This is a genomic window from Pseudomonas sp. LG1E9 (assembly GCF_003290225.1).
Taxonomy (GTDB): domain Bacteria; phylum Pseudomonadota; class Gammaproteobacteria; order Pseudomonadales; family Pseudomonadaceae; genus Aquipseudomonas; species Aquipseudomonas cyclaminis.
In genome coordinates this window covers 1,368,078-1,425,748 of sequence record NZ_CP029983.1, presented here as the reverse complement: position 1 = coordinate 1,425,748, position 57,671 = coordinate 1,368,078, and the positions used below count along the sequence as shown (strand labels likewise).

Annotated in this window: 53 protein-coding genes (2 of these 53 cut by a window edge); 36 read left to right on the top strand and 17 right to left on the bottom strand. The window is 61.5% G+C overall.

The genetic code is table 11. From position 1 onward, the window contains the following. The 10 genes from accB to DNK50_RS06630 all read left to right on the top strand — a co-directional run. A protein-coding gene (gene accB / locus DNK50_RS06680) for an acetyl-CoA carboxylase biotin carboxyl carrier protein (RefSeq protein ID WP_112193219.1) crosses the window boundary here: on the top strand, positions 1-87 show its 3' portion. Its footprint begins 378 nt before the window's first position; the window shows 87 of its 465 coding nt (coding positions 379-465); its start codon lies off the left edge, out of view; its stop codon occupies positions 85-87. A gap of 17 nt (positions 88-104) precedes the next feature. Then, a complete protein-coding gene (accC, locus tag DNK50_RS06675; RefSeq protein WP_112193217.1) occupies positions 105-1,466 on the top strand; it encodes an acetyl-CoA carboxylase biotin carboxylase subunit in 1,362 nt (453 codons plus the stop codon). 453 nt (positions 1,467-1,919) lie between these two features. Beyond that, complete coding sequence (gene prmA, locus DNK50_RS06670) at positions 1,920-2,798, top strand: 50S ribosomal protein L11 methyltransferase (protein WP_112193215.1); 879 nt, start codon at positions 1,920-1,922, stop codon at positions 2,796-2,798. 30 nt (positions 2,799-2,828) lie between these two features. Continuing rightward, positions 2,829-4,061: a DUF3426 domain-containing protein gene (locus DNK50_RS06665; RefSeq protein WP_112193213.1), complete on the top strand. Its 1,233-nt coding sequence runs from the start codon at positions 2,829-2,831 to the stop codon at positions 4,059-4,061. Between the two features lie 185 nt (positions 4,062-4,246). Beyond that, complete coding sequence (gene dusB, locus DNK50_RS06655) at positions 4,247-5,260, top strand: tRNA dihydrouridine synthase DusB (protein ID WP_112193211.1); 1,014 nt, start codon at positions 4,247-4,249, stop codon at positions 5,258-5,260. Then, positions 5,257-5,577 carry a DNA-binding transcriptional regulator Fis gene (fis, locus tag DNK50_RS06650; protein WP_032890623.1) on the top strand — a complete coding sequence of 107 codons (321 nt, stop codon included), beginning with the start codon at positions 5,257-5,259 and terminating at the stop codon, positions 5,575-5,577. Before dusB ends, fis begins: the two co-directional genes overlap by 4 nt. Before the next feature lie 81 nt (positions 5,578-5,658). After that, the gene (gene purH, locus DNK50_RS06645; RefSeq protein ID WP_099583607.1) at positions 5,659-7,266 is read left to right on the top strand and encodes a bifunctional phosphoribosylaminoimidazolecarboxamide formyltransferase/IMP cyclohydrolase; all 1,608 of its coding nucleotides are present in this window, start codon (positions 5,659-5,661) and stop codon (positions 7,264-7,266) included. A 216-nt stretch (positions 7,267-7,482) separates the two neighbouring features. After that, positions 7,483-8,775, top strand: a complete 1,293-nt coding sequence (purD, locus tag DNK50_RS06640) for a phosphoribosylamine--glycine ligase (RefSeq protein WP_112193209.1) — start codon at positions 7,483-7,485, stop codon at positions 8,773-8,775. A 103-nt stretch (positions 8,776-8,878) separates the two neighbouring features. After that, the gene (locus DNK50_RS06635) at positions 8,879-11,650 is read left to right on the top strand and encodes a hybrid sensor histidine kinase/response regulator (protein WP_112193207.1); all 2,772 of its coding nucleotides are present in this window, start codon (positions 8,879-8,881) and stop codon (positions 11,648-11,650) included. A 56-nt stretch (positions 11,651-11,706) separates the two neighbouring features. After that, on the top strand, positions 11,707-12,303 hold the full coding sequence (locus DNK50_RS06630) for a MarC family protein (RefSeq protein WP_003217330.1): 597 nt from the start codon (positions 11,707-11,709) through the stop codon (positions 12,301-12,303). Here the strand turns inward: DNK50_RS06630 and DNK50_RS06625 are convergent. The 5 genes from DNK50_RS06625 to cobG form a co-directional block, all read right to left on the bottom strand. Next, positions 12,300-13,082 carry a hypothetical protein gene (locus tag DNK50_RS06625; protein ID WP_112193205.1) on the bottom strand — a complete coding sequence of 261 codons (783 nt, stop codon included), beginning with the start codon at positions 13,080-13,082 and terminating at the stop codon, positions 12,300-12,302. The genes DNK50_RS06630 and DNK50_RS06625 overlap by 4 nt on opposite strands. 236 nt (positions 13,083-13,318) lie before the next feature. Further along, positions 13,319-14,956 carry a precorrin-3B C(17)-methyltransferase gene (gene cobJ, locus DNK50_RS06620; RefSeq protein ID WP_112193203.1) on the bottom strand — a complete coding sequence of 546 codons (1,638 nt, stop codon included), beginning with the start codon at positions 14,954-14,956 and terminating at the stop codon, positions 13,319-13,321. Then, a complete protein-coding gene (locus tag DNK50_RS06615) occupies positions 14,956-15,687 on the bottom strand; it encodes a precorrin-2 C(20)-methyltransferase (RefSeq protein WP_099583612.1) in 732 nt (243 codons plus the stop codon). Before DNK50_RS06615 ends, cobJ begins: the two co-directional genes overlap by 1 nt. Beyond that, on the bottom strand, positions 15,687-16,313 hold the full coding sequence (locus tag DNK50_RS06610; RefSeq protein ID WP_099583613.1) for a precorrin-8X methylmutase: 627 nt from the start codon (positions 16,311-16,313) through the stop codon (positions 15,687-15,689). Before DNK50_RS06610 ends, DNK50_RS06615 begins: the two co-directional genes overlap by 1 nt. After that, complete coding sequence (gene cobG / locus DNK50_RS06605) at positions 16,306-17,595, bottom strand: precorrin-3B synthase (RefSeq protein ID WP_305891550.1); 1,290 nt, start codon at positions 17,593-17,595, stop codon at positions 16,306-16,308. Before cobG ends, DNK50_RS06610 begins: the two co-directional genes overlap by 8 nt. Before the next feature lie 95 nt (positions 17,596-17,690). Between cobG and cbiE the strand changes: the two genes are divergently transcribed. Beyond that, a complete protein-coding gene (gene cbiE, locus DNK50_RS06600) occupies positions 17,691-18,896 on the top strand; it encodes a precorrin-6y C5,15-methyltransferase (decarboxylating) subunit CbiE (RefSeq protein ID WP_112193199.1) in 1,206 nt (401 codons plus the stop codon). Then, complete coding sequence (locus DNK50_RS06595; protein ID WP_112193197.1) at positions 18,893-19,612, top strand: cobalt-precorrin-6A reductase; 720 nt, start codon at positions 18,893-18,895, stop codon at positions 19,610-19,612. The genes cbiE and DNK50_RS06595 overlap by 4 nt, the downstream gene beginning before the upstream one ends. 120 nt (positions 19,613-19,732) lie before the next feature. Here the strand turns inward: DNK50_RS06595 and DNK50_RS29430 are convergent, their stop codons facing one another. Beyond that, a complete protein-coding gene (locus DNK50_RS29430) occupies positions 19,733-19,906 on the bottom strand; it encodes a DUF6124 family protein (protein ID WP_371929518.1) in 174 nt (57 codons plus the stop codon). A 131-nt stretch (positions 19,907-20,037) separates the two neighbouring features. Between DNK50_RS29430 and DNK50_RS06590 the strand changes: the two genes are divergently transcribed. The 18 genes from DNK50_RS06590 to ureC all read left to right on the top strand — a co-directional run bounded on the left by DNK50_RS06590 (position 20,038) and on the right by ureC (position 35,961). Further along, a complete protein-coding gene (locus DNK50_RS06590; RefSeq protein WP_371929517.1) occupies positions 20,038-20,298 on the top strand; it encodes a type II toxin-antitoxin system RelE/ParE family toxin in 261 nt (86 codons plus the stop codon). Between the two features lie 3 nt (positions 20,299-20,301). Further along, a complete protein-coding gene (locus DNK50_RS06585) occupies positions 20,302-20,592 on the top strand; it encodes an addiction module antidote protein (RefSeq protein ID WP_112193193.1) in 291 nt (96 codons plus the stop codon). A gap of 97 nt (positions 20,593-20,689) precedes the next feature. Continuing rightward, complete coding sequence (locus DNK50_RS06580) at positions 20,690-21,085, top strand: DUF2946 family protein (RefSeq protein WP_112193191.1); 396 nt, start codon at positions 20,690-20,692, stop codon at positions 21,083-21,085. A 47-nt stretch (positions 21,086-21,132) separates the two neighbouring features. After that, complete coding sequence (locus DNK50_RS06575) at positions 21,133-21,615, top strand: copper chaperone PCu(A)C (RefSeq protein ID WP_099583620.1); 483 nt, start codon at positions 21,133-21,135, stop codon at positions 21,613-21,615. 11 nt (positions 21,616-21,626) lie between these two features. Further along, a complete protein-coding gene (locus DNK50_RS06570; RefSeq protein ID WP_112193189.1) occupies positions 21,627-22,040 on the top strand; it encodes a DUF2946 domain-containing protein in 414 nt (137 codons plus the stop codon). Positions 22,041-22,133: 93 nt separating this feature from the next. Further along, complete coding sequence (locus tag DNK50_RS06565) at positions 22,134-24,176, top strand: TonB-dependent copper receptor (RefSeq protein ID WP_112193187.1); 2,043 nt, start codon at positions 22,134-22,136, stop codon at positions 24,174-24,176. 117 nt (positions 24,177-24,293) lie between these two features. Continuing rightward, on the top strand, positions 24,294-25,676 hold the full coding sequence (locus DNK50_RS06560) for a PepSY domain-containing protein (protein ID WP_112193185.1): 1,383 nt from the start codon (positions 24,294-24,296) through the stop codon (positions 25,674-25,676). Positions 25,677-25,876: 200 nt separating this feature from the next. Continuing rightward, positions 25,877-27,142 carry an urea ABC transporter substrate-binding protein gene (gene urtA / locus DNK50_RS06555; protein ID WP_099583624.1) on the top strand — a complete coding sequence of 422 codons (1,266 nt, stop codon included), beginning with the start codon at positions 25,877-25,879 and terminating at the stop codon, positions 27,140-27,142. Between the two features lie 140 nt (positions 27,143-27,282). Next, entirely contained in the window at positions 27,283-28,785 is a 1,503-nt protein-coding gene (gene urtB, locus DNK50_RS06550) for an urea ABC transporter permease subunit UrtB (protein WP_112193183.1), read from the top strand. Next, positions 28,785-29,852: an urea ABC transporter permease subunit UrtC gene (gene urtC, locus DNK50_RS06545; protein ID WP_112193181.1), complete on the top strand. Its 1,068-nt coding sequence runs from the start codon at positions 28,785-28,787 to the stop codon at positions 29,850-29,852. Before urtB ends, urtC begins: the two co-directional genes overlap by 1 nt. Further along, on the top strand, positions 29,849-30,682 hold the full coding sequence (gene urtD / locus DNK50_RS06540; RefSeq protein ID WP_112193179.1) for an urea ABC transporter ATP-binding protein UrtD: 834 nt from the start codon (positions 29,849-29,851) through the stop codon (positions 30,680-30,682). The genes urtC and urtD overlap by 4 nt, the downstream gene beginning before the upstream one ends. A gap of 63 nt (positions 30,683-30,745) precedes the next feature. Then, a complete protein-coding gene (urtE, locus tag DNK50_RS06535; RefSeq protein WP_099583628.1) occupies positions 30,746-31,444 on the top strand; it encodes an urea ABC transporter ATP-binding subunit UrtE in 699 nt (232 codons plus the stop codon). A 31-nt stretch (positions 31,445-31,475) separates the two neighbouring features. Continuing rightward, complete coding sequence (locus DNK50_RS06530) at positions 31,476-32,315, top strand: urease accessory protein UreD (RefSeq protein ID WP_099583629.1); 840 nt, start codon at positions 31,476-31,478, stop codon at positions 32,313-32,315. Positions 32,316-32,460: 145 nt separating this feature from the next. Next, a complete protein-coding gene (locus DNK50_RS06525; protein WP_010213535.1) occupies positions 32,461-32,763 on the top strand; it encodes an urease subunit gamma in 303 nt (100 codons plus the stop codon). 9 nt (positions 32,764-32,772) lie between these two features. Beyond that, positions 32,773-33,285, top strand: a complete 513-nt coding sequence (locus DNK50_RS06520) for a GNAT family N-acetyltransferase (protein WP_099583630.1) — start codon at positions 32,773-32,775, stop codon at positions 33,283-33,285. A gap of 5 nt (positions 33,286-33,290) precedes the next feature. Continuing rightward, a complete protein-coding gene (locus DNK50_RS06515; protein WP_112193177.1) occupies positions 33,291-33,824 on the top strand; it encodes an N-acetyltransferase in 534 nt (177 codons plus the stop codon). Next, positions 33,821-34,126 carry an urease subunit beta gene (locus tag DNK50_RS06510; protein WP_065947146.1) on the top strand — a complete coding sequence of 102 codons (306 nt, stop codon included), beginning with the start codon at positions 33,821-33,823 and terminating at the stop codon, positions 34,124-34,126. The genes DNK50_RS06515 and DNK50_RS06510 overlap by 4 nt, the downstream gene beginning before the upstream one ends. Positions 34,127-34,260: 134 nt before the next feature. Then, positions 34,261-35,961 (top strand): urease subunit alpha, encoded by a 1,701-nt coding sequence (gene ureC / locus DNK50_RS06505; protein WP_099583633.1) that lies wholly within the window; start codon positions 34,261-34,263, stop codon positions 35,959-35,961. Positions 35,962-36,006: 45 nt separating this feature from the next. Here ureC and DNK50_RS06500 read toward each other — a convergent pair whose 3' ends face one another. After that, a complete protein-coding gene (locus DNK50_RS06500; protein WP_099583634.1) occupies positions 36,007-36,945 on the bottom strand; it encodes a DnaJ C-terminal domain-containing protein in 939 nt (312 codons plus the stop codon). Positions 36,946-37,175: 230 nt separating this feature from the next. Then, complete coding sequence (locus tag DNK50_RS06495) at positions 37,176-43,832, bottom strand: dermonecrotic toxin domain-containing protein (RefSeq protein WP_112193175.1); 6,657 nt, start codon at positions 43,830-43,832, stop codon at positions 37,176-37,178. Between the two features lie 166 nt (positions 43,833-43,998). Between DNK50_RS06495 and DNK50_RS06490 the strand changes: the two genes are divergently transcribed. Beyond that, on the top strand, positions 43,999-45,270 hold the full coding sequence (locus DNK50_RS06490; RefSeq protein WP_112193173.1) for an Hsp70 family protein: 1,272 nt from the start codon (positions 43,999-44,001) through the stop codon (positions 45,268-45,270). Between the two features lie 43 nt (positions 45,271-45,313). On the opposite strand, the gene DNK50_RS06485 is transcribed toward DNK50_RS06490, so the two are convergent. From DNK50_RS06485 to DNK50_RS06470, 4 genes are all read right to left on the bottom strand, one after another. Then, positions 45,314-45,649, bottom strand: coding sequence for a co-chaperone YbbN (locus DNK50_RS06485; RefSeq protein WP_162633362.1), 336 nt, complete (start codon positions 45,647-45,649; stop codon positions 45,314-45,316). 778 nt (positions 45,650-46,427) lie between these two features. Continuing rightward, positions 46,428-47,441: an AI-2E family transporter gene (locus DNK50_RS06480; RefSeq protein WP_112193169.1), complete on the bottom strand. Its 1,014-nt coding sequence runs from the start codon at positions 47,439-47,441 to the stop codon at positions 46,428-46,430. 138 nt (positions 47,442-47,579) lie between these two features. After that, positions 47,580-47,879: a PsiF family protein gene (locus DNK50_RS06475; protein WP_112193167.1), complete on the bottom strand. Its 300-nt coding sequence runs from the start codon at positions 47,877-47,879 to the stop codon at positions 47,580-47,582. A gap of 70 nt (positions 47,880-47,949) precedes the next feature. Next, positions 47,950-48,738, bottom strand: coding sequence for a helix-turn-helix transcriptional regulator (locus DNK50_RS06470; protein ID WP_112193165.1), 789 nt, complete (start codon positions 48,736-48,738; stop codon positions 47,950-47,952). A 97-nt stretch (positions 48,739-48,835) separates the two neighbouring features. Here DNK50_RS06470 and DNK50_RS06465 point away from each other — a divergent pair, with 97 nt between their 5' ends. Continuing rightward, a complete protein-coding gene (locus tag DNK50_RS06465; RefSeq protein ID WP_099583637.1) occupies positions 48,836-49,714 on the top strand; it encodes a DMT family transporter in 879 nt (292 codons plus the stop codon). On the opposite strand, the gene DNK50_RS06460 is transcribed toward DNK50_RS06465, so the two are convergent. Beyond that, on the bottom strand, positions 49,711-50,601 hold the full coding sequence (locus tag DNK50_RS06460) for a triacylglycerol lipase (protein WP_099583638.1): 891 nt from the start codon (positions 50,599-50,601) through the stop codon (positions 49,711-49,713). The two genes, DNK50_RS06465 and DNK50_RS06460, sit on opposite strands and share 4 nt — an antisense overlap. Positions 50,602-50,777: 176 nt before the next feature. Between DNK50_RS06460 and DNK50_RS06455 the strand changes: the two genes are divergently transcribed. Next, positions 50,778-51,308 carry a bacterioferritin gene (locus DNK50_RS06455; RefSeq protein WP_099583639.1) on the top strand — a complete coding sequence of 177 codons (531 nt, stop codon included), beginning with the start codon at positions 50,778-50,780 and terminating at the stop codon, positions 51,306-51,308. A 63-nt stretch (positions 51,309-51,371) separates the two neighbouring features. On the opposite strand, the gene DNK50_RS06450 is transcribed toward DNK50_RS06455, so the two are convergent. From DNK50_RS06450 to DNK50_RS06440, 3 genes are all read right to left on the bottom strand, one after another. Then, the gene (locus tag DNK50_RS06450; RefSeq protein ID WP_112193164.1) at positions 51,372-51,728 is read right to left on the bottom strand and encodes a hypothetical protein; all 357 of its coding nucleotides are present in this window, start codon (positions 51,726-51,728) and stop codon (positions 51,372-51,374) included. Further along, positions 51,725-52,705: a hypothetical protein gene (locus DNK50_RS06445; RefSeq protein ID WP_112193162.1), complete on the bottom strand. Its 981-nt coding sequence runs from the start codon at positions 52,703-52,705 to the stop codon at positions 51,725-51,727. Before DNK50_RS06445 ends, DNK50_RS06450 begins: the two co-directional genes overlap by 4 nt. A 178-nt stretch (positions 52,706-52,883) precedes the next feature. Beyond that, complete coding sequence (locus tag DNK50_RS06440) at positions 52,884-54,953, bottom strand: AsmA family protein (protein WP_112193160.1); 2,070 nt, start codon at positions 54,951-54,953, stop codon at positions 52,884-52,886. A gap of 345 nt (positions 54,954-55,298) precedes the next feature. Here DNK50_RS06440 and DNK50_RS06435 point away from each other — a divergent pair, with 345 nt between their 5' ends. After that, on the top strand, positions 55,299-55,670 hold the full coding sequence (locus tag DNK50_RS06435) for a hypothetical protein (RefSeq protein WP_099583642.1): 372 nt from the start codon (positions 55,299-55,301) through the stop codon (positions 55,668-55,670). A gap of 151 nt (positions 55,671-55,821) precedes the next feature. Next, the gene (locus DNK50_RS06430; RefSeq protein ID WP_099583643.1) at positions 55,822-56,454 is read left to right on the top strand and encodes a TetR family transcriptional regulator; all 633 of its coding nucleotides are present in this window, start codon (positions 55,822-55,824) and stop codon (positions 56,452-56,454) included. A gap of 5 nt (positions 56,455-56,459) precedes the next feature. Here the strand turns inward: DNK50_RS06430 and DNK50_RS06425 are convergent, their stop codons facing one another. Beyond that, complete coding sequence (locus DNK50_RS06425) at positions 56,460-56,957, bottom strand: C40 family peptidase (RefSeq protein WP_099583644.1); 498 nt, start codon at positions 56,955-56,957, stop codon at positions 56,460-56,462. A 276-nt stretch (positions 56,958-57,233) separates the two neighbouring features. Between DNK50_RS06425 and ureE the strand changes: the two genes are divergently transcribed. Continuing rightward, positions 57,234-57,671: the 5' portion of an urease accessory protein UreE gene (ureE, locus tag DNK50_RS06420; protein ID WP_099583645.1), read on the top strand. Its footprint extends 63 nt past the window's final position; only the first 438 of its 501 coding nucleotides appear in the window; the start codon lies at positions 57,234-57,236; the stop codon falls past the right edge of the window.

Genomic DNA, 57,671 nt, shown 5'->3' with positions numbered 1-57,671 from the left:
GCTGAAAAAGCCGGCGTCATCGAATCCATCCTGGTAGAAAACGGTCAGCCGGTTGAGTACGACCAGCCGCTGTTCACCATCGTTTGAACCGCGGAGCGCCTTCGATGTTGAAACCTGCGAAGAAACTGCAAAAAGTCCTGATCGCCAACCGCGGCGAGATCGCGCTGCGGATCCTGCGCGCCTGTAAGGAAGAGGGCATCAAGACCGTCGCTGTTTACTCGACGGCCGATACCGAATTGATGCACGTGAAACTGGCGGACGAAAGCATCTGCATCGGCCCGCCACTGGCCACGAACTCGTACCTGAAAGTCTCGAACATCATCGCCGCTGCTGAAGTGACCGGCGCTGATGGCATCCACCCGGGCTACGGCTTCCTCGCGGAAAACGCCGATTTCGCCGAACAGGTGGAAAAATCCGGGTTTGCCTTCATCGGCCCGAAAGCCGAAACCATTCGCCTGATGGGCGACAAGGTCTCGGCCAAGGACGCCATGATCGCGGCCGGCGTGCCAACCGTTCCTGGCTCCGACGGCCCACTGCCGGAAGACGAGGAAACCGCGCTGCGCATTGGTCGCGAAGTCGGGTACCCGGTGATCATCAAGGCCGCCGGTGGCGGTGGTGGTCGCGGCATGCGTGTGGTGCACAAGGAAGAAGACCTGATCGAAGCCGCCAAGCAGACCCGCTCCGAAGCAGGCGCCTGGTTCGGCAACCCGATGGTCTACCTGGAGAAGTACCTGACCAACCCACGTCACGTGGAAGTCCAGGTACTGTCCGACGGCCAGGGCCACGCCATCCACCTGGGCGACCGCGATTGCTCGCTGCAACGTCGTCACCAGAAGGTACTGGAAGAAGCACCGGCACCGGGCCTCGATGAGCAAGCCCGCGAAGAAGTGCTGGCTCGCTGCGTCAAGGCATGCATCGATATCAACTATCGTGGCGCCGGCACCTTCGAGTTCCTCTACGAAAACGGCCGCTTCTACTTCATCGAGATGAACACTCGCGTGCAGGTAGAGCACCCGGTTTCGGAGATGGTCACCGGTATCGACATCGTCAAGGAGATGCTGAGCATCGCCGCTGGCAACGTGCTGTCGTTCACCCAGGCCGACGTGAAGATCCACGGCCACTCCCTGGAGTGCCGGATCAACGCCGAAGACCCGAAAACCTTTATGCCGAGTCCTGGCCTGGTCAAGCATTTCCACGCGCCCGGCGGCAACGGCGTACGTGTGGATTCGCACCTGTACAGCGGCTACAAGGTTCCGTCCAACTACGATTCCCTGATCGGCAAGCTGATCACCTGGGGCGCGACCCGCGACGAGGCCATGGCCCGTATGCGTAACGCCCTGGACGAAATCGTGGTCGACGGCATCAAGACCAACATCCCACTGCACCGGGACCTGGTTCGTGATGAAGGCTTCTGCGAAGGTGGTGTGAACATTCACTACCTGGAACACAAACTGGCCGACCAGTAAGTGCTCCACCCAACAAAGCCGCCTTCGGGCGGCTTTGTTGTTTCTGCCCACCCTGTTTTGAGAAGCACACACAGTCCAAATGTGGGAGGGGGCTTGCCCCCGATTGCAGTGTGTCAGTCTCAGTATCTGTCACTGATCCACCGCTATCGGGGGCAAGCCCTAATGCCAGTCAGTTAAGGACGAACACCGTACCTGTGGCGAGGGAGCTTGCTCCCGCTGGGCCGCGAAGCGGCCCCAAAAATGGGACTGCTGCGCAGTCCAACGGGAGCAAGCTCCCTCGCCACAGGTTACTTTTTGCCCTTTTATCTCTTAACTGACCGGCATTAGGGCAAGCCCCCTCCCACATTTGATTTGTGTTCAGTCAGTACAGTCGTCTTATGCCCTGCTCTCGCGTAAACTTGCGCCCTTTCGCGACCCTGCCGTCGCACACTCATTTTTTCAAAGGTGCCCGCCATGCCTTGGCTGCAAGTCCGTCTCGCCATCAGCCCAGAACAAGCCGAAACCTACGAAGACGCGCTCCTCGAAGTGGGCGCCGTCTCGGTGACCTTCATGGACGCCGAAGACCAGCCGATTTTCGAGCCGGAACTCAACACCACTCCGCTGTGGTCCCACACCCACCTGCTGGCCCTGTTCGAAGACGGCACCGATGCTGCCGCCGTGCTGGCCCATATGGAGCTGCTCACCGGTGGCCCGCTGCCCGAGCATCACAGCGAAGTGATCGAAGACCAGGACTGGGAACGCAGCTGGATGGATAACTTCCAGCCGATGCGTTTCGGCCAGCGCCTGTGGATCGTACCGAGCTGGCATGCCGCACCAGAGCCTGATGCGGTGAACCTGCTGCTGGACCCAGGCCTGGCGTTCGGCACCGGCACCCACCCCACCACCGCACTGTGCCTCGAATGGCTCGACGGCCAGGACCTGACCGACAGCAACGTGCTGGATTTCGGCTGCGGCTCGGGGATCCTGGCGATTGCCGCGCTGTTGCTGGGCGCCAAGCAAGCCGTGGGCACCGACATCGACGTGCAGGCCCTGGAAGCCTCGCGCGATAACGCCGGGCGCAACCATATTCCTGAAGATAAATTCCCACTCTACCTGCCTGAAGACCTGCCGCAGGTCCAGGCCGATGTGCTGGTGGCGAATATCCTCGCCGGGCCGCTGGTTTCCCTGGCGCCGCAACTGTCGAGCCTGGTCAAGCCGGGCGGGCGCCTGGCGCTGTCGGGCATCCTCGCCGAGCAAGGCGAAGACGTTGCTGCCGCGTATGCCCAGGATTTCGAGCTGGATCCGATCGCCAACCGCGATGGCTGGGTACGCATCAGCGGGCGTCGGCGCTAGAATGAGCGCTTGCCTGAATCGGATGGCCGCATGACCGACAGTTTCGTCACTCAGTGCCCGCATTGCCAAACACGCTTTCGCGTCAACCACGCTCAATTGAGCGTGGCCCGTGGCGTGGTGCGCTGCGGCTCGTGCCTGCAAGTGTTCAACGCGGCTCGCCAGCTGCTGGAGCAGCGCGCCCAGGCCCCGGCGCCTGAACAACCGGAAATCGCGCTGCCCCCTGAGGCGCCCCGCGCCATCAGCCAGAAACAGTGGACCGCCGAAGAGCTGGACCTCGACAACCTGGACCTGGACGAAGAACTGGCCAAGCTGGAGCGCCGCGAGATTCAGCACACGCTGCCCGTGGGCGCGGAACGTCGCCAACCGGGTGCAGAGCGCCGCCAGAAGGAAGACGCCCTCAGCGCCAGCCGCGAAACCGTCAAGGCCGAAGAGGAAAAATGGGCGGCCAGCCTGTTCAGCGATCCGCCTGAAGAGCGTACCAAAGCCCCGGAAGACGAGTCGGAACCGAGCAACGCCCCTGCGACAAAGCAGCGCACCGAGCCGTCCATGTCGCAGCACATCGACGATATCGACGACGAGCCGCCACTGCGTGCAGCCCCCGAGGATGAAGACCTCGACCCACCGTTCACCCCGCTCACCCAGGCGGCGGACGAGCCGGAACCCGAGGAGCGCCCCCAGTTGCGTCGCAAGCGCCCGCGCCCCGACGCTGGCGTTCACGACGAACTGCTCCAGGACCTCGAAGACGACCCGCTGCACCTGTACGCGCAAAAGCGCCCACAGGGCTGGGGCCGCCGCTTAATCTGGATACTGCTGGTGCTGATCGCCGCCGCGGGGTTGGCAGGCCAATACATCGCCTACCAGTTCGACGACTTGGCGCGCCAGGACGCTTACCGCCCGTGGTTCCAGCAACTGTGCCCCACACTGGGCTGCAAGGTGCCATCACGGGTCGATATCGCCCACATCAAGAGCAGCAACCTGGTAGTGCGCAGCCACCCGGAATTCGCCGGGGCGCTGGTGGTGGATGCAATCATCTACAACCGCGCGACGTTCTCCCAGCCCTTCCCCCTGCTGGAGCTGCGTTTTGCCGACCTCAATGGCGGCCTGATTGCCAGTCGTCGCTTCAAACCCGCCGAATACCTCAGCGGCGAGTTGGCCGGCGTGAGCGAAATGCCATCGCAGACCCCGATCCATATCTCCCTGGACATCCTGGATCCGGGCAACAAAGCCGTGAATTACAGCCTGAGCTTCCACTCGCCCGAGTGAACCGACCCACTCACCGAAGCTTGACGGTGGATTATTGACTTGGCGCCGCGCATCCAAACCGGCGGCGATAAAGAAATAACTGTTCAGATTTTATCCAATCCAGCCTTTATCCAGTCATCGAGAGCGGGTATCATGCCAACCCTTTTTCGAACTCTAATGATCCGGCCCCACAACAGGGAAGTCCTATGTCGGCGGTACGCATCGGCCCATACACATTGCAGAACGGCTTGATCCTCGCCCCGATGGCGGGTGTCACCGACCAGCCCTTTCGTCAGCTGTGCAAACGTTTGGGCGCGGGTCTTGTAGTCTCGGAAATGGTCACCAGCGACATGAGCTTGTGGAACACCCGCAAATCGCGGATGCGCATGATCCACGAAGGTGATCCCGAGCCCCGCTCGGTACAGATCGCCGGCGGTGATGCGCAGATGCTGGCGGATGCGGCCCGAGCCAACGTGGAGTTGGGCGCACAGATCATCGACATCAACATGGGCTGCCCGGCCAAGAAGGTCTGCAACAAGGCCGCCGGTTCCGCGCTATTGAAAGATGAGCAGTTGGTTGCCGAGATCCTGCAGGCCGTTGTCGCCGCAGTGGATGTGCCGGTAACCCTGAAGATCCGTACCGGCTGGGACCGGGACAACAAGAACGGCCTGACGGTGGCGAAGATCGCCGAACAGGCAGGTATTACAGCGCTGGCGGTCCATGGCCGCACACGCGCCGATCTGTATACCGGTGAAGCCGAGTACGACACCATCGCCGCGATCAAGCAGGCGGTGTCGATGCCGGTGTTTGCCAATGGCGACATCGACTCAGCCGAAAAAGCCCGGCGCGTACTGCACGCAACCGGTGCCGATGGCTTGTTGATTGGCCGGGCCGCCCAAGGGCGCCCGTGGATTTTTCGTGAGATCGAGTATTTCCTGCGTACCGGTGAAGTCTTGCCTGCGCCGGAATTGGTCGAAGTGGAACGTATTCTGCTTGAGCATCTGGCTGCACTTCACACCTTCTATGGGGATGTGATGGGCGTGCGCATTGCTCGCAAGCATGTGGGTTGGTATCTCGCAACCCTGCCGGGCGCCAGGGAGTTTCGCGCCGGATTCAATCGTTTGGATGAAACGCAAGCACAGGTCACCGCCGTTCGTGAGTTTTTTGCCGAACGAGACAAGAGCCTGAGAGCAGGGGACGGAGAAGGGGTGGCCGCATGACGATGATGACCGAGACTTTAGTGAGTGGAACAACACCCGTGAGCGACAACGTCAATTTGAAACAGCACCTCAACACGCCGAGCGAAGAAGGCCAGACCCTTCGCGGGAGTGTCGAGAAGGCGCTGCATAATTATTTCGCCCACCTTGAGGGCGCTTCCGTCACGGACGTGTACAACCTGGTGCTCTCCGAAGTCGAGGCGCCCTTGCTCGAATGCGTGATGAACTACGTCAAGGGCAACCAGACCAAAGCCAGTGAGCTGCTGGGCCTCAACCGTGGCACCTTGCGCAAAAAGCTCAAGCAATACGATTTGCTGTAAGCATTCAATCAAACCAGAAAGGCGCCCGCGTAAAACCGGTCGCCTTTTTTGCTGACTCCTTTGCTTTTGATGGAAATTGAAATGACCGACCAGACTACCCGCCTGCCGATCCGCCGCGCCTTGATCAGTGTCTCCGACAAGACCGGGATCCTCGAATTTGCCCGGGAGCTGGAAGCCCTGGGCGTGGAAATCCTCTCCACGGGCGGGACCTTCAAACTGCTGCAGGACAACGGCGTGGCCGCAGTAGAAGTCGCGGACTACACCGGTTTCGCAGAAATGATGGACGGTCGGGTCAAGACCCTGCACCCGAAAATCCACGGCGGCATCCTTGGCCGTCGCGGTATCGACGACGCCATCATGACCGAGCACGGCATCAAGCCGATCGACCTGGTGGCCGTCAACCTGTACCCGTTCGAAGCCACCATCAACAAGCCAGGCTGCGACCTGCCGACCGCTATCGAAAACATCGATATCGGCGGCCCGACCATGGTGCGCTCGGCCGCCAAGAACCACAAAGACGTGGCCATCGTGGTCAACGCCAGCGACTACACCCAAGTGCTCGAAAGCCTGAAAGCCGGCGGCCTGACCTACGCCCAGCGCTTTGACCTGATGCTCAAGGCGTTCGAACACACCGCCGCCTACGACGGCATGATCGCCAACTACATGGGCACCGTGAACCAGGCCGCCGAAACCCTCAGCACAGAAGGCCGCAGCCAGTTCCCGCGTACCTTCAACAGCCAGTTCATCAAGGCCCAGGAAATGCGCTACGGCGAGAACCCGCACCAGAGCGCGGCGTTCTACGTGGAAGCCAAGCCTGCCGAAGTGGGCATCGCCACCGCGACCCAGCTGCAAGGCAAAGAACTGTCCTACAACAACGTGGCCGACACCGATGCCGCGCTGGAATGCGTGAAGAGCTTCGTCAAGCCGGCCTGCGTGATCGTCAAGCACGCCAACCCGTGCGGCGTGGCCGTGAGCCCGGACGCTGAAGGCGGCATCCGCCAGGCGTACGAATTGGCCTACGCCACCGACACCGAGTCGGCGTTCGGCGGCATCATCGCCTTCAACCGTGAACTGGACGCCGAGACCGCCAAGGCCATCGTCGAGCGTCAGTTCGTTGAAGTGATCATCGCCCCTTCGGTAAGCGAAGAAGCGCGCGCCATTGTTGCCGCAAAAGCCAACGTGCGCCTGCTGGCCTGTGGCGAATGGTCGGCTGACCGCGCTGCAGCCTGGGACTACAAGCGCGTCAATGGCGGCTTGCTGGTACAGAGCCGCGACATCGGCATGATCGGCAGCGAAGACCTGAAAGTCGTGACCAAGCGCGCCCCGACCGAGCAAGAGATCAACGACCTGATCTTCGCCTGGAAAGTGGCCAAATACGTTAAATCCAACGCCATCGTCTACGCCAAGAACCGCCAGACCATCGGCGTCGGCGCCGGCCAGATGAGCCGCGTGAACTCGGCGCGTATCGCCGCGATCAAGGCTGAGCACGCCGGCCTGCAGGTTGTAGGTTCGGTGATGGCATCCGATGCGTTCTTCCCGTTCCGTGATGGTTTGGACAATGCCGCCAAGGCCGGCGTGACCGCCGTGATCCAACCGGGCGGCTCGATGCGTGATGCTGAAGTGATTGCCGCTGCTGATGAAGCCGGCATTGCCATGGTCTTCACCGGCATGCGCCACTTCCGTCACTGATCCAAATGTGGGAAAGGGCTTTGTGGTGAGCGGGCTTGCCCCGCGCTGGGCTGCGAAGCGGCCCCAAAACAGCAATCCGCGCCGTATCTGATGCCCTGCGTTCTTGTTGATTGGGGCTGCTTCGCAGCCCAGCGCGGGGCAAGCCCGCTCACTACATAAGTTCAGCTCCACACTGAAGCGCTCGTGCAGCGCCTTACAGAATTTGAGGTTTTTGAAATGAATGTATTGATCATTGGCAGCGGTGGCCGTGAACACGCCCTGGCCTGGAAAGTTGCCCAGGACCCGCGCGTCCAGAAAGTTTTCGTCGCTCCCGGCAACGCCGGTACCGCCATTGAAGCCAAGTGCGAAAACGTCGCCATCGACGTATTGGCCCTTGAACAACTGGCCGACTTTGCTGAAAAGAACGTGTCCCTGACCATCGTCGGCCCGGAAGTCCCTCTGGTCGCTGGCGTTGTGGACCTGTTCCGCAGCCGTGGCCTGGACTGCTTCGGCCCGACCGCTGGCGCTGCACAACTGGAAGGCTCCAAGGCTTTCACCAAGGATTTCCTGGCGCGTCACAAGATCCCGACTGCCGACTACCAGAACTTCACCGAGATCGAGCCGGCCCTGGCCTATCTGCGTGAAAAAGGTGCACCGATCGTGATCAAGGCCGACGGCCTGGCCGCCGGTAAAGGCGTGATCGTTGCCATGACCTTGCAGGAAGCCGAAGACGCCGTGCGCGACATGCTCGCCGGCAATGCGTTTGGTGAAGCCGGTTCGCGTGTGGTCATCGAGGAATTCCTCGACGGCGAAGAAGCCAGTTTTATCGTGATGGTCGACGGCAAGAATGTGCTGCCGATGGCCACCAGCCAGGACCACAAACGCGTCGGCGACGCCGACACTGGCCCGAACACCGGCGGCATGGGTGCCTACTCCCCTGCCCCGGTGGTCACCGCAGACGTGCACAAGCGTGTGATGGACCTGGTGATCTGGCCGACCGTGCGCGGCATGGCCGACGAAGGCAATGTGTACACCGGTTTCCTGTACGCCGGCCTGATGATCGACAAGGCCGGTAACCCGAAAGTCATCGAGTTCAACTGCCGCTTCGGCGACCCGGAAACCCAACCGGTGATGCTGCGCCTGCAATCGAGCCTGGTCCTGCTGGTGGAAGCCGCCCTGGCGCAAGCCCTGGACAAGGTTGAAGCACAATGGGATCCACGCCCGAGCGTCGGCATTGTGCTGGCGGCCGGTGGTTACCCTGCCGACTACGCCAAAGGCGATGTGATCGAAGGCCTCGACGCTGCCGCAACGCTGGAAGGCAAGGTGTTCCATGCGGGCACCGCGCTCAAGGATGGCAAGGTTGTGACGGCCGGCGGTCGTGTACTGTGCGCTACCGCAATGGGCGCCAGTGTCGACGTTGCGCAACAACAGGCTTATGCACTGGCCAAGAAGATCGACTGGAAAGGCTGCTTCTACCGCACGGACATCGGCTACCGCGCCATTGCCCGTGAACGTGGCGAAACTCAGTAACACTAGCTATCCGTTCGGTTAGGCAAGGGCCTCTGGCCCTTGCCGTCTACAGGCCTCCCCGCGCATAGTTAACCCGTGCATCAACCTACGAAGGGATTTCGCCGTGCGCTGGCTCAGGATCGCCATAGGTTTCACTGTCAGCCTGCTGACACTGCTCTGCTTGTTCCCGGCCCAGGCCGCTGCACAAGGCAGTGGTTGGGCAGTATTGCTTGATGAACAGGCCGACCTGCAACTGAGCGACATCCGTTCCCCACGCTACACCAATCAATTCAGCCCCATCGAACTGGACCGCGTGACCGCTGCGCAGCCGGACGGTGCGTTGTGGGTACGTTTCAAGCTGCAGCCCGGCAAGCACGAGCAAGTGCTGCGGGTATTCGCCCCGGACCTGTCGCACCTGAGCCTGTATGTATTGGACGGCGACAGCCTGGTCGAGCAACAAAACACCGGCGCCCGCCAGCCCCAGGCGGAACGCCCGCTACCCAGCAGCGATTTCATGCTGCCGATGCCCCAGAGCCAGAAGCCTCTCGATGTCTACCTGCGCCTGGTCTCGGAACACGAACTGCGCCCCTATATCACCCTGGAACCGGCCGTGCTGGCGGCCGCCGACCAGACCCAGACGCTGATCTACGGCCTGCTGTTCGGCTGCCTGCTGATGCTGATCCTGCACAACCTCTCGCGCTTCGCTTACCACCGCTCGCGCAGCAGCCTGTGGCTGGCGGCCTGTGAACTGCTGTTGATGCTCAGCCTGGCGCTGCTGCTCAACCTGGTAGGCCCATGGCTACCGAACTGGCATGCGATCCAGACCCCCGGCGCCTACCTGGCCTTGCTGCTGACCGCACCGTGCGGGCTGATGTTCGCCTATCGTTTCTTCATGCCCCTGGGCCCGCACCCGCTGAACAAAGTGTTGATGGCCGACATCCTGTTTATCGTGCTGTGCGGCCTGCTGCTGTTGTTCGTCAACACCCTGCCGCTGAACATCATCACCTACGCCCTGGTGGCCCTGGCCGGCCTGAGCATGCTGTTTGTCTCGGCTTACCACTGGCAGAAAGGCTACCGCCCGGCGCGCTTGTTCGTGGCGGGCATGGTGGTGTTCAACATTGGCACGCTGATCATCCTCCCGGCCCTGCTGGGCCTGACGATGGTGTCGCCTCAGGGGTTGATCATCACGCTGCTGGCGTTTATCTGCCTCAGTGGCTTGTTGATGAGCCTTGCCCTGGGCGAACGCCAGCGTGCGATTGTCGAGGCCCGTTTCAGCCTCAGCCGCGACCTGGCCGCCAGCAATGCCGAGATCGCCGCCAAGGCCGAGTTCCTGGCCAAGATCAGCCACGAAATACGCACCCCCATGAACGGCGTGCTGGGCATGACCGAGTTGCTGCTGGGCACGCCGCTGTCGGTGAAGCAGCGCGACTACGTGCAGACTATCCACAGCGCCGGCAACGAGCTGCTCACACTGATCAATGAAATCCTCGATATTTCCAAGCTTGAATCCGGGCAGATCGAACTGGATGACGTGCAGTTCGACCTCAATGCCCTGATCGAAGACTGCCTGAGCATCTTCCGCGCCAAGGCCGAGCAGCAGAATGTCGAGCTGATCAGTTTTATCCAGCCCCAGGTGCCGCGCGTCATCAGCGGGGACCCGACGCGCCTGCGCCAGGCGATGCTGAGCCTGCTGGAAAACGCCCTGCACAAAACCGATGAAGGCGAAGTCCTGATCGTGGTCGCCCTGGACGACCGCAGCACCAAGCCCCGCCTGCGCATTGCCGTGCAGGACAGCGGCCTGCCGATGGAAGCCGCCGAGCGCGACGCACTCCTGCACAGCGAACTGCACAGCAAGAATTTCCTCTCGGCCACCCGTCTGAGCGGCCACCTGGGCCTGGTGATCGCCCGCCAACTGATCCTGTTGATGAACGGCGAATTCGGTATCAAGAGTGGCAGTCACCAGGGCAGTACCTTGTGGCTGACCCTGCCACTGGACCCGGAACGCCTGGAGCACCCCACCTCCGACCTCGATGGCCCGCTCAAGGACGCCCGCGTGCTGGTGGTGGACGACAACGACACCTGCCGCAAAGTGCTGGTGCAGCAATGCACCGCCTGGGGCCTGAACGTCAGCGCGGTGCCCTCAGGCAAGGAAGCCCTGGCCTTGCTGCGCACCAAGGCGCACCTGCGCGACTACTTCGACGTGGTGCTGCTGGACCAGAACATGCCCGGCATGACCGGCATGCAACTGGCGGCAAAGATCAAGGAAGATCCGAGCCTGAACCACGACATCCTGCTGATCATGCTCACCGGCATCAGCAACGCGCCAAGCAAGATCATCGCGCGCAACTGTGGGATCAAACGCATCCTCGCCAAGCCGGTCGCCGGTTACACCCTCAAGACCACCCTGGCCGATGAGCTGAACCAGCGCAGCAAAGGCGGCGTGGCGCTGCGCGTCTCACTCAACGCCCCGGCGGCGATTACCGTGCCCAGCGATTTCAAGATCCTGGTCGCCGAAGACAACAGCATCTCCACCAAAGTGATTCGCGGCATGCTCGGCAAGCTCAACCTCAATCCGGACACCGCCAGCAACGGCGAAGAAGCGCTGGAGGCGATGAAGGCCCAGCGTTATGACCTGGTATTGATGGACTGTGAAATGCCGATCCTCGATGGCTTCTCGGCCACCCAGCAGCTGCGGGCGTGGGAAGTCAGCCACCAGCGCATTCGCACACCGGTGGTGGCGCTCACGGCGCATATCCTTTCGGAACACAAAGAACGCGCGCGCCAGGCTGGGATGGATGGGCATATGGCCAAACCGGTGGAGTTGTCGCAGTTGCGTGAGCTGGTGGAATTCTGGGTCGCGCAGCGTCAACAGCGGGCGGAGCACGCGCCTTCCTGACCTGGAGCGTACCGCCTGATAGACTCTCCACACTTTTCCTGCCGCGAGCTACCTCCATGCTCCACGTGTTATTCAGCGTCTACCTGAAAATGCTGGTGCTCTACAGCCCGTTCTTCGTGCTGTCCTGCTTTATCAGCCTGACCCGTGGCTACTCCAGCAAAGAACGCCGGCGACTGGCCTGGAAGGTAGCGTTGGCGACCCTGGTGTCGAGTGTGCTGCTCTACCTGTTCGGCCGGGTGATTTTCAGTGTGTTCGGCATCACCGTGGATGCGTTTCGCATCGGCGCCGGCAGTGTGTTGTTTATCTCGGCCCTGGGCATGGCCCAAGGCAAGTCAGCGGTGCAGACCGACAATGTGCAGCAGGACGTGACCATCGTACCGCTGACCATTCCCCTCACCGTCGGCCCCGGCACCATCGGTGCGTTGTTGGTGATGGGCGTCAGCCAGCCGCACTGGGATGACAAGATCACCGCCATCCTCAGCATCGCCCTGGCCAGCCTCACGGTTGGCGTGGTGCTGTATCTGTCCAACCGTATCGAACGGATTCTCGGTGACCAGGGCTTGCAGATTGTCAGCCGGTTGATGGGCCTGTTTGTGTGCGCCCTTGCCGCGCAAATTATCTTTACCGGCGTACGGGGTTATCTGGTGCCTTAGATCCGGTACTTGGCAATCGCCGACTGCACCTTGTCGCCCGCACTCTCGCGCATCAATTGGATGGTTTTTTCGTTGACCACCGAGGTGCTCAGCACCAGGCAGGTCTGCCCGCTGAAGGCCTCGACCGAAGCGCTGTCCCACTCAAGGAACGGCAATCCCACCTGTTTGCTCACGCTCTGGGTGCTGTAGGTCACCAGCACCATCGTCAATTCGCCGCCCGCTTCGACACAGGACGCCAGGCCGAAATCACCGCCCTGGTGCAGCGTACTGTTGCGCCTGAACAACTCGAAGGACGCCGGTTGCTGCTTCATGGCTTCCAACGCATCGGCTGCCAGTTTCGGCAGCGCCGCGACCAATGGCCCCGAAACCGACATCGACGCCAGCATCGTGGCGATGATGTTCAGGGCCGCCAATTGCACCGACAGGCCCTTACCCGAATGTGAAACCCGCTCGAAACGGCTGCGCACCGGCAGCCAGCCCAGGCTGATCATCACCTTGATAAATTCGTCGTACCAGGCCTCGGTACCTCGCGGGGTCTTCAAGACATCACTGACGTAACTGCTGGCCAACAGGTAGCTTTTGCGGATGTATTCCCGGTTCAGGCCCGACAGCCCCTCGGCGAACGACATCACACTGTTGTTGACCACTGCCGCGTTGCAGTCGTCCCCCGTGTCGAGCAGCGGCAATGAGGGCTGCGCGCCAGGCGCCCTCGGCAATGTGTAGGCGGCAATCAACTTGCGCCGTTTTGTGTTGTTGATCCTTCTGTGATGTTGCTCCATTTTCGGTTCTCCACAAGCACCCCACATGGGGCTTACCTGCACACTAGTCCAGTGGCCGATGCGCGTTCCAGGCGACAAACATCCCTTGGCAAGACACACCTGAAACCAGCGCCCAGCAATCACACGGGACACCTGCGAGCCTTCGTTTTTTCGTCGCACAAAAAAGAAAAAGCCCCGAACAACAGCAGAGCAATCCCTGTGTTATTCGGAGCTTTCTGACAGCCAGCAGGCCATTTTCAGGAGAGGGGTTTCTCACCATACCAGCGTGGCGTATAGACCCACTCACCACCACCGGCTCGCGCGAATGTGCAAGTGGTGGACGAGCCGATCAGCACCATGGTGCGCATGTCCACCTGGTCCGGAGTGAGTTGCCCCAGGGTAGTGACACGCAAGGTCTGACCCGGTCGGCCGATATCGCGGCCCAGCACCACCGGTGTTTGCGGCGTGCGGTGCAACGCGACGATTTCCAGGGCACGGCCCAGTTGCCACGGCCGTGACCGCGAAATCGGGTTATAGAACGCCAGGGCCAGGTCGGCCTGGGACGCGAGGTCCAGGCGTTTTTCGATGATCGACCACGGCTTGAGGTTGTCCGACAGCGACATCACGCAGAAGTCATGCCCCAGCGGCGCGCCCGCCTGGGCAGCGGTGGCCAGGGAGGCCGAGACACCTGGCAGGATTTCCAGGTCGACCTGATGCCAGGCCGGATCGCTGGACTCGTGCAACGCCTCGATCACCGCCGCCGCCATGGCGAACACGCCAGGGTCACCGGACGACACCACTACCACCGAACGGCCCTGAGCGGCCAGTTCGAAGGCATGGCGTGCGCGTTGCATTTCTTCGCGGTTGTCGGTGCAGTGCTGAATCTGATCGTCGCGAAATGGCCCGGCCATGCGCACGTAGGTTTCATAGCCCAACACATCGGTGCAGCGCGCCAGTTCGGCCTTCACCGCCGGCACCATCAACTCGGCGGCGCCGGGGCCGAGGCCGATCACGGCGAGGCGGCCACGCGGGCGGCCCACCTGCGACAGGTCCAACGGCTGCTCGGCGACGTCAATCACGATGTCGGCATCCTGAGTAACGCTGGCGAAACGCAGCGGCACCGCCAATGCCGATGCGGCTTCATGCAGCGACGCCTCGGCCATCTGCGTGTCGCTGGCCAGCAGGCACGCCAGGGATTGCACGGCGATGCCTGCGTCATGCAACGCCGCTCGCACCCGCGCAGCCAACTCCACACCCGGTTTGCAGGTGACTGACACCGTCTTCGGATAGATCAGCAATTCATTGGCAGCCGGCACGCGCTCGGCGCTGCCTACGTGAATCGCCAGGCGCGCTTGCTGGTCCTGGGGCAAATTCGCTTGATCCAGCCACGGCGCCGCGCCTTCGATACGTACGCTTTCGCCGGCTAGCAGGTCGGAGACGAAGCGCTTGCCCAGCTCCAGATCCGCCAACTCATAACCGGCCGGCGGGTTGAGCAGGCAGGTGCCGAAGCGCAGTTCGCCACTGGTGGTGATCGCAGCGGCCACATCAAGTGCGGCCGCAATGTCCCGCGCCATCACGTTCACGCCACCCAGGCCGCCGAGCAGCGGCACCACGGCACTGCCATCTTCGGCAACGGCCAGCACGGCCGGTTCTTCGCCTTTTTCCAGCAGCAGCGCAGCCAAGGTGCGGATGACGATACCGGCCGCGCACAGCGCAATCAGCGGCGTGCCGTGCTGATACAACTGACGCAGGGTGGCGCCGAAGTCGCTGTAAGCCTGGTCCGCACCGTCAACCCGCCCGGCCAAGCCGTGGATCACGGCGCCAGGGTAAACCTGCTGGATCCTGCGCGCGGTCGCCAGGCTGCCCTGGCCGAGGATGACAATCGCCGGACTCATCACCCTTGCCACCGTTCACCGGGCACGATGATCAGCGAGAAGTACGGTGACGACGACGGGTCGACCTGATCCAGCGGCACGATCTTCTGGTTGGCCATGGTGGCGCGCTCCACATACAGCGCGCGCTCGGCCAGGCCGAGTTCTTCCAACACCTGGCGCACCTTGGGGAAGTTGCGACCCAGCTTCATGATCACCGCCGCGTCGGCATCCGCCAGGCGGCGCTTGAGGTCATCGTGAGGCAACACGCCTGACAGCACCGAAAGGCTCTGGTTGCGATACACCAACGGTGCGCCAAGCACCGAAGCGCCGCCGAGCATCGAGCACACACCCGGAACAACCTGGGCTTCGTAGCGCTCGGCCAAACGGTCATGCAGGTACATGTAGGAACCGTAGAAAAACGGATCACCTTCGCAGATCACCGCCACATCGCGACCGGCGTCCAGATGCGCGGCCACGTCGACGCTGGCGGTGTCATAAAAATCGCTGATCACTTGCTCGTAGGACAGCGGCGCCGGAAGTGCCTCGGTGGTCACCGGGTACACCAGCGGCATCAGGGTCTGTTGCGCCACCAGATGGTCCTCGATGATGCCGAAGGCGTTGCCCTTCTTGCCCTTGGCCACGAAGTACGCCACCACCGGCGATTCACGCAGCAGGCGCAGGGCCTTGAGGGTGATCAGTTCCGGGTCGCCGGGGCCCACGCCCAGACCGATCAAACGTCCGCGTGCCGGCATTATTCCACCTCCGTGGCGAGCGCATTGACCGCTGCGGCCGCCATGGCACTGCCGCCCAGGCGGCCTTGCATGATCACGAACGGCACGCCGCGGCTGTCGGCGGCCAGCATCGCCTTGGATTCAGCGGCGCCGACAAAACCCACCGGGAAACCGAGGATCAACGCCGGTTTCGGCGCGCCCGCATCGAGCATTTCCAGCAGGTAGAACAACGCGGTCGGCGCGTTGCCGATCACCACCACACTGCCTTCCAGGTGCGGGCGCCACAGCTCCAGGGCGGCAGCGGAGCGGGTATTGCCCAGCTCCCGCGCCAGTTCCGGCACGCTGTCGTCGCGCAGGGTGCAGATCACCGCGTTGTTGGCCGGCAGGCGCGTGCGGGTCACGCCTTCGGAGACCATCCGCGCATCACACAGAATCGGCGCGCCAGCGGCCAGCGCATCGCGCCCGGCCTTGCCCGCACCTTCGGAAAATTGCAGGCCGTCGATGGCATCGACCATGCCGCAGGCATGAATCACCCGCACCGCGAGTTTTTCCAGGTCGGCCGGGATGCGGTCCAACTTGGCTTCCGCTCGAATAATGGCGAAGGAGTTGCGATAGATCTCCTGACCGTCGCGGATGTAATCAATCATCGGTGTTGCTCCGTGGACAAGCGCGCAACAGGGCGCCCGCCGCTTCAATGGAAAGAGTGCGCGCGTGCAGCCGGCCAAAACCCGGGTGGGCTGCATCGCGAAAATAGAGGTCGTAGTGGCCTGGGCTCACCGCCAGCAGGGTGACGGGCGCGGTGTGCGCGGCGGCGCAGGAACGTGGGCAGCCTGTCAGATGCACGTCATGCCCGGCTTGCAGCGCGGCCAGTTGCAGGGCGTCGGCCTTGGTGTCGGCCAGTGCCTTGGCGCAGCCGCTGGAGCCGGTGCAGGCGGTCAGGCGCGCCAGGGGTTGGTCGATGGAACAGAGAAAGCCCAGTTGCGCCAGGCGTTCGCTCACGGCGTGAGGTTTTTCGACGTTGGGCAGCAGCACGCCTTGCCAGGGAGTGAAGCGCAAGGTGGCGTCACCGTAGTCGCGAGCGAGTTGTGCGGCGCCCCTGAGCATCGTCGGATCCAGGCGACCCAAGGGGGCGATGGCCGCGACATAGAATTGATTCTTCTGCGCCTGTGGATAAGTCCCGAGGTGCAGCAAGGCGCTACTGGGCGGGCGTTTGAAGCCGCCGACCGGCAGCAGCGGCAGGCGCAGATGGCTCAGCAAGTTATCCACAGGCAAATGGCGCATGCGCGTTTGTTCTGGGGTGGCGAGGTCGAGAAAGGCGTCCAGCACCGCCACCACCAGTGCGTGGCCCTGCTCCAATGGCACCGCTGCCAGTGGCGCATCCAGCCCAGGACAGCCGGCCAGACCGAACGCGAGCAGCGTCTCGCCATTGCGCACGAACGCCGAGAGCCACAGATCGTGATGATGTTCGAGCATCGCCAGATCCTCGCCGCCATCCAACTGCACGGCGAACTTGGCCGACAGCGCATGGAAACGCGGGTGGTTTTGCAGGGTGGCGAGGATCTGCCCGGCCAACGGGCGGGTGTCGAACAGCATCTGCGGGTCAATACCGGCGCTGGGGCTGAGCATCAGGTTGCGCACATCGTCACCGCCAGCGTTGCTCGGGCCGAGGCCTGCGGCCAGCAGCCTGGCAATCAGCGCATCCTGCCCGGCGCCGATACCGCGTATTTGCAGATTGGCGCGGTTGGTCGCCTCGATCACCCCGCCAGCATAGGCCTGGGCGGCTTCGGCCACGGCGTCGGCTTGCGCACTGGTGATCGAGCCACCGGCCAATTTGATCCGACAGATACCGCCATCCAACGCCTGGACAATACGCAGCAACCCCGGACAAGCCGAGGGGCGCAAGGTATTCAGAGTGGGCGTTGGGTTCACGGGGCTACCGGTTCACAGGTAAAGGCGCGGTATTATGCCTGCTTTGTCCGGCGGCATGAAAAGCCTGCCCGTCGGATGTCGTTCAAGGAATTGATATGTCGCCCTGGCTGACGGTTGTAGGCATCGGTGAAGACGGCTTCAAGGGCCTGGGCAGAAATGCCCGGCATGCCCTGTTGCGCGCCACGCGGATTATAGGTGCTCAGCGCCAGTTGGACCTGCTGCCGGTGTGTATTCGGGGGGAACGCCAGGTGTGGCCGAGCCCGTTTTCCCTGGAGCCGGCGCTGGCACAACGCGGCACGCCAGTGTGTGTGCTGGCCAGCGGCGACCCGATGTTTTACGGCGTGGGAGCCAGTCTGGCGCGGCAGGTGGCGGCTGAAGAACTGCTGATTTTGCCGGCACCGTCGTCGGTGTCGTTGGCGGCAGCGCGGTTGGGCTGGCCGTTGCAGGAGGTGGTGACACTGTCCGTGGTCGCCCGGCCAGTGGCGGCGATCAATGCACATCTGGCCACGGGCGTGCGCTTATTGGTGCTGAGTAATGACGGCGGCAGCCCTGCGTTGATTGCTTCGTTGTTGGCCGAATCCGGGTTCGGGCCCAGCCGATTGACGGTATTTGAACACTTGGGCGGCGCGGATGAACGGCGCATTGACGGTTTGGCCCAGGATTGGCAGTACGCCTCGGTTGCCGACTTGAACCTGGTCGCCATCGACTGCCTGGCCTCCAGCGACACACCGCGTCTGTCGCGCCTCGCGGGCTTGCCCGATTGCGCCTTCCAGCACGACGGCCAACTGACCAAGCGCGATGTACGCGCCATGACCCTCGCCCGCCTCGCCCCTATGCCCGGCGAACTGCTGTGGGACGTGGGCGCGGGCAGTGGCTCAATCGGTATCGAATGGATGCGTGCGCACCCAAGCTGCCGCGCCTTGGCGATTGAAGCAGACGAAGGCCGCCAAGGCCTGATCGAACACAACCGCGATGCCCTCGGCGTGCCCGGTTTGCAGTTGATTCGTGGCAAAGCCCCTGAGGCGTTGCATGGCCTTACCGCACCCGACGCTATCTTTATCGGCGGCGGCGTCACCCGTGAGGGCGTACTCGACACCTGCTGGCAGCACCTGCGGCCCGGTGGACGATTGGTGGCCAACGCCGTGACCCTGCAAAGTGAAATGACCTTGATGAACTGGCGCGCTCAACATGGCGGTGAGCTGACGCGCATTCACGTAGCCCAGGCCCAGCCGTTGGGGGAGTTTGATACGTGGCGCCAGGCGTTGCCGATTACGCTGCTGGAAGTGGTCAAGCCGCTATGAAACGCATCTTGCTGCTGGGCGGCGTGACCGAAGCGCTGGCCATCGCCCGTACATTGGGCCCGGAACATATCTACAGCCTGGCCGGTGTCGGGCGGGTGCCGACCGATCTGACCTGCCAAGTGCGGGTCGGTGGTTATGGTGGCGCAGAGGGCTTGGCGCGGTTTGTCCGGGATGAGGGGATCAGCCTGATTCTCGACGCAACCCATCCGTATGCCGCGCAGATCAGCCGCAATGCCGCCGAGGCGGCACAGTTGAGCGGTGTACCGTGCTGGGCATTGCGTCGCCCGGCATGGCAGCCCCAGGCCGGGGATGATTGGCGAGAGGTCGGTGATTGGGCCGAGCTGATTGAAGCCTTGAAACCCTTCAAGCGGCCGCTGTTCACGTTGGGCCGAGAGCCGTTGCAGCACCTCGATGAAATCCCCGCCGACCAGTTCTGGACCTTGCGCGCGCTGGATGTGTATCCGGGCAATGAGCGCTGTGAAGTGATCGGCGCACGTGGGCCGTTTTTGATCGAAAACGAGCGGGAGTTGTTTGAACGGCGCGGGATTGATGTGCTGATCAGCAAGAACAGCGGCAGCACGGCTACCGAGCCGAAGCTGGAAGTGGCGCGCGAGCGCGGGGTGCCGGTGCTGGTGTTGAAGCGGCCGGTGTTGGCGGCGGTGGATCGGGAGTTCCCAACGGTCGCAGCGGTACTACAGGCAATCCATTCTCCCTGAACAACACAGTTCAAAATGTGGGAGGGGGCTTGCCCCCGATGGCGGTGGTTCAGCCAGCAAATCAGCGACTGACATAGCGCTATCGGGGGCAAGCCCCCTCCCACCTTGTTTTCTGTGGTACTAGCGGCTCGTGGCTGTCGCCTGCCCAACGCCGCCGTGCACGCGATCCGCAAGCAATTCCTCTCCCAGGTCAAAAGCCAAGTCGCAGCTCAGCGCGCTGGCCGATGCCCGTGTTTCGCTAAGGTTGACCAGCAGGTCTTCGGTACTGAATACGTCGGCTAGGTGAACAGCCAGCTATCAGGCTGCACCACCAAAAGTCGAATCCCCCTACAAACACTTCCGAACAAGCTGGCTGGCTCAGCCAAAAGCCCCCGCCCTAACCTCCCCCCTCGCGGTTTCGCGTCAGCCATCCGCGATGGGGATGCCTGCTTTTGCAGCGCGTCGCAACTTGCCATTCTGTATCCCAAGGAATACGAATGGCTGAAGCCGGAAACTTCGGTGACTGTGAGCCCGTAGGTGATGGGGTGTCCGAGATGCGAATCCATTACGGTCCTGGGTATCGCGTTTACTTCACTCGTAGAAACAAGGTGGTTTATCTGTTGCTGATCGGTGGTGACAAATCAACACAAAGTCGGGACATAACGCGTGCAAAACAAATGGCACTAAATCTCGGCAATAAGGAGTGACTTATGAGCGAATCTTTTACCCGCTTTGACGCGGCAAAATATTTGAAAACCCCTTTGGAAATGGCTGCATACCTGGAGACCTGCTTTGAAGACGATGCAGGCGATGGTCTTTTGATTCGTACCGCTCTCAATGATATCGCCCGCGCCCAAGGCATGACCCAAATTGCTCGCGACGCCGGCCTCGGACGCGAAAGCTTATATAAAGCCCTCTCCAGCACTGGCAATCCCGAGTTCGCGACTATCATGAAAGTGATGAAAGCGTTGGGCCTCAAGCTTCACGTCACGGCGGTGTGATTCTGCTGCGACACCAAACCACACCGCCGCTTTTTACTTATCCCCCCCGATCAGGCTAAATACCCGCCTGATCGTTTAACCCTACGGATTGTCCGCCATGGCCCGTCAACGCTTTGCAATTGCCTGGATCGCCTGCCTTGCAGTGCTGTTCAACGCGTTTGCCATGCCAATGGCCGCTGCGATGCAGCAGGCCGACGACCCGGTCAAGCAACTGATGTGGGGCGGGTTCTGTTCTTCCAATGGCGCAAGCCTGAAGACGATTGCCCTGGGCAAGCTGGACATTCCGGCGCCGCAACAGGACGATCATTCCACCATGCAGCATTGCTGGTGTTGCTCGGGCTCGGCGCCTTTGGTGGCGTTGGCGGGGCATGTGCCGCAGTTGTATCTCACGCGATTTGAAGCCGTACCGCGTCAGCCACAACCCCCACTGCAAACCCCTACCCCGCGCCAGCAATGGCCGAGCCTCAACCCCCGCGCCTCTCCAACGGCCTGATCTTCTTCGCAAGTGAACTGCGTTTAGAACCGTTCTGGAGAACTGCCATGCTCAAATCTTCCCTGCTTCTGGCCGCATTGCTGCTGCCGGTGTTCAGTGCCGCCAATGCCGAAGACTACAAGGCCGGCGACCTGCTGGTCAGCGATCCCTGGTCCCAGGAGTTGCCGCCCAATGCGCCCACCGTCGCGGCGTACTTTGTGATTCACAACACCGGGGCGACCCCGGATCGCCTGCTCAGCGTCGACACGCCCGTGGCCGACAAAGCCGAGCTGCACGAGCATGTGATGCAGGGCGATCTGATGAAAATGCAGCAAGTGCCCAGCGTTGCCGTACCGGCCAAGGGCGATCTGACCTTCGCGCCCATGGCCTACCACGTGATGCTGCTGGGCCTCAAAGACCGCAGCCTGCTGGCCGATGGCAAGCAATTCCCACTCACCCTGACCTTTGAAAAATCCGGCAAGGTCGAGGTGCAAGTGTCGGTCCAAAAAGTGCCGCCGATGGCCGCCCACGCGCATAAGCACGCCCAATAGGCCAACACTCGATGGGCGCCCCCCGCGCCAGGCTCTCTCCACATCACCGCGTGAAGCGCGGCAGTTGGATCAGCCTGTTCGCCATGCTGATGATCTTTATCGGTCCGCTGATTTCCCAAGCGATGCCGATGGATCATCACGCCGGTATGTCGATGCCGATGAGCATGTCCATGGATATGGACATGTCGGGCGACCACGGCGAATCCCATCACCCCAAAGCCCCCGACGACCATCACGCGCTCTGGGCCAAGTGCGGTTATTGCGACCTGCTGTTCAGTTGCCCTGCCCTGCCCGGCAGCCTTTCATTCGTGGCCCTCGGTACCCCGCCGCCGGCCAATGCCCTCACCCCCGCCCCGCGCCTGGGCCATGCCCGGCAGAGCATCTTCCCCGGCGCCCGCAGCCGTGCGCCGCCCATCGCCTCGTAAACACCAAGCACCGTTACTTCACCCCGGCCGACTTTAGACAGACAGCCGCAGGCTGCTGGCCGTGTTGTTTACGATTGATTGATGGAATTTGTCATGTCCAGGTTTACTGCTGACTCCCGTTTGGGAAGTACTTCTGTGCTCGCTGCCCTATGCGGCGCCCTGCTCGCCCCCCACGCTCAGGCCGATGAGCACGCCGAGCATGAGCTGACGCCCACGGTGATCACCGCCATCGCGCCCAGCTCGCCGCTGACCGTGGTCACCAACCCCAAAGACCCGCGCCAACCGGTGCCCGCCAGCGACGGCGGCGACTACCTCAAGACCATCCCCGGCTTCGCCCTGGTGCGCAACGGCGGCACCAATGGCGACCCGGTACTGCGTGGCATGTTCGGCTCGCGCCTGAATATCCTCACCAACGGCAGCATGATGCTCGGCGCCTGCCCCGGCCGCATGGATGCGCCCACGTCGTATATTTCTCCGGAGACCTACGACACGCTCACCGTGATCAAAGGCCCGCAAACCGTGCTCTGGGGCCCAGGTGCCTCGGCCGGTACGATCCTGTTTGATCGCGAGCCCGAACACTTCGGTGAGTTGGGCACACGGCTCAACGCGAGCGTGCTGGCCGGCTCCAACGGGCGCTTCGACAAGGTCATCGATGCCGCCGCTGGCGGGCCGCTGGGCTATGTGCGAGTGATCGGCAACCAGGCCCACGCCGACGACTACAAAGACGGCAACAACGACACCGTCGCCTCGCGCTACGACAAATGGAATGGCGACGTGGCCGTTGGCTTCACCCCGGATGCCGACACCCTGCTGGAACTCACCGCCGGCCGTGGCGACGGCGAAGCGCGTTACGCCGGGCGTGGCATGGACGGTTCGCAGTTCCTGCGCGAAAGCCTCGGGCTGCGCTTCGAGAAATCGAATATTGGCGAGGTGCTGGATAAGGTCGAGGCCCAGGTCTACTACAACTACGCCGACCACGTGATGGACAACTACAGCCTGCGCACGCCGTCGGGGACCGGGATGATGGCCGGGCCGATGGCCTCCAACGTCGACCGTCGTACCCTCGGAGCGCGCATCAAAGCCACCTGGCGCTGGGCCGATGTGCAGTTGATCAGCGGCCTGGATGCGCAGACCAACGAACACCGCCAACGCAGCAGCATGGGCATCGACACCTACAAGGATTTGCCCAAGGTCAAGGACGCCAACTTCCACAACTACGGCGTGTTCGGCGAACTCACCTGGTACGCCGCCGAGCGTGATCGCCTGATCACCGGCGCACGCCTGGACCGCGCCTCGGCCAAGGACTTTCGCCAGACCAGCGCCACCGCCAATGAAACCCGCGCCGACACGTTGCCGTCGGGCTTCATGCGCTACGAACACGACCTGGCCAACAGCCCCACCACCCTCTACGCAGGCTTGGGCCACACGCAGCGCTTCCCGGATTACTGGGAGTTGTTCGCCCCCAACACCGGCGCGGTCGGTTCGGTGAATGCCTTCGACGGCGTGAAACCGGAGAAGACCACCCAACTCGATTTCGGCGCGCAATACAAAGCCGACAACCTTGAAGCCTGGGCCTCGGGCTACATCGGCCAGGTGCGTGACTTCATCCTGTTCGACTACCGGCCAGGCATGATGGGCACTACCTCGCAGGCCCGCAACGTCGACGCTCGCATCATGGGCGGTGAACTCGGCGCGGCGTACAAGCTGACGCCAAACTGGAAGGCGGACGCCACCCTCGCCTACGCCTGGGGCAAGAACAGCAGCGACGGCAAGGCCCTGCCGCAAATGCCGCCGTTGGATGCACGTTTCGGCCTGACCTACAGCGCAGACGACTGGAGCGCCGGCGCGCTGTGGCGGGTGGTCGCCGCACAAAACCGTATCGATCAGAACAAGGGCAACGTGGTCGGCAAGGACTACGACAAGAGCGGTGGCTTTGGCGTGTTCTCGTTGAATGGCGCGTATCGCATCAACAAAAACTTCAAGGTCAGCACCGGCGTCGACAACCTGTTCGGCAAGGCCTACGCCGAGCATTTGAACCTGGCGGGCAATGCCGGCTTCGGCTACCCGGCCAGCGACCCGCAGGCCATCAAGGAGCCGGGGCGCACCCTCTGGACCAAAGTCGACATGAGCTTCTAAAAGCATCGGGGGCAAGCCCCCTCCCACAGTTGGAATGCATTCCACATGTGGGAGGGGGCTTGCCCCCGATGGCGGCCTGACCAACGACAAAAATTTTAGCTTTGCGGAGCATCCCTGATGACCACTCAAAAAGTTTCCTTCTACAACCTGGCCTGGCGCTGGCATTTCTACGCCGGCCTGTTCGTCGCCCCTTTCATGGTGCTGCTGGCCCTGACCGGCATCATCTACCTGTTCAAACCCCAACTCGACCCGCTGATGTACGGCGACCTGCTCAAAGTGCAAAGCGCCGAGCACGCACTGAGCGCCGACGAGCAGTTGCAACGTGCCCAGGCGGCCTTTCCCCAGGGCAAGATCACCAAGTACCTGCCGCCGGCCGACACCACCAGCAGCGCGCAATTCGTGATGCACGACGGCGGGCGCGAAGTCACCGTCTTCGTCGACCCCTATCGCGGCACCGTACTCGGTGAACAGGATGCAAAAAACAACCTGCAAGCCATCGCCCGTGCCCTGCACAGCGAGCTGATGATCGGCACCGTCGGCGATCGCCTGATCGAACTCGCCGCCGGTTGGGGCGTGGTGCTGGTGGTGTCGGGCCTATACCTGTGGTGGCCGCGCGGCAAGTCGTCGGCCGGGGTGTTATGGCCACGCTTTAACAGCCGCGGCCGGTTGTTCTGGCGCGATCTGCACGCCGTAGCCGGCTTCTGGGGCGCGGCGTTTTTACTGGTGATGCTGCTCAGCGGCATGACCTGGACCGGCTTCTGGGGCAAGCAATACGCCGACCTGTGGAACACCTTCCCGGCGGCGATGTGGAACACAGTGCCGCAATCCGATCAGCAGGCACGCGTGCTCAACACCGCGACGCAACAGACCGTGCCCTGGGCCATGGAAAACACACCGATGCCGATGTCCGGCGACCACGCCGAACACATGAACCACGGCGCCATGCACGCCGCTCCCGCCGCGCCCACGGTGCGCCTGCAACAGGTGGTGGATCTGGCCACTGCACGCAAAGTCGAGCCCGGCTACAGCATCACCTTCCCCACCACCGCCGAAGGCGTGTTCACCGTCGCCGTATTCGCCAACGACCCACGCAACGACGCCACCCTGCACGTGGACCAGTACACCGGCAAGGTCCTCGCCGATGTGCGCTGGGAGCACTACAGCAACGTGGCGCGGGCCACCGAGACCGGGGTGATGCTGCACGAGGGCAAGATGTTCGGCTGGGTCAACCAACTGATCGTGCTGGTGATCTGCCTGATGATTCTGCTCAGCGCCATCAGTGGCGTGGTGATCTGGTGGAAGCGCAAGCCCCAGGGCGGCCTGGGCGTTCCGCCGTTGCGCCATGACCTGCCGAAGTGGAAAACCGGCGTGGTCATCATGCTCGGCCTGGCGCTGGTCTTCCCGCTGGTGGGGGCTTCGCTGGTGCTGGTGTGGCTGCTGGATCGGCTGGTACTGGCGCGGTTCAACCGAGCAACCGGATGGCCACCAACCGCCTCATGAGTCACCGGGCCACGCACCCTTACAGCGCGCGCTGTGCACCCTCCCGGAAAACAAGCGCCTACTTGGTGCGTCCGTGCTCGCAGAAGCCTCCTACAACCCGCGCAGCCGGCCCGTTCGTAATAGCAGGCACAGCCTTTGCAGTGCCCCCTTCAGTTCCCCAACCTACGCCCATAACAATGTTGAGTTCTGGAGATTGCACAATGAAGCGTCGCAGCTTGATCAAGGCTTTCACTTTGTCGGCATCCATTGCCGCGATGGGCATGACCTGGACCCTCCAGGCCGCCGAGACCATCAAGGTCGGCATCCTGCATTCGCTGTCCGGCACCATGGCCATCTCCGAAACGTCGCTCAAAGACATGGCGCTGATGACCATCGACGAGATCAACGCCAAGGGCGGGGTGAACGGCAAGATGCTTGAACCGGTGGTCGTGGACCCCGCTTCCAACTGGCCGTTGTTCGCCGAAAAAGGTCGGCAGCTGCTGACCCAGGACAAGGTCGCCGTGGTGTTTGGCTGCTGGACCTCAGTGTCGCGCAAATCCGTGTTGCCGGTGTTCGAAGAACTCAACGGCCTGCTGTTCTACCCGGTGCAGTACGAAGGCGAAGAGATGTCGCCGAACGTGTTCTACACCGGTGCGGCGCCGAACCAACAGGCGATCCCGGCGGTGGAATACCTGATGAGCGAAGAAGGTGGCAGCGCCAAGCGCTTCTTCCTGCTCGGCACCGACTACGTGTATCCGCGCACCACCAACAAAATCCTGCGTTCGTTCCTGCATTCCAAAGGCGTGGCAGATAAAGACATCGAAGAGGTCTACACCCCGTTCGGCCATGCGGACTACCAGACCATCGTCGCCAACATCAAAAAATTCTCTGCCGGTGGCAAGACAGCGGTGATCTCCACCGTGAACGGCGACTCCAACGTGCCGTTCTACAAAGAACTGGCCAACCAGGGTTTGAAGGCCACAGACGTGCCGGTGGTGGCGTTCTCCGTGGGTGAAGAAGAACTGCGCGGCATCGACACCAAGCCGCTGGTGGGCAACCTGGCCGCCTGGAACTACTTCCAGTCGGTGGAGAACCCGGTCAACCAGAAATTCGTCGCCGACTGGAAAGCCTACGCCAAGAAACACAACCTGCCGGGCGCGGACAAAGCCGTGACCAACGACCCGATGGAAGCCACCTACGTGGGCATCCACATGTGGGCCCAAGCGGCCGAGAAAGCCAAGTCCACCGACGTCGACAAAGTGCGTGAAGCCCTGGCCGGCCAGACCTTCGCCGCGCCGTCGGGCTTTACCTTGACCATGGACAAGACCAACCACCACCTGCACAAGCCGGTGATGATCGGTGAGATCCAGGCCGACGGGCAGTTCTCGGTGGTATGGCAGACCCAGGAGCCGATCCGCGCGCAGCCGTGGAGCCCGTACATTCCTGGCAATGACAAGAAGCCGGACTATGCGGTGAAGAGCAACTAAAGCCCCACCACAGGCCAAATGTGGGAGGGGGCTTGCCCCCGATGGCGGTGTATCAGGCAATGCATTTATCACTGAACCACTGCTATCGGGGGCAAGCCCCCTCCCACAGTTTTGACCGCGCATGACTAGGACATTTGTTTATGCCCACTGCCCTCCATCGCTATTTCCTGGCCTTGCTGCTGTTGCTGCCTTTGGCGGCACATGCCGGCGACGCCGAAGACTTCCTCGCCGCCAACCCGACCCAACAAGCCAAGCTGCTCCAGGACTGGGCCGCAACGCCTGACCCAGCACGCATCGAGCTGGTGGACGGCCTGCAACAAGGCCAGCTCACGCTCAACGGCGAGACCAGGACCGTGCGCCTGAACAACCGCCTGCGCGGCTTGATCGACAACGTGCAAGCCAGCCAACAACTGCTCGCCGCCGACCCCAAGGTGCGTCTGGCCGCAGCGGTTACCCTGCAAAAAAGCGCGCAACCTGCGCAGCTCAAGTTTCTCGACCAGCGCGTTGCCGCCGAAACCGATGAAGGCGTGCACACCGCCCTGAGCCTGGCCCTGGCCAACCTGCAACTGGTCGACCCCGACCCGGTGGTGCGCCTGGCCGCTGTGCGTTTGCTCGGCAGCACCGGCGACCCGCTCGCCCGCACCCGTCTTGAAGCGCTGCTCGCGCCCGGCGTCGAAACCGATGCCGCCGTGCACACCGCCGCCGAAACCAGCCTGGCCCAGGTCAAACGCAAACTGATGGTGGGCGAGATCCTCGGCCAGGCCTTCAGCGGCATGTCCCTCGGTTCGATCCTGCTGCTGGCCGCGCTGGGCCTGGCGATCACCTTCGGCCTGCTCGGCGTGATCAACATGGCCCACGGCGAGATGCTGATGCTCGGCGCCTATTCCACCTATGTGGTGCAGTTGCTGATGCAGCGCTACGTGCCGCAAGCCATCGAGTTCTACCCGCTGATCGCGCTGCCGGTGGCGTTTTTCGTCACCGCCGCCATCGGCATGGCGCTGGAGCGCACGGTGATTCGTCACCTCTACGGCCGGCCATTGGAAACCCTGCTCGCCACCTGGGGCATCAGCCTGATGCTGATCCAGGCCGTGCGCCTGGTGTTCGGCGCGCAGAACGTCGAAGTGGCCAACCCTGAATGGTTGTCCGGCGGTATCCAGGTACTGCCCAACCTGGTGCTGCCGTACAACCGCATCGTGATTATCGCCTTCGCCTTGTTCGTGGTGGTGCTCACCTGGCTGCTGCTGAACAAGACTCGCCTGGGCCTCAACGTGCGCGCCGTCACCCAGAACCGCAACATGGCGGCCTGCTGCGGCGTGCCCACCGGGCGCGTGGACATGCTCGCCTTTGGCCTCGGCTCCGGCATCGCCGGCCTGGGCGGCGTGGCGCTGAGCCAGATCGGCAACGTCGGCCCGGACCTGGGCCAGAGCTACATCATCGATTCGTTCCTGGTGGTGGTGTTGGGCGGCGTCGGCCAGTTGGCCGGCAGCGTCACGGCGGCCTTCGGCCTGGGCATCGCCAACAAGATTCTGGAGCCGCAGATCGGCGCCGTGCTCGGCAAGATCCTGATCCTCGCGCTGATCATTCTGTTTATCCAGAAACGCCCGCAAGGACTCTTCGCACTGAAAGGACGGGTGATCGACTGATGAACCAGCCATTGATGCTTACAGCCGCACAAAAGGCCGGCCCCAAGGCGACGATTGCTACCGGTGTGATCATCCTGATCCTGCTGCTGGCCTTGCCATTGTGCTCTCTGCTCTCGCCGGAAAACCCGCTGCATGTGTCGGCGTACACCCTGACGCTGGTGGGCAAGATCCTCTGCTACGCCATCGTCGCCCTGGCCCTGGATCTGGTGTGGGGTTACGCCGGGATGCTGTCCCTCGGTCACGGTTTGTTCTTCGCCCTAGGCGGTTATGCGATGGGCATGTACCTGATGCGCCAGGCGTCCGGCGACGACCTGCCGGCGTTCATGACCTTTTTGTCGTGGACCGAAATGCCCTGGTACTGGGCCGGCACCGACCACTTCCTCTGGGCCTTGTGCCTGGTGGTGCTGGCGCCGGGTTTGCTGGCGTTGGTGTTCGGTTTCTTTGCCTTCCGTTCGCGGATCAAGGGCGTGTATTTCTCGATCATGACCCAGGCACTGACGTTCGCCGGGATGCTGCTGTTCTTTCGCAACGAGACCGGGTTTGGCGGCAACAACGGCTTTACCAATTTCCGCAGCATCCTCGGTTTCGGCATTACCGAGCCGGGCACGCGGGCGGTGTTGTTCCTGGCCACGGTGCTGCTGTTGGTCGCCAGCCTGTACATCGGCTGGCGCCTGGCGCTGAGCAAGTTCGGCCGGGTGCTGACGGCCCTGCGCGATGCCGAGAACCGCCTGATGTTCTGCGGCTACGACCCACGCGGCTTCAAGCTGTTCGTGTGGGTATTGAGCGCGGTGTTGTGCGGCTTGGCCGGTGCGTTGTACGTGCCGCAAGTGGGCATCATCAACCCGAGTGAAATGTCGCCGACCAACTCCATCGAAGCCGCTGTGTGGGTCGCCTTGGGCGGGCGCGGCACCTTGATCGGCCCGTTGCTCGGCGCGGGCGTGGTCAATGGCATGAAGAGCTGGTTCACCGTGGCTTTCCCGGAATACTGGCTGTTCTTCCTCGGGGCGCTGTTCATCATCGTCACCCTGTATTTGCCCAAGGGCGTTATCGGCCTGCTGAAGAAATGAGGAACGTCATGCTCGAACCTATTTTTGATGCCGGCAGTGGCCGCGATGCCATCGGCATTGGCCAGGCTGCGGGCAAGGGCCTGAACACCCGCCACGGCACCATCCTGACCCTCGAAGACATCAGCGTCAGCTTCGACGGCTTCAAGGCACTCAACGACCTCAATCTCTACATCGGCGTTGGCGAACTGCGCTGCATTATCGGCCCCAACGGCGCAGGCAAGACCACGCTGATGGACGTGATCACCGGCAAGACACGACCCAGTCACGGCAACGCCTGGTTCGGCGAAACCCTGGACCTGACCAGCATGAGCGAAGTGCAGATCGCCCAGGCCGGCATCGGCCGCAAGTTCCAGAAGCCCACGGTGTTCGAAGCCCTCAGCGTGTTCGAAAACCTGGAACTGGCGCAGAAGACTGACAAGTCCGTATGGGCCAGCCTGCGTGCCCGCTTGAGCGGCGAGCAGAAAGACGGGATTGATGAAGTGCTCGACACCATCCGCCTCACCGCCTCGGTGCATCGCCCGGCCGGGTTGCTGTCCCACGGCCAGAAGCAGTTCCTGGAAATCGGCATGCTGCTGATGCAAGACCCGCAACTGTTGCTGCTGGATGAACCGGTGGCGGGCATGACCGACGCCGAAACCGAATTCACCGCCGAACTGTTCAAGCGCCTGGCAGGCAAGCATTCGCTGATGGTGGTGGAACACGACATGGGTTTTGTCGGCTCGATTGCCGACCACGTGACCGTGTTGCACCAGGGCAGTGTGCTGGCCGAAGGGTCGCTGGAACAGGTGCAGGAAAACGAGCGAGTGATCGAGGTTTATCTCGGTCGCTGAATAGGTGTGGAAGGGCTACGAAACAAGAGCCAGGCACCTGCAGGATTTGAGGAGAGTGTGAACATGCTGCAAGTCGACAAACTGCACCAGTATTACGGTGGTAGCCACATCCTGCGCGGGCTTTCGTTTGACGTGAAGATCGGCGAAGTCACCTGCCTGCTCGGGCGTAACGGCGTGGGCAAGACCACCCTGCTCAAGTGCCTGATGGGCTTGCTGCCGGCCAAGGAAGGCGCGGTGAACTGGGAAGGCAAGGCCATCACCGGTTTCAAACCCCATCAGCGCGTGCACGCCGGTATCGCCTACGTGCCTCAGGGCCGCGAAATTTTCGGGCGGCTGACGGTGGAAGAAAACCTGTTGATGGGGCTTTCCCGCTTCCCCGGTTCCGAGGCCAAGCAAGTGCCGGCGTTTATCTACGAACTGTTCCCGGTGTTGCTGCAAATGAAACATCGACGCGGCGGTGACTTGTCCGGCGGCCAGCAGCAGCAGCTTGCGATCGGCAGAGCCCTGGCCAGCCGCCCGCGCCTGTTGATCCTGGATGAGCCCACCGAAGGCATCCAACCCTCGGTGATCAAGGAGATCGGCGCGGTGATCAAAAAGCTCGCCGCCCAGGGCGATATGGCGATTCTGTTGGTGGAGCAGTTCTACGACTTCGCCGCTGAATTGGCCGACCAATACCTGGTGATGTCCCGTGGTGAAATCGTGCAGCAGGGCCGTGGAGAAAATATGGAAAGCGAGGGTGTACGTGGTCTCGTAACCATCTAATCTGTAGCGTCCTAACGATAAGCATAAAGACATGAACCTGCCCGTTACCCCTGCCCTGTTCACCCCCAGCTGGCACGCCGAGCTGGAACTCGGCTACGCGCGTTTCGGCGACACCACGCGCCCGGTGATGCGCCGCCACCTCGGCCCGCTGCGGGTGCAAAAGCACCTGTACGCCGAAGGCCCCGAGGTGTGCCAGCACATCATCGTGCACCCGCCCGGCGGGATTGCCGGTGGGGATCGCCTGGACATCAGCGCCCATGTCGCCGAAGGGGCCTGGGCCCAATTGACCAGCCCCGGCGCGGCCAAGTGGTACCGCGCCAGCGGCCCGGCGTTCCAGCAACTCGAACTGACGGTCGAAGCCGGCGCGACGCTGGAGTGGCTGCCCCAGGAGACCATCGTATTCAGTGCCGCCCAGGCCGAACTCACTACGCGCATCGACCTGCACGGCGATGCGCGGCTGTTCTACTGGGACGTGGTCGCCCTGGGCCGCCCGGCCAGTGGCGAGCGTTTTGACCTTGGGCACTTTCAATCGCACCTGGATATCCGCCGCGACGGCCAGTTGCTCTGGCACGAACGCCAGCGCATTGTCGGCGCCGATGGGTTGCTCGACTCACCTATCGGTCTCGATGGGCAACCGGTGTTTGCCACGTTGTTGGTGACGGGCGAGATCGCCCCCGAATTACTCGAAACCTGCCGCGCCCTGCCACATGCCGTGCGCGGCGACCTGACCCAACTGCCCGGCTTGCTGGTCGCTCGCTGCCTGGCCAGCGAGGCGCTGTTGGCACGGGGTTGGTTGATTGATTTATGGCGGCTGTTGCGCCCGGCGATGCTGGGCCGCGAAGCCGTTTCACCGCGAATCTGGAGCACATGAAGATCAAAATGTGGGAGGGGGCTTGCCCCCGATGGCAGTGGGTCGGTGACAGATGTCTTGCCTGACGCTCCCCTATCGGGGGCAAGCCCCCACCCACAGGGATCTCCAGTGTTTTTTATGAATGTTGTTTGAAGGACCTTGAACCATGGACCTGACCCCACGGGAAAAAGACAAACTGCTGATCTTCACCGCAGGCTTGGTTGCCGAACGCCGCCTGGCGCGCGGGGTGAAGCTCAATTACCCGGAAACCATCGCCTACATCTCGGCGGCGCTGATGGAAGGCGCCCGCGATGGCCGCACCGTGGCCGACCTGATGCACTTCGGCACCACACTGCTCAGCCGTGAACAGGTGATGGAAGGCATCCCGGAGATGATTCCGGATATCCAGGTGGAAGCCACCTTCCCCGACGGCACCAAGCTGGTCACCGTCCACCAACCCATCGCGTGAGGCGCGGCCATGATTCGTGATGCGATTGAAAGCGACCTGCCAGCGATCCGCGCTATCTACAACGACGCGGTGCGCAACACCACGGCGATCTGGAACGAACAACCGGTCGACCTGGCCAACCGCTTGGCGTGGTTTAACGCACGCCAGGCCCAGGCGTACCCGATCCTGGTGTCGGTCGAGCATGATGAAGTCACCGGCTACGCCTCGTTCGGCGACTGGCGACCGTTCGAAGGCTTTCGCTACAGCGTCGAGCACTCGGTGTATGTGCGTAACGACCAGCGCGGCAAAGGCCTTGGCCCGCGCCTGATGGAAGCCTTGATCGAACGTGCGCGCAGCGGCGGCAAGTACGTGATGGTCGCCGCCATCGAAAGCGGCAACCAGGCCTCGATCCGTCTGCATGAACGCCTGGGGTTCGTCACCACCGGGCAGATGCCGCAGGTGGGTATCAAGTTCGGGCGTTGGCTCGACCTGACCTTTATGCAACTGGCCTTGAACCCGGGCGCCGAGCCGCCCAAGGAGTGAGATCGATGAGCGCTGCGCAACTGCGTCGAGTCAATGCAGAAAGTTTTGCCCATTACCGCGAGGGCCTGATTGAGCTGTTGCTGGATGCGGTCAAGCACGGCGCGTCGGTGGGCTTCATGGCCGACTTCGATGAGGCCCAGGCCCGCGAATATCTGCACGGCGTTCAGGCGAGCATCGAAGACGCCAGCCTGTTGCTATGGGTGGTGGTGCGCGACGAACAGGTGCAGGCCAGCGTGCAGTTGGCGCTATGCCAGAAAGCCAACGGCCTGAACCGCGCCGAGGTGCAAAAACTGCTGGTGCACAGCCGCGCGCGGCGCCATGGCCTGGGCCAGCAACTGATGCACACCCTGGAACTTGCCGCACGCCAGCACAAGCGCGGCCTGCTGTACCTGGACACTGAAGCCGGCTCCGGGGCCGAAGCCTTCTACCAGGCGTTGCGCTACACCAAGATCGGTGAACTGCCCGATTACTGCCAAAGCCCGGACGGGCGCTACAGCCCGACCGCCATCTACTTCAAGACCCTGGGGCAACCTGCATGATTCCTGGTGAATATCAGATCCAGCCCGGCGAGATCGAACTCAACGTCGGCCGCCGCACCGTCACCCTGAGCGTGGCCAACAGCGGCGACCGGCCGATCCAGGTGGGCTCGCATTATCATTTTTTCGAGACCAACGACGCGCTGACGTTTGACCGTGCGTTGAGCCGAGGCATGCGCCTGAATATTCCGGCGGGGACTGCGGTGCGCTTTGAGCCGGGGCAAAGCCGTGAGGTGGAGCTGGTGGATTTGAGCGGCGGGCGGCGGGTATTTGGGTTTGCCGGGCGGATCATGGGCGACCTTTAGGGCCTCATCGGGGGCAAGTCGAATCGTCGCACCGCCCCTCCCACCTTTGATTTGTGAACGCATTCAAGTGTGGGAGGGGGCTTGCCCCCGATAGCGGTGTCACATTCAACATAATTTTTCCAGGGCAACCACACATGAAAATCAGCCGCCAAGCCTACGCCGACATGTACGGCCCCACCGTCGGTGACAAGGTGCGCCTGGCCGACACCGAGCTGTTCGTCGAAGTCGAGCAGGACTTCACCGTCTACGGCGAAGAAGTCAAATTCGGCGGTGGCAAGGTGATCCGTGACGGCCAGGGCCAGAGCCAATTGCTCGCCCATGAAGTGGTCGACACGCTGATCACCAACGCACTGATCATCGACCACTGGGGCATCGTCAAGGCCGACGTCGGCTTGAAGAATGGCCGCATCCACGCGATTGGCAAAGCCGGCAACCCGGACATCCAGCCCGGCGTGACCATGGCCATCGGCGCCAGCACCGAAGTGATCGCCGGTGAAGGCATGATCCTTACTGCGGGCGGCATCGACAGCCATGTGCACTTCATTTGCCCGCAACAGATCGAAGAAGCGCTGACCAGCGGCGTCACCACCATGATCGGCGGCGGCACCGGGCCGGCCACCGGCACCAACGCCACCACCTGCACGTCGGGCCCGTGGCACCTGGCGCGCATGCTGCAAGCCAGCGATTCGTTCCCGATGAACATCGGCTTTACCGGCAAGGGCAACGCCAGTTTGCCCGAGCCGCTGATCGAGCAGGTCAAGGCCGGCGCTATCGGTTTGAAGCTGCACGAAGACTGGGGCACCACGCCTGCCAGCATCGACAACTGCCTGAGCGTCGCTGACCAATATGACGTTCAGGTAGCCATCCACAGCGACACACTCAACGAGTCCGGCTTCGTCGAAACCACCCTCGCCGCACTCAAAGGCCGCACCATTCACACCTACCACACCGAGGGTGCCGGAGGTGGTCACGCGCCAGACATCATCAAGGCCTGCGGTTTCCCCAACGTGCTGCCCAGCTCCACCAACCCGACGCGGCCATTCACCCGTAACACCATCGACGAACACCTGGACATGTTGATGGTCTGCCATCACCTGGACCCGAGCATTGCCGAAGACGTGGCCTTCGCCGAAAGCCGCATCCGCCGCGAGACCATCGCCGCCGAAGACATCCTGCACGACCTCGGCGCGTTCTCGATGATCAGCTCCGACAGCCAGGCCATGGGCCGCGTCGGCGAAGTGATCACGCGCACGTGGCAGACCGCCGACAAGATGAAAAAACAGCGCGGCGCCTTGCCCGGCGATGGCCCCGGCAACGACAACTTCCGCGCCAAAAGGTACATCGCCAAGTACACCATCAACCCGGCGATCACCCATGGCATCAGCCATATCGTCGGTTCCATCGAGGTGGGTAAATGGGCTGACCTGGTGCTGTGGCGCCCGGCGTTTTTCGGCATCAAGCCGACGCTGATCCTCAAGGGCGGCGCGATTGCGTCGAGCCTGATGGGCGACGCCAATGCGTCAATCCCGACCCCGCAGCCGGTGCACTACCGCCCGATGTTCGCCAGTTTCGGCAGCTCACTGCACGCCACCAGCCTGACCTTTATCAGCCAGGCAGCATTGGAAGCCGGGTTACCGGAAGCCTTGGGTTTGAAAAAGCAGATTGCGGTGGTCAAGGGGTGTCGCGAGGTGCAGAAAACCGACCTGATCCACAACGATTACCTGCCGGACATCGAAGTGGACCCGCAGACGTATCAGGTCAAGGCCGATGGGGTGTTGCTGTGGTGTGAACCGGCTGACGTACTGCCGATGGCGCAGCGTTACTTCTTGTTCTGACTCGACCTGCTGTGGTGAGGGAATTTGCTCCCTCACCACAGTGATTCAGAAGTTCTCGCGTGGGTTGAAGTTGGCTTGCTTGGCCAGCGCCTGCCACAGCGCGATGGTCTCGTTGTCAGCCTGCTTGGGCATCACGGCCTTGAGCTGCACGTACAGGAAGCCACGTTCGCCGGCCTTGTTCAGCAAGCCATGACCCCTGGCGCGCATGCGCTGGCCGTTCTGGCTGCCGGCCGGCACCTTGAGGTTGATCTTGCCGGTAAGGGTCGGCACGGTCACTTCCGCCCCCAACGCCAACTCCCATGGAGCCAGGGGCAAGGTGATCACCAGGTTTTCGCCTTCCACTTCAAACTTGGGGTGCGGCGCAAACTTGATGATCAAGTACAGGTCACCATTGGCCCCGCCGCCAATCCCCGGCGCGCCCTGGCCTTTGAGGCGGATGCGCTCACCGTCGGCCACGCCGGCAGGGATCTTCACGTTCAGGCTCTTGGTGGTGTTGCTGACGTGCCGGCCCGAAGCGTCATATTGCGGCACCTGGAAGGTGACCTGCTTGGACTCGGTGGACAGCGTCTCTTCCAGGAACACCGACAGTTGCATCTCCACGTCCTGGCCTTTACGCCCTGTGGGTCGGCGCTGGCCGCCACCAAACGCATCGCCGCGCGAGCCGAAGATCGAACTGAAAAAGTCCGAGAAGTCGCCCGCGTCCTGGCCGCCACCAAAGCCGCCACGGCTCTGCCAGCCCGGCGGCCCCTGGAACGGCTGGCCATGCTGGCCGTATTTGCGCAGTTCATCGTATTCGGCGCGTTTGTCGGCACTTTTCAGGGCTTCATAGGCCTCGGACGCATCCTTGAACTTGGATTCGGCATCCTTTTCCTTGCTGACGTCCGGGTGATATTTACGCGCCAGCTTGCGATAAGCCGACTTGATCTCCTTGTCGTCAGCCGTCGGCTCGACACCGAGAATCTTGTAATAGTCTTTGAAATCCATGGGGGCATCACCATCCGTTATCGATATCGCGCAGCCCGCCACACGGCACACCATGGCTGGCAGCCTGGGAATTGATGTCAGGGCGCGTCATAAGTTGAGCGGCGGCACACAGGTTCAATGCAATGGCTGTGTACCGCCTGGATATGCCCACAAGATTGGGGCAAAACGCGGTCTTTCAAGATGCAATACCGCTATTTTCGACGACGGACGGGTTACCGACCTGAGCAGGATCAAGCGAACAGCCTTTTTATCATCCCCTCGGTGTATTGGTAGTCCATTCGCAGTTCGGTGCCCGCGGCGATATCTTCAATGGCAAAAAGGGTGTTGAGGATGAACGGCTTGCGCTTTATCTGCGCCCCTGGCCCCACGCCCAGCCACATGTCGGCCTCAACATCAAACCCCACTGTCTCGACGTTATACCCACCTGGCGCCTGGCGCAGCGGCTTGCCGTTTTCGTCATATTCAAAGTGGGTGTTTATTCGCGACAGAATATTGTCCCCCGACAAATGAATCGGCACCTCCTTCAAAACGTTACCCTCGGCGACCCTCTGGCTGCCCACCTTCATGGTGTAGGTCTGGCCGCCCTGGCCGAAGATCCCCGACGGCAGTACGGTGCCGCCGTATACACCGACGATTTCCCCTTTGGCGATACGCCGGTTGGCCACCACCATGGACTGGCCGATCAACGCCTTTTCACCAGGCACTTTCACATCCTGCGCCGTGAACGTGCGCAGTTGCAGTTGCGCTTCATAGCGTGCACCGACGTGCTCATACCCTTCGAACTGGATGTAGGGTTTGACCTGCGCGGAGGTGTATTGCGTGTCGGATTCCAAGGCCACTTGCCTCTGCAGGGTTCGGATACGGATCGGCCTGCCCTGGTAATCCCTGAGTGGGTACTTGCCGTTGTTGGCGCGGATGTAACTGCCGACCGGATTAGGGTTGGCCGCAAAGTGCACTTCCCGGCGCATGTAACTGAGTTCTGCCGCTGTATAGGGCTTGACCGGCATGGATTCCGACGCGTCGACAAACTCATCGTCAGACCCCGGCTGCACCATTCCGCCCGCCAGGCCTCGACGCCGCCACACACCATTGACGTCAGGCTTGGCGACGATTGCGCTGCTGGTCAACCGCAAGGGGTTATCCGCCGCTTGTACCCATAACACGTAATGCTCGCCATCACCCGCATCGGGCATGCTTGCCACGAAGTAGCGCTTGCCATTGAAGTCGACGGCTTGTGCCTGGGACAGTTGCAAGCCGTTGCCATCGCTGTCCACCAACACTTCAAGGCTCGCTGTCGGCACCAGCGCCTGCACCACTTCATCGCGGCTCAAGCGTTCGATCAATTGTGCTTCCTCAATCTCGAACTGCGCCTGCAATGCCTTGACCTTGGTGTCGTAGGTTGCACGGGGCAGCGTCCCGGCATCGAAGTCGCGCTGCAAGGCTTCCATTTGTTCGTGATGGGGTTCGTTCTGTGCTTCAAACTGCGTACGGTATTTATTCGCCACATAGTCTTTCCAGAAGTCTCTGGCGAGCATGGCTTGCAACTCCTGGGAGGAGTTATCCAGGCTGAGCACCCGTTGGCAGGCCGCATCAAGCATGGCCTGGCTCACATTGCCGAACTGGACAAACCGGGCCTGCTGCGGTTGGCCGGGCAATTCAAGGCGATCCTTGAGCCCATGACGATACGCCATGCGCACCTCCACCTCTTCCACGGCCCTCAAGGCGCTCTCTCGTTGGGCGGGGGTCAAGCCTTCACGCACGTTGATCGCGGCCCTGCGCTGGTCGATATCCTCCAAGGCGATCTTTTCCAGCTCATCGAGACGGAACAGCCCCTTGGACAGCTTCAGCAGGGCCGCACCCTGGGTCGAGTCCAAGGCAAGTGCCTTGGCGTTGTAGGTCGTCAGCAGGATCTCCAGGTTGCTGAAGGTCAAGGCCGCGCGGTCACAGCAGGCCGCCCGCCCCGCCCACTCGAACATCTCCTTGCGCAACTGCTCGGACTCATTGCTGTTTTGCGTGATGCCATCGATCACTTCCCAGATCCGGCGCTGCAAGTCCTCACGCCCGGCAGGCGCTATTTCCAGGTCCCGGAGCACTTCAAAGAAGCCGTCCGAACCCGGCAACGCACGCAGGGTGGACCACTGGAGCCGGCGCTGCGCCAACTGCTCAGTGGAAGAGCCCGTGGACCAGCGCCGAAACGGAGCATCCGCGCCATGCAACACCACCGGGCCATCCACCGCACTCGTCACGCTGGCGACCAATCGATTGGCTGCTCGCTCGGTGGCGGAGAGCCGGTCGCCGTAGGCGCTGATGCGTGACGAGAGTATCGCCGCCGAGTCGGCAGTCAGGCGGATCCGGTTGTTTTGCAGGGACAAGCGGGTCAAGCCATGCATCTGCCCGACCGCCGGCGGTAACTCACGCAACTGGTTATTCGACAAGTCGAGCCAGCGCAACCCGCGAAAACGCGCGAGGAACCCTTCCGGCGAGGTTCGAAGGTTCATATTGCTCAGGTTGAGCGAACCCACATGGCTGAAATCCGCGTCCAGGTCAGGCAGGCTCGGCAGGTTCAGATCACTGAGGTTCAACTCCAGGCCGAAAGGTTCGCCATCATTGGTGAGCTGTTGCGGGGTTTCTTGCCTCCAGCAGCGCAAGATGCGGTCCCAGGCCTCGCGGCGGTCACGCAAAGACCCCGCGTCATTGGCACGCTCGCCGACACGCACATAGCGCTGGCGCTCACCACCGCCTGAGAATGCCCATTCGTTCAACTGCTTGAGCAGCACAGAATGCTCTTGCCAGAGGCGGTTCAGCTGCGCCTCGGCCCCTTCCCCCCAGGACCAGATAAGCGCCCTGGCCTTCTGCACGGAGTACTCGGGGTACATGTACTGCACCTTATCGATACGCGGATTTTTACTATCGAAAGCGCCCTCCAATGCCCCTTGCAACAGGTCGGGTCGAGACCGGGCCAGGTCCTGCCAGTACTTATCGAAGGTTTTCCAGTAATCAGGGGGGAAGCGATTATTCTCGAGCAAGGTGACATTGTTGATCCGTACCACGGTTTCCAATTGATCCGCGGGCGGCACCAGGTTGTCCTGCGGTACCTGTTGCAGACGGTTTTGACGCAGGTCGAGACGCTCCAGCCCGGCCTGTTCTCTCAACCCCGAGGGCCAACGCTCGATGCGCGTCCAATACAGATTCAGCTCTCTCAAATGGGGCATGCCACTGAAGTCTGGCGTTACGCCCAATGGGTTACTCGAAAGGTCGAGCACTTGCAGCGCATTGAGATCGCTTAACAGTCCAGCGCTGTGTTCGGTCAACTGCAAGCCATTGGCGTTCAGCTTCAACGACGTGAGCTGCTTCATGTCGCCAATCACCGCAGGCAGCTCGGTCATTTCGGCCCCGGTGATGCTCAAGCTGTTCAACTCGGTAAAGTTTTCGAGGAACAACGCAGTGGAATCTCCACCCCATGTAACATTCGACAACACCAATTCCCGGACATGGTCGAAGCCTCCTTTTATGGCGGGTATATCCACCCGATAGAAGCTGTCCCTGGGCACGCGAATGTGCAACTGGCTCCCGGTCTCACGGCGCCAGCAGCGTTTGATCTCTTCGCTCACACGCCACTCAACGCTATGAGGGTTCAGGGCCTGCGGCCCTCTTGCTTGCGCCCAGACCTTCAAGGTTTTCTTCAGGGTGCGGTACTCCAACTCACGGCGGCTCAACTCGCCCCGCACGTCTTCACCCAGCGATTCAATGAACGCCGTGACCTGCTCGTCGCTGAAGGTTGGAAACAACCGCCGTACCCGCTCCGCCGGGGAGCGAAGCACATTCCCCGCCGTCCTTAACAACTGGCGCACCCCAGGCGCGCCGCCCAACAGCCTGGCCATCGGGTCGTAGTCAGGCTTGCGCAACGGATTCTCCTCCAGCACCGTGCGCAACGGTTCTCGCGGTAACGGGCTGCGTTGAATCGCCTGCTTGAGCTCAACGGCACTGTTCAAGCCCAGGCGCTGGCGTTCAGCGAGCGCCAATTGTTCCCAGATAGCGCTGTAGAAATCGCCGGGCATGGAGGCTTGGAAGTCGCCGCTTTCCAGCAGCACCAGTGTGCGTTTATGCGCAAAGTCAGGCGAGCCGATGGCATCCAGCACCGTGCCTTCAGCCGAATACTGACGCAGCTCGATGCGCGAACCCCGGTGCCAGCCCGGCAGGGTTTCCAGGGTGCGCAAGGCCAGGCGCTGGCTATCGAGGTGCGCCTGGGTGTCCAGGTGCAACCCTTCGTAGGCACGGGCCACCCGGGTTTCCTGGGCACACCATCGGGCTTGCGTGGCCAGGGGCTCGGGCAAGCGACGGGTGCTGCGAAAGGCCTGCAACTGATCGGTCGTCGCCTGTTGCAGCACACGCTCAGCGACCGGTGTGGGCAAGGCCGGGTAGGCATCCAGCAGACGTTGTACATCGGCATCGGCCGCCGGGTTCAGCGCTTGGTAGCGTTGCTCCAGCAACGGCCCCTTGAGGCTGTCAACGGCATCGCCGAGATAGTGGCGCAGCTTGCCGGCGCGCACCTCCAGCGACTCCTCGGGGCTGCCGGGAAACGCCTTGAGCAGCGGGTCGACACCCTGCAACGTATACAACAACTCCCGTAGCAAACCGCCCCGGGCCATGGCGCTTTCGGTCACCACCATCACGCGCTTGCTGGCTGAAGCCGGGGCATCGGGTGTCTCCCAGAGCACCTCGCCCCGGGGGCCGATGACTTTCAGCGCCACGTTGTCAGGCAACAGGCCGCGGCGTTGAAGCAGGTCAAATTGCAGCTTGGGTTCGGCTTTCGAGTACACCAAGGGATCGCTGCTTCTGATGCGCTCGGCAAAGGTGGTGAGCTGCTGGTGCAGTTCGAAGCGTTTGAGCGTGTCTTCCAGCAACCACGGCAACGGCTCGTGATGGACTGCGGCCTGGCGCAGCACGTCGGTGTCAACACCGCTGATGCGCAACGGGTCCGCCTGATCGCCAAGCCCCAGGCGCTTGAGCAAGGTCGGTTCATCCCAGGTCAGCGGTTCTTCCAGCTCATGGCTCCATACCCCGTTGTGGTTGTGCTCCAGCTCTGGGGTATAAGCGCCGGAGCGGGTCGGGTGCTGGATGCGGTAATCGCCGGTGAGGGGGTCTTGCTTGACCTGATAATGGGCGTCCTCGAATGCCACCAGTTGCTGCCCGTCATGCTCGTACAGGCCCAGCGCGTTGGCCTTGGCCTCGGGCGCCGGTTTGACAGGCGATTCGTAGGGCGCCAGGTCAGGGTTCCACAGCACCTGCTTGCCGGACGGCATCGTCACAGGTTTGAGATGCTCCACCGCGCTTTGCCATTTGACGGCTGGCAACACCTTGGCGCCGGTGGCAATAAACGCCACGTTCAACGCCACCGACGCAAAATGCGCCCACATTTGCCGCGGCTCGCCTTGCCCATAGGCCTCTATCCCTTCAAAGACTTCGTAGCACATCTGCGACGCGCCCACGGCCAGCATGATCGGCCCCAACCCTGGCACCACGAAGGCCGCCAGGTTGAACACGCTGACAGCGGCGTCGAAAAAGCTTTCCAGACGCTCCAGCCGCGCCTTACGGCCCTCGTCCTCGGTAGGTACGGCCACGGCCCGCGCATCACTCAAGATCTTGCTGATATGCGCCTGGCGACTGAGCTGCCAGAGGTCACCACTGAGCAGGAAGCCGTCCATGGGCAAATGAACCAACGGCGTACGCAGCGGATAATCCGTCCCGCCGTTGCCATTATCGGCGGGCTGGTACAACCGGTTGAAACGCGCGAAAAAATCGCCTTGCTCGCGCACTGGCACAAAGCGGCTGAAAAAGCGTCGATAGGATGCGCTGTGCAAGCGCATACGCAGGTCGACCATGAACTCGCCACTCGAGGCGTACTCCTTGACCGGCTGTTGCGGGTCGCCGGGTATGTAAACCACCAGGCGCTCGGTACGGTCCGAACGTTCACGGTCGGGCCCGATCAGCAGCGGCCCCACCAGCACACTGTCCAGTACCTTGAGCGCGGCGTAGGTGACCGGCTTGCCCGTCAGCTTCGGCGTGCCGGAACCGGCCACCACCTGTTTGAGCATCTGGTAGGCATCGGCGCTCAACGCGCCGTTTAACTGCAACCGGGCGATCTCGATGCTCAGCGCCAGTTGCTGGCGTTGATGCTCCTCAAGCAATTGCTCCAGCGCCTCGCGCTCTTGGGCGGCGTCGGGTTCGACCACCACCTTGATGTGCTTCTGGTATTGCGCGCCGAGGTCCAGGGAGCGGCACAGTTTGGCAAATTCATGAGGCTTGATCGCCACCGCGTCGGCGCTGACGGCGGCGAATGTCGCAATGATGTGGGGGTTCTCGGGATTCCAGCGGGTAATGAGTTGGCAATCGGTGCACGGCGAAGGTTGTTCTTCATCGGCCTCGAAATTGGCCAGAGCCGCTTCCAGCAGGGATGTACCACGGTAGGTGTAGGTCAGGCTGGGGTCGTTTTGCTGTTCAAAAACAAAGGCCCCGTAGAAATCATCGCGAGCACCTTTGTAGGCGTATTTGCGCACGAGGAACACATTGCGTACATCCAACTCCAGGTTGAACTGCTTTTTGATTGCGTCCTTGAGCGGCTGCTCGGCGAACGCCAGGATGTCGTCGATCTGGCCAAGATGCTCTTCGATTGAATTGAGGGTTTCGCGAAAACGTGTGTGCTGCTCGGCCAGGGTGGTTTTGTCTTGGTGAGTCGCGGCCAGGTACCAGGACGGAATGTCCATCTCGTGCTGGCCCAGCTCTTCCTGGCGCTGGGTCGTGCCATCCAGGAACCAGCTTGGCACGCGTTGTTTGAGGAAGTCGTAGTGCACGCCGCGCAGGTCGGCGGTAAAGGTTGCATCAGGCATAGCGGTTCATCCGTGAGCGGTAAAACCGCAGCCTAGCCAAACCCCGGCAGGTTCAAGACGTAGCTATGTAGCGCGAATGCCGGTGGATTTACGGATCACCGGTCTACGCATCCGCGCGCCAGTGGCATACACTGCGCGGCCGTTTTTTGCCCGGAACCTGTGAGACATGAAAAACGCATCCCCAGCCCGTGCCTGCGGCATCGACTTCGGCACGTCCAACTCCACCGTCGGCTGGATCCGCCCCGGCGAGGAGACGCTGATCGCGCTGGAGGACGACAAGATCACATTGCCGTCAGTGGTCTTTTTCAACTTCGAGGAGCGCCGCCCGGTGTACGGTCGCCTGGCGCTGCACGAATACCTGGAGAACTACGAAGGCCGCCTGATGCGCTCGCTCAAGAGCCTGCTGGGTTCCAAGCTGATCAAGCACGACACCAGCGTATTGGGCACGGCGATGCCGTTTACCGACCTGCTGGCGCTGTTTATCGGCCAGCTCAAGAGCCGCGCCGAAGCCACCGCCGGCCGCGAGTTCGAAGAAGTGGTGCTGGGCCGCCCGGTGTTTTTTGTCGATGACGACCCGATGGCCGACCAGGAAGCGGAAAACACCCTGGTGGACGTGGCGCGCAAAATCGGTTTCAAGGATATTTCCTTCCAATACGAACCGATCGCCGCCGCGTTCGACTATGAATCCACCATCGAGAAAGAAGAGCTGGTACTGATCGTCGACATCGGCGGTGGTACGTCCGACTTCTCGCTGGTACGCCTTTCCCCGGACCGCCGCCACAACGACAACCGCCAGGACGACATCCTCGCCACCGGCGGCGTGCACATCGGCGGTACCGACTTCGACAAACAGCTCTCGCTGGCCGGCATGATGCCGCTGTTCGGCTACGGCAGCCGCATGAAAAGCGGCGCCTACATGCCTACCAGCCACCACATGAACCTGGCCACCTGGCACACCATCAACTCGGTGTACTCACAAAAATCCCAGCTGGCCCTGAGCAGCATGCGCTACGACATCGAAGACACCGGCGGCATCGACCGCCTGTTCAAGCTGATCGAACAGCGCGCCGGGCACTGGCTGGCCATGGAAGTGGAAGAGACCAAGATCCAACTCACCCATGAAGACAGCCGCCACGTGGCGCTGGATCGGGTTGAACCTGGGTTGAGCGTGGACCTGAGCCGCGCACTGTTCGAGTCGGCCATCGACGGGCTGCTGGAGCGCGTGCGTAACAGCGTGACTCAGTTGCTGACCGATGCTTCGGTGGATGTAGCGCAGGTCGACACGGTGTTCTTCACCGGCGGTTCCAGCGGCATCCCGGCCCTGCGCCACAGCATCTCGGCGATGCTGCCGAATGCGCGGCATGTGGAAGGCAATATCTTTGGCAGCATTGGTAGCGGGTTGGCGATTGAGGCGAGCAAGCGGTACGGCGCGATGTAGTAAAACAATCGCCTCGTGGCAACACGAGGCGATTCAGCGCGGCTTATCCATTGGCCAGCTCATCGACCCAAGCTTTGAAGACATCTGAGTAGTTATAAAACCCGACGACCGTGCGCACCAGTTTGCCGTCCTTGAAAAGCAGCGTGGTGGGTGCGGACTGGACATCATAATCCGGGTTCTTTTCGATGCTTCCGTCCTTTTCGAACGCCTTGTTCAAAACCAGGAGAGCGGCACCGTGATCCTCAGCGGCAGCTTCCAAACTGGCGATCATTTTTTTTGAACTGTTCTTGCTGATATCACTGAATAACACGATCACCGGGATCGAGGCCTCCAGCACACTCCGTTTAAAGCTGTCGGCATCTACGGTCTGCAAAGACATGGCAAAGCTCCTTTCGAAAGATATTCGCATTAGGAGCAGACCATTAAACGCACACTCGGTCTACTGTCAGATCTAACAGGTCTGGACGAGTCGACAGACGCACCACACCATCGCCACACGTGGCGCTGGCGGTTGATGCCAGCAAGCGCTACGGCATCTGATAGGACCTGATTTCACTGATGCTGCAAATCCAATGTGGGAGGGGCGGTGCGACTTGCCCCCGATAGGCATAGGTATCTACACAACTCTCAAAGGCTTATACATAACTCTGTGGTGAGCGGGCTTGTCCCGCGCTGGGCTGCGCAGCAGCCCCAAAACCAGGCAACTTGGTTTTTCTGAAAAAACGCGGTGGGTTTGATGGGGCTGCTTCGCAGCCCAGCGCGGGACAAGCCCGCTCACCACAACAGCCCGTTTGCCATAGATTCAGCATCCACGGAAAGTTGTGTAGATACCTATGCCCCGATAGGGCCGGTTCAGTTGATACCTTCATCCACTGACATTCCGCTATCGGGGCATGGGTATCTACACAACTCTCAAAGGCTTACACATAACACTGTGGTGAGCGGGCTTGCCCCGCGCTGGGTGGCGAAGCCGCCCTAAAACTAGGTGATCGGGTTCTTGCTGATGCTACGCGGTGTTTGTTATTGGGGCTGCTTCGCAGCCCAGCGCGGGACAAGCCCGCTCACCACAACAGCCCATTTGCCATAGATTCAGCATCCACTGGAAGTTGTGTAGATACCTATGGCTATCGGGGGCAAGCCCCCCTCCCACAGTTACATCAGACCATCCCACCGAGCTTCAGCTCACTCTTCAGATACGCATAGTAAATCGGCCCCGCCACCACGCCCGGCAGCCCGAATGCGGCTTCGAACACCAGCATCGCCAGCAGCAATTCCCACGATTTGGCGCTGATTTGCCCACCAACGATCCGCGCGTTGAGGAAGTACTCGACCTTGTGGATCACGATCAGATAGCCCAACGCCGCCACCGCCACCCAGATCGACAGCGACAGCGCGACGATGGTGATCAGGGTGTTGGACATCAGGTTGCCGATCACTGGCAACAGGCCGAGCAGGAAGGTCAGTACGATCAGGGTTTTGGTCAGCGGCAGGTGAATGCCGCACAGCGGCAGCACCACGGCGAGGAACACGGCGGTGAAGGCGGTGTTGAGCGCAGCGATCTTGATCTGGGCGAAGACGATGTTGCGAAAGGCCTGGACCAGCAGGTGCAGGCGGTCGAACAGTGCAGCGGCCAGGGGTTTGCGTTTGGTCAGGTCGGGCACGCGCTGCAGGGCGATGATCGCGCCGAGCACCATGCCGATCAGCAGGGTGACGAACATGTGCGCGGCGTCCTTGCCGACCAGTTGCAGTTCGCTCAGGTGCTTGCTCAGCCACTCGCCGATGGCCACGCGAAATTCGGCGGCGCTGGCCGGCAGGTAGGCGTCGAGGAACGGCGGCAGTTGGCCGCGTGCGCGGTCGACCACGCCCATGAATTTGTCGAGGGAGGCGCCTGGGTTTTCTGCTTCGTGTAGCAGGAAGCTGATGGCGCCGGCGAAGATCAGGGCCAGCACGCTGACGATCAGGGCGCCAAGCAACGCCACCGCCAGCCAGCGGGCGCGGCGGCCTTCGATCAGCCGTTGCAGTTGGGGGGTGAGCATGTTGACCAGTTCATAGACCAACAGGCCGGCCAGCAGGCTGGGCAGCAATTTCAGCGGCAATACGAGGAGCAATCCGCCGAAGATGATGATGTAGCTGGCCAGCAACAACACATGACGCTGAGAAAACGTTGGCATACAGCCTCAAAACGAACGGCTTTAAAGGATGGGCAGTCTGCCAGCCTTGAGGGAATCAAGCGAGTGGATAGGTGGTGAATGCGATCAAGTGTGGGAGGGGGCTCCCACATTTGATCGTCGGCGACTGCGAAATCGTGGTCAGCCCTTGAGGCAGGTACTCATGAACGTCTTGCGCGCATCGCCGGTCAGCGCCTTGGTTTTCGCCGACGCATTGCAATCCTTCATCTTCTGCTGCTGCGGCGTCAGGGTCTTGGCGTCATTGGCCGCCGGGGCCGACAGGCAGGTTTTCATGAAGGCCTTGCGGTCGTCGCCCTTGAGCATCTTGGTGGTGGCTTCGGCATTGCAGGTGGTCATCTTGTTTTGCTGGGCGGTGGCGGCAAAGCCTTGGGAACACAGCAACAGGCCCATCATCAACAACGGAATACGCAGCATCTTCATGGAGTTTTCTCCCGGTTACCACGCCGAGGGGCGCGGCCTATGCGCAGTGTAGTCAAAGCCTGTTACATCTTCATCCACGGCGAATATTCGTCCGGCGATACTGCTCCGGCGTACAGCCGGCGTGGCGCTGGAACATCGCGATAAATGCCGAGGCGGTGCTGTAGCCGAGGTCGAACGCCACCTGTTGCACGCTGCGCTCGCTGTCGAGGGCTTCAATGGCCGCGAGGTAGCGCAGGCGCTGGCGCCATTCACCGAAGCTCATGCCCAACTCGCGCAAAAACTGGCGCGCCAGGGTGCGTTCGCTCACATGCACCTGCTCAGCCCATTGCGCCAGCGGGCGGTTGTCGCCAGGGTCGGCCTGCATGCCTTCCAGTACGCCGAGCAACCCTGAGGGGCGGGCGTAAGGCAGGAAACCGTCGTGGATCGGTGCCTGCCGTAGTTGATCCACCAGTACCTGGGCCAGGCGGATGTCGGCTTCGGTGTGCGGGATATTCACATCACGCCGGGCGAAGTCGCGCAGGATCGCCTTGAGAATATCGCTGATGGCCAGGGTGCAAGGCTGGGGCGGCAGTTGCTCGCAGAGCGCGGGGGCCAGGCCCACGGAGTGATAGACAATCGCCTGGGCGTTGTAGGAACTGTGCTCAGTATTGGGTGGGATCCACACCGCGTACTGCGGCGGCGACATAAACCGGTTGCCCGCCACTTCCATGCGCATCACACCGCTGGCGGAGTAATCCAGCGATCCCCAGAAATGCTTATGCGGCGTGCATTCGGTGTCGGGGGCGAAGTCGGAATACCGGAAGTACACCGGGCTCGGCAGGCTGCGAAAATCCGCAAGGCGTACGGTATGTCTGGCCATATTGTCTGGATGCAAAGGTGATTTGTCTGGATCGAAGTATAGGCTTCGATCCAGACAAGGGATAATCCCGCTTCATCAACACACTTGGTTTCTTTCGATGCAATACGCGTATCCCCTGCTGGCCATTTTTATCTGGGCCGGCAACACCGTGGTCAACAAACTGGCCGTGGGTGCGATCTTCCCGTCGGAGATCGGCTTTTACCGCTGGCTGCTGGCGGCGCTGCTGTTCACGCCATTTATGCTTAAGCCAGTGATCGCCCATTGGGCGCAGATTCGCCCGAACCTGGGCAAGATCGTCATCCTCGGCGTGCTGGGCATGGCCGTATACCAAAGCCTGGCGTATTACGCCGCGTCCCTGACCACCGCCACCAACATGGGCATCATCCTGTCGCTGATGCCATTGATGGCGCTGACGGCGGCGATCATCAGCCTCGGCCAGCGCCTGACCTTCGGCGCGCTCACCGGCGCGGTGCTGTCGTTTGCCGGCGTGGTCGTGGTGGTGTCGTCCGGCAGCCTGGGCGCGCTGTTGCAGCATGGCGTCAACCTGGGCGACGCCATGATGCTGGTCGCCACATTGGCCTACGCGGTCTACAGCACACTGCTGAAAAAATGGCAGCTGCGCCTGCCGCCGCTGGTGTTGCTGTATTTGCAGATACTGGTGGCCGTGCTGGTGTTGTTTCCGCTGTTCCTGTTCTCGGCCAAAGCCGGCCTTGGCTGGGCGAATATCCCGCTGGTGCTGTACGCCTGCTTGCTGGCATCGATGCTCGCGCCATTGGCGTGGATGCATTCGGTGAAGACCTTGGGGCCAAGTCGTACCACGCTTTTTTTCAACCTGCTGCCGTTGATTACTGCGTTGATTGCGGCGGTGGTGCTGAAGGAGGAGTTGGCGATGTATCACCTGGTGGGTGGTTTGCTGACCCTGGGCGGGGTGATCTTGTCGGAGCGCTGGACCACGCCGGTGCGCCGCCGGGCTTAAACACCCGCGGCTTTCAAGCGCCGGGCATGCTCCACAAACAATCGGATCGGCTCGGCGCCCTTGCCCACCAGCCCCAGTGACTGGTTGACGATATCAAAGTGGTCCAGGGCAAAGTCATCGCCGATTACCGTGCCCAGGTGCGAGCTGTAGCGCCCGACCATGCCGTCGCACTGGCCCTTTTCCCGCACAAAGCTGCGGGCGAACAAGCGACAGCTGCGATTGGTACCGTCGAACAGGTTGCGACCACGGTCGGTGATACCCGGCTGCAACGTGCCGGACCACGAGTAATAGCGCACGCCGTTGACCACCTCCGCGCCCTGCCCGCCCCACGTCTCGGGCAAGCCTTGGGGATACTGGCGATTGAACAGGGCCACCCCTTCACTGGTCAGGGAATGGTGCGATGCCTGCAAGTCCGGCTTGAAGCGCGGCCCGCGATAGCCGGTTTCCAGCACGCCCATCACCCAGGCGACCAGATGAAACAGCGCGCTCATGATCCGGCCCTTGGCGCCGTCGGCCGGGTAATGGCGGTGGATATGGTCTGCCAGCTCGGAACCATGGTTGGGCCCAGCCACCGAGGTCACCGACGCCACCCATTCCGGGCGCTTGGCCGCTGCATAACGCGCGGTCAGCGAGCCTTGGCTATGGCCGATCAGGTTGACCTTATCCAAGCCGGTCTCACGGCGAATACGTTCGATCTGCACCAGCAACTGCTCGCCGCGCACTTCGCTGGAGTCCAGCGGCGCCACCTGCACCGGGAACACCTGCGCCCCGCCCGCGCGCAAGGTCGGCACAATGCCGTACCAATACGGGAAGAACCCGAGGCGCACAAACCCGAGCATGCCGGGCACCAGCACCAGGGGGTAACGCGTGGCTAACGACTGCGGCATGACGCGAACGTCCTCGAAACTGAAGTCCTGCCGTGCAGCCTAGCGCAACCTCAAGTCGGGCTGATGACGCCGGGGATGAATCCGATAAAACTTTTTGCGTTGCCTGGGACTCACAACTTGGAGCGATCACGCCAGCAGAGCGTGGCGCAAAACCGGATTAGCACCAGGAGATTGAGATGACTGAAGCACATTTGACCGACGTTGCGACCCTGCGCAGCCGCGCCCGCCAGAACGTCGAAAACGGCGCCGTGACCGAAGGCTACGACGCCGATCGCGAAGAAATCATCCGCCTGCTCAACGAGTCGCTGGCCACCGAATTGGTCTGCGTGCTGCGCTACAAGCGCCACTACTTCATGGCCAGCGGCGTAAAAGCCGCCGTCGCCGCAGACGAATTCCTGGAGCACGCCACCCAGGAAGCCGAGCACGCCGACAAACTCGCCGAACGCATCGTGCAACTGGGCGGCGAGCCGGAGTTCAACCCCGACCTGCTGTCGAAGAACTCCCATGCGCAATACGTGGCCGGCAATACCTTGAAGGAAATGGTCTACGAAGACCTGGTGGCCGAGCGCATCGCGGTGGACAGCTACCGCGAGATCATCCAATACATCGGCGACAAAGACCCGACCACTCGCCGCCTGTTTGAGGAGATCCTCGCCCAGGAAGAAGAGCATGCGGACGATATGGCGGATATTCTTGAAAGTCTGTAAATAGCGACGCAGAAAAAGGGGGGAACTGATTGCTCAGTTCCCCCCACTGCTTCTGCGATGACGTCACCCTGTCAGAAACCAAGATACGGCCATTCCAACGATGGAAGAGATAGTCAGCAAAAAGGGGATGACCATCCAGAGTTTCAGGCTCTTCGGGATTCGCCTTACATCCTCAACGAGCACCAAGTGGCGCCATTGAAAAACCTTTGGCATGAGGATGACAATGGCGATAACGAAAAGACGCTTAAGCCTCCCACCAAACAGCCCGAATCCGAATCTGTATTTAAACGTCACGATGAATGAGATGAACTTTAAGTGCTCTTCGGTTTTTTCGAGTTTTGTATAGATGGCATAAATGCATATGGGGAAAGACAGCATCATAATAATGGCCGATATCATTCCCATGGACTCAAGTGTCATTTGCTCCCCCTGAAAGCCTCATAAAGACTCGTACCAACCTGCTCTCCATACTCATTTCCCAGCGGCCCTGCGGTTGCACCTCCGATTACCCCACCAACTACTGCACAACCCAGCGCTCCTGCTCCGGCGGTAGGAATACCAAAGACTATTGCACAGGCGACGATGCCGAGAGCAGCCCCAACCTCCGAGCCGGCCGCGGCCCCCACAATCCCGAACGCAAGTTTTCCTCCCTCGACAAACTTCGCCCGCGTACATTCCTGCTCGCGCCCGCTGGAACACGCCTCTGTTATTTCCAATGCCGTCGCTCCCACATCCAGCGCAATACCAATATACGTTCCTTTTTTCAACAGCTCTGACGCCTTGGCTACGCGCTTGACGGTCTCCTCATATCCCCGAATTTCTCCATGATGCCAATAGCTCTTACTGGAGATACCCAGCATCTTTTTAATAGAGCCGTCATTTTTCAACCCCGTCCCCAAACGCGCCATACCAGAGAGCTGAAGATCCAGCGTCGCGAACAGCGCCCTGCGCTTGACCAGAAACTCATTCCTCGCCTCCATGGTCCCGCGCCTCAAGTACTGTTTATGCAAATCATCAATTTCCCTGAGGGTCTTTTCGATTTGCGCCAAGTGCTTGCTCCAGGTGCTGCTGGCGCTCCCGATGGCGAGTGAGGCATGGGACATGATTGCCTGTAGCTGATCGTAGTTTTTGATCAGAAACTGATCGCTTGCAGAGTGCGCCATCAACGCCTGTTTTATGTTCTGCGCGGAGCGCATCAGCTGTGCTTCTTCAGCGGTACAAGATGCCGTACGCGCATCTGGAATGATCACCAACTGCCCAGGCAATACCACGACATTGCGGATATGTTGGTTGACGATGTCGAACTTCGCTTGTGTATGAAAGCCTAGAGAAAGACTGAGTTTGAGCAATGGATAAGGCTGGGGTCGCTCATTGATAAATGCGTAGGGTCCCTGCATGGATTACATCTCCTATTAACAGTCGCGGCCGACTATAGGAAGGCAAGCCTGGAGGCGTAAGGGGAATCAGAGGCGGTTTCAGCACTTCAGAAATGGGCTACACAAAACCAGGATCATGCTTACGGCACGGCCATAAAAAAGGCGACCCAACGGTCGCCTTTTCCGACAGTTTCGACGATCAGCCTTTCACCGTCTTTGGCGCCTTGCCTTCTTTCATCTGCTGCAACAGCGGTGCACATTCGTTGGGCTCGCCGCCACTTGGGGCGACCAGCGCAAGCAACCCGGCGGCAGGACCGGCGATCACGCCCAGTGCCACCATGCCGGCGCCGCGCAAGGCCAGTGGAATAGCCTTCACGCCGGCATTGGGCTTGATGAACGGCCCGTTCACGTAAAGCGGCGAGCGCAGGGAGAAGAGGCGGAAGCCTTTGGATTCCGGCGTGACGGTCAGGTCCAACTGTTCGGTGGCCATGTTCGCGGTGCCGTCGACGTAGATGATGGCGTTCTCGGTATCGAACACAAACAGCCGCGTGGTCGCCAGGCCGGTCTTGATGCCGAAGTCCGCCGCCGCGCAGTTGATCTTCACTTCCTTGTCGCCGAACAAACGGCCCACCACATAGTTGCCGACGTTGAGCCCGGCAATTTCCATCAGGCCACGGCTGATGGCGCCGTCGTTGATCAGCATCTTCAGGTCACCGTTGGAACTGCCCAACAGCGCCGCCACGGAGTTGCCGCGCCCAGCAATATCGGCATCGCCGTTGAGTTCACCGAAGCTGGTTTTCATCGGCTCGAAGGTCGGGAACAGTTGCTTGAGCTTGAAGTTACGTGCGGTCAGCCTGGCGCGACCTTCCATTGGTGTGATGCGCCCATTCAGGCGGATCTGCGCATCGAGCTTGCCGCCGGCAACGCCGAAACGCAGGGGTTCCAGGCTTAGCTCGCCGTCATTGAGCACAACGTGGGTGTAGAGGTCAGTGAAGGGCAACTCGGCACTGTGCACGATGCGTTTGCCGGTGAATTCCACGTCGGCGTCCATGTCGCGCCAGCGTTCGGTGCGGAACTCTTCCACTGGCAGCACTTTGGTCGCCGGCTGCTTGCTTTCGCCGCCACGGGCCTTTTGCTTGGCGTTGGAGTCGGCGCCAATCAAGGGGGCCAAGTCAGTCATCAGCAACTGGTTGGACACCAGCGCGCCGCTGAGCTTGGGCCGTGGCTGGCTGGCGACGTAGCCGAGGTTGCCGTGGATATCGCTGTTGCCGATCTTGCCGTTGAAGTTTTCGTAACGAAAGGACGCGCCGCTGGCCTCGTGCAGCTTGGCGATCAAGTGGCCGTCGGTGGCGTAGGCCGGCGAGTCCGGCAGGGTGACGCCGGTCAGCGGGTACAGGTTGCCCAGGCTGCTGCCGGACAGTTTCAGGCGCAGGTCGAGGGCGCCGAGGTTGAGCGGGTCGGTCAAGGTCCCGGCCAGGGCGATGCTGGTGTCGGCGATCTTGACCTGGGCCTGCAGCGGGAACGGCTTGGCCGCGTCCTGCAGGGCCAGCAGGCCGCCGATTTTGCCGGTGCCATCCAGCTTCTGGCCGTGGTACTGGCCTTTGACTTTGAGGGCGAACGCATAGTCCTGAGGCGCGGAGCCTTTTTCCAGGGCCTTCCTGGCATCGGCATCACCGACGATTTCACCAAACGGGATCGGTTTGCCCAGGGGGTCGATGATCACGTCGAGCTGGGTCTTGAGGGTCTGGTCGTCGAGGGTCACGTGGCCTTTATCGAAGCCGATGGCGCCGATGTCCACCACCCAGTTGGAGGGTTCGGCATTCGGGTCCTTAGGGTCGAACGTGAAGGTCCAATTGGCCCGGCCATCGGCCAGGCGCTGCAACGCGGCGCTCGGTTCGGTGAGGTCGATACGCGGAATCACCACGCGCTGCACCAGCAGCGCCAGGGGCGAAATACGCAGCTCGACTTTTTTCAGCGTGACCATCTGCGGTTTTTTCGACCAATCGGGGTTGCCCAGGGTCAGGTCTTCGGCGATCACGTGGGGCCATGGCACCCAGGCACGCCAACCGCCTTCATCGGGCTCGCGCTGCCACACCACGGCGAGGTTGCCATTGATGGCAAACGGGCGATGCAGTTCTTCGGAAACTTTGGCATTGAGGGGCGGCTTGATGCGGTTCCAGTCAAAAAACACCAGGACCAGGACCGCTACGGCGATTAACAGAACGAAGCTGGCGCAGCTCCAGGCGACGATTTTACGAGTGCGCGTCATTGCACAGGACTCCTCAACACGACTAGCTGAACTAAAGCTCATAAGGGTACGACTGGTAAACCGTCCGGGGGTTTAACCCAGTGGCCGATTTAGTCTCAAAAAGCCATTTTCCTGATCAACCAGACAAATCCGATCATCGACGGCGCACCATTGTTACCCAGGTTCGTGTCGAAAATACCCACCACGGTGCAAAACCGCGTGCTTGAGAGGTCCGGTCTAGAGCCTCCGCAATGAACAATCAATTCTGTTGATTATTACCATTGTGTTTATGAACTTTTATATCGACATATCGAGAGTAGCATTAGTCCTGTACCCACTTTATCGCCCTCCCAAGGAGCAACCATCATGAAACGCCAAGTACTCGCTACCGTCCTGTTGTCCATCCTGGCCTCCAGCGCTTTTGCCCTGCCAGCCGCTGAACAAGTCACCCCTCAAGTCAAAGCCGACGCCGTGCACTTCAGCCAGACCCTGGCCCGTAGCGGTTCGCAAGAAGAAGATGCCCGTGACTACGCCAAAGGCGCTGTTGCAGAAAACGGTTCGGATCAGATCAGCAAACGCGCTCACGCCGAAGGCCTGACCGAAAACGGCAGCGATCGCCTGCATGAGAATGGTCTGGTTGAAGATGGTGCCGATCAAATCAGCAAGCGCGCCTACGCTGAAGGTGTTGCCGAAGATGGTTCGGATCGCCTGAAAGAACAAAATCAAGCACAGAGCTAACCCTATGGTAGCCCAGAAAAAAGCCCGATCACCTGATCGGGCTTTTGACCTTTTGTAGAACCTGTCACGCTCGCCTGCCCCGCCAAGTTCGACGCCAACAGAGCTGTTTTGCTAGAGTGCGTCGCTGTACTTGCCGACAAAGCCCCCGCCCATGCTGCCCCGCGCCGAACAGAAGCAACAGACCCGCCTTGCCCTGATGGACGCTGCCCGCCATCTGATGGAGTGTGGCCGTGGGTTTGGCAGCCTGAGTCTGCGGGAAGTGGCCAAGACGGCCGGCATTGTGCCCACCGGTTTCTATCGCCATTTTGCCGATATGGACCAGCTTGGGCTCGTCCTGGTGAGTGAAGTCGGCCAGACCTTTCGCGCGACCATTCGCCTGGTGCGCCACAACGAGTTCGTGATGGGCGGCATCATCGACGCCTCGGTGCGGATCTTTCTCGATGTGGTCTCGGCCAACCGTTCGCAATTCCTGTTCCTGGCCCGCGAGCAATATGGCGGCTGCCTCGCCGTGCGCCAAGCCATCAGCGCTTTGCGCGAAGACATCACCCATGACCTGGCGGCCGACCTGACCCTGATGCCCAAGTTGCAGCACCTGGACAGCGAGGGCCTGCACGTGATGGCCGACCTGATCGTCAAAAGCGTGTTCGCCACCCTCCCCGACATCATCGACCCACCGGCGCATGCCTTGCCGGCCCATCTCACGCCACAGGCGAAAATCACCCAGCAACTGCGCTTTATCTTTATCGGCCTCAAGCACTGGCAGGGCCTGGGCAGCACCGAGTAAGCCGATCAACCCGCCGAATGGAAACGCTTGGCGGTGGTGTAGTTCTTGTTCCAGTAGCTGTTGCTCAGCGAATCGATACGCACGGTCTTGCCGGTGCGCGGCGAATGAATGAATTTGCCCTGGCCTATATAGAGACCCACATGGCTGACCTGGCCGCGCCCATTACCCTTGAAGAACACCGCATCGCCGGGCTTGAGCGCACTGCGCTGGATGGTAGCGGCCGTCGATCGATGCATCGCCGCGGTCGTGCGCGGGATCTGGATATTGGCTTCAGTCTTGAACAGGTAAACCAGGAAACTGCTGCAATCGAACCCTTGCTTCGCGGAAGTGCCGCCCCATTTGTAGGGCGTGCCCAGCAACTCATGCGCGCGGTCGATCACGTTCTCGATTGCTTCGCTTTTAAGTGACGACGCGAAGGCAGGACGAGGCTGAAAGTTGGCCGAAGCGGATGACACAACAAAAGACAGGCTGACAATGACTAAACAACATAATGATTTGAACATGATGAACGTCGCGGGGAATTAAACAGGGCGCAAAGCCTAATGATTCCTTACGTAACGCGATGAACGCCGAATCCCCATATCACGTAGGACAAATCCGAAACGCTCACAACAGGTGCAGCCAGCAATAGCGCGCACCATTTTGGGTCAGCTCTCGCCTCTTTAAACGCCCTGTTTAGTGGCATCAACGAGCCGTCCTACAAGCAATTCCTACTCACCCTCCGGGTTGGCAAGCCCCTTGCTCTAGCTGTTTCATCGCTCATAGCTGGAAGCTTCCTGATGCTGGTGATCCACCGCCGAATCGCCCCCCAAGCCCTCTGGGCCGCTGAGTTGCTGCTGAACTTCGAAGCACGCAGCAAGAGCCGCTTGCGCTGTTTCAGTGCCGACGGTGAAGACGTCGGCTTGTTTCTGGAGCGTGGCCAGCCACCGTTGCACGATGGCGAATGCCTACAGGCGGAAGACGGACGTGTCGTACGTGTCTGCGCGCGGCCTGAACAACTGCTGCACGTCACCTGCGCCAACGCGTTTGAACTGACCCGCGCCGCCTATCACCTCGGTAACCGCCACGTGGCGTTGCAGGTTGGTGATGGCTGGCTGCGCCTGCTTGATGACTATGTCCTCAAGGCCATGCTTGAACAGCTGGGCGCCACCACGCAGACGATCGAAGCGCCGTTCCAGCCGGAGCACGGTGCCTATGGCGGTGGTCACCATCATTCA

Bases quoted from the DNA above. Each gene is read 5' to 3' on its own strand.
- accC (WP_112193217.1), top strand. From the start codon at position 105: ATGTTGAAACCTGCGAAGAAACTGCAAAAAGTCCTGATCGCCAACCGC.
- prmA (WP_112193215.1), top strand. From the start codon at position 1,920: ATGCCTTGGCTGCAAGTCCGTCTCGCCATCAGCCCAGAACAAGCCGAA.
- DNK50_RS06665 (WP_112193213.1), top strand. From the start codon at position 2,829: ATGACCGACAGTTTCGTCACTCAGTGCCCGCATTGCCAAACACGCTTT.
- dusB (WP_112193211.1), top strand. From the start codon at position 4,247: ATGTCGGCGGTACGCATCGGCCCATACACATTGCAGAACGGCTTGATC.
- fis (WP_032890623.1), top strand. From the start codon at position 5,257: ATGACGATGATGACCGAGACTTTAGTGAGTGGAACAACACCCGTGAGC.
- purH (WP_099583607.1), top strand. From the start codon at position 5,659: ATGACCGACCAGACTACCCGCCTGCCGATCCGCCGCGCCTTGATCAGT.
- purD (WP_112193209.1), top strand. From the start codon at position 7,483: ATGAATGTATTGATCATTGGCAGCGGTGGCCGTGAACACGCCCTGGCC.
- DNK50_RS06630 (WP_003217330.1), top strand. From the start codon at position 11,707: ATGCTCCACGTGTTATTCAGCGTCTACCTGAAAATGCTGGTGCTCTAC.
- DNK50_RS06625 (WP_112193205.1), bottom strand. From the start codon at position 13,082: ATGGAGCAACATCACAGAAGGATCAACAACACAAAACGGCGCAAGTTG.
- cobJ (WP_112193203.1), bottom strand. From the start codon at position 14,956: ATGAGTCCGGCGATTGTCATCCTCGGCCAGGGCAGCCTGGCGACCGCG.
- DNK50_RS06615 (WP_099583612.1), bottom strand. From the start codon at position 15,687: ATGCCGGCACGCGGACGTTTGATCGGTCTGGGCGTGGGCCCCGGCGAC.
- DNK50_RS06610 (WP_099583613.1), bottom strand. From the start codon at position 16,313: ATGATTGATTACATCCGCGACGGTCAGGAGATCTATCGCAACTCCTTC.
- cbiE (WP_112193199.1), top strand. From the start codon at position 17,691: ATGTCGCCCTGGCTGACGGTTGTAGGCATCGGTGAAGACGGCTTCAAG.
- DNK50_RS06595 (WP_112193197.1), top strand. From the start codon at position 18,893: ATGAAACGCATCTTGCTGCTGGGCGGCGTGACCGAAGCGCTGGCCATC.
- DNK50_RS06585 (WP_112193193.1), top strand. From the start codon at position 20,302: ATGAGCGAATCTTTTACCCGCTTTGACGCGGCAAAATATTTGAAAACC.
- DNK50_RS06580 (WP_112193191.1), top strand. From the start codon at position 20,690: ATGGCCCGTCAACGCTTTGCAATTGCCTGGATCGCCTGCCTTGCAGTG.
- DNK50_RS06575 (WP_099583620.1), top strand. From the start codon at position 21,133: ATGCTCAAATCTTCCCTGCTTCTGGCCGCATTGCTGCTGCCGGTGTTC.
- DNK50_RS06570 (WP_112193189.1), top strand. From the start codon at position 21,627: ATGGGCGCCCCCCGCGCCAGGCTCTCTCCACATCACCGCGTGAAGCGC.
- DNK50_RS06565 (WP_112193187.1), top strand. From the start codon at position 22,134: ATGTCCAGGTTTACTGCTGACTCCCGTTTGGGAAGTACTTCTGTGCTC.
- DNK50_RS06560 (WP_112193185.1), top strand. From the start codon at position 24,294: ATGACCACTCAAAAAGTTTCCTTCTACAACCTGGCCTGGCGCTGGCAT.
- urtA (WP_099583624.1), top strand. From the start codon at position 25,877: ATGAAGCGTCGCAGCTTGATCAAGGCTTTCACTTTGTCGGCATCCATT.
- urtB (WP_112193183.1), top strand. From the start codon at position 27,283: ATGCCCACTGCCCTCCATCGCTATTTCCTGGCCTTGCTGCTGTTGCTG.
- urtC (WP_112193181.1), top strand. From the start codon at position 28,785: ATGAACCAGCCATTGATGCTTACAGCCGCACAAAAGGCCGGCCCCAAG.
- urtD (WP_112193179.1), top strand. From the start codon at position 29,849: ATGAGGAACGTCATGCTCGAACCTATTTTTGATGCCGGCAGTGGCCGC.
- urtE (WP_099583628.1), top strand. From the start codon at position 30,746: ATGCTGCAAGTCGACAAACTGCACCAGTATTACGGTGGTAGCCACATC.
- DNK50_RS06530 (WP_099583629.1), top strand. From the start codon at position 31,476: ATGAACCTGCCCGTTACCCCTGCCCTGTTCACCCCCAGCTGGCACGCC.
- DNK50_RS06525 (WP_010213535.1), top strand. From the start codon at position 32,461: ATGGACCTGACCCCACGGGAAAAAGACAAACTGCTGATCTTCACCGCA.
- DNK50_RS06520 (WP_099583630.1), top strand. From the start codon at position 32,773: ATGATTCGTGATGCGATTGAAAGCGACCTGCCAGCGATCCGCGCTATC.
- DNK50_RS06515 (WP_112193177.1), top strand. From the start codon at position 33,291: ATGAGCGCTGCGCAACTGCGTCGAGTCAATGCAGAAAGTTTTGCCCAT.
- DNK50_RS06510 (WP_065947146.1), top strand. From the start codon at position 33,821: ATGATTCCTGGTGAATATCAGATCCAGCCCGGCGAGATCGAACTCAAC.
- ureC (WP_099583633.1), top strand. From the start codon at position 34,261: ATGAAAATCAGCCGCCAAGCCTACGCCGACATGTACGGCCCCACCGTC.
- DNK50_RS06500 (WP_099583634.1), bottom strand. From the start codon at position 36,945: ATGGATTTCAAAGACTATTACAAGATTCTCGGTGTCGAGCCGACGGCT.
- DNK50_RS06495 (WP_112193175.1), bottom strand. From the start codon at position 43,832: ATGCCTGATGCAACCTTTACCGCCGACCTGCGCGGCGTGCACTACGAC.
- DNK50_RS06490 (WP_112193173.1), top strand. From the start codon at position 43,999: ATGAAAAACGCATCCCCAGCCCGTGCCTGCGGCATCGACTTCGGCACG.
- DNK50_RS06485 (WP_162633362.1), bottom strand. From the start codon at position 45,649: ATGTCTTTGCAGACCGTAGATGCCGACAGCTTTAAACGGAGTGTGCTG.
- DNK50_RS06480 (WP_112193169.1), bottom strand. From the start codon at position 47,441: ATGCCAACGTTTTCTCAGCGTCATGTGTTGTTGCTGGCCAGCTACATC.
- DNK50_RS06475 (WP_112193167.1), bottom strand. From the start codon at position 47,879: ATGAAGATGCTGCGTATTCCGTTGTTGATGATGGGCCTGTTGCTGTGT.
- DNK50_RS06470 (WP_112193165.1), bottom strand. From the start codon at position 48,738: ATGGCCAGACATACCGTACGCCTTGCGGATTTTCGCAGCCTGCCGAGC.
- DNK50_RS06465 (WP_099583637.1), top strand. From the start codon at position 48,836: ATGCAATACGCGTATCCCCTGCTGGCCATTTTTATCTGGGCCGGCAAC.
- DNK50_RS06460 (WP_099583638.1), bottom strand. From the start codon at position 50,601: ATGCCGCAGTCGTTAGCCACGCGTTACCCCCTGGTGCTGGTGCCCGGC.
- DNK50_RS06455 (WP_099583639.1), top strand. From the start codon at position 50,778: ATGACTGAAGCACATTTGACCGACGTTGCGACCCTGCGCAGCCGCGCC.
- DNK50_RS06450 (WP_112193164.1), bottom strand. From the start codon at position 51,728: ATGACACTTGAGTCCATGGGAATGATATCGGCCATTATTATGATGCTG.
- DNK50_RS06445 (WP_112193162.1), bottom strand. From the start codon at position 52,705: ATGCAGGGACCCTACGCATTTATCAATGAGCGACCCCAGCCTTATCCA.
- DNK50_RS06440 (WP_112193160.1), bottom strand. From the start codon at position 54,953: ATGACGCGCACTCGTAAAATCGTCGCCTGGAGCTGCGCCAGCTTCGTT.
- DNK50_RS06435 (WP_099583642.1), top strand. From the start codon at position 55,299: ATGAAACGCCAAGTACTCGCTACCGTCCTGTTGTCCATCCTGGCCTCC.
- DNK50_RS06430 (WP_099583643.1), top strand. From the start codon at position 55,822: ATGCTGCCCCGCGCCGAACAGAAGCAACAGACCCGCCTTGCCCTGATG.
- DNK50_RS06425 (WP_099583644.1), bottom strand. From the start codon at position 56,957: ATGTTCAAATCATTATGTTGTTTAGTCATTGTCAGCCTGTCTTTTGTT.